Origin of the sequence: Microbispora triticiradicis, from assembly GCF_005864065.1 — a bacterium.
GTDB classification, from domain to species: Bacteria; Actinomycetota; Actinomycetes; order Streptosporangiales; family Streptosporangiaceae; genus Microbispora; species Microbispora triticiradicis.
This window is the reverse complement of the sequence record NZ_VANP01000001.1, coordinates 787,141-844,811: the sequence shown is the minus strand read 5'-3', so window position 1 is coordinate 844,811 and position 57,671 is coordinate 787,141. Positions and strand designations below refer to the sequence as shown.

General features: G+C 73.7%; 30 protein-coding genes (2 of these 30 only partly in view). 8 read left to right on the top strand and 22 right to left on the bottom strand.

Features of this window, described 5'->3' with window-relative positions; genetic code table 11:
* The 10 genes from FED44_RS03950 to FED44_RS03905 all read right to left on the bottom strand — a co-directional run.
* On the bottom strand, positions 1–655 hold the 5' portion of the coding sequence (locus FED44_RS03950) for a WD40 repeat domain-containing protein (protein ID WP_138459766.1). Its footprint begins 524 nt before the window's first position; only the first 655 of its 1,179 coding nucleotides appear in the window; its start codon is at positions 653–655; its stop codon lies off the left edge, out of view.
* Positions 652–3,105, bottom strand: a complete 2,454-nt coding sequence (locus tag FED44_RS03945) for a P-loop domain-containing protein (RefSeq protein WP_138459765.1) — start codon at positions 3,103–3,105, stop codon at positions 652–654. Before FED44_RS03945 ends, FED44_RS03950 begins: the two co-directional genes overlap by 4 nt.
* A gap of 35 nt (positions 3,106–3,140) precedes the next feature.
* Positions 3,141–3,698 (bottom strand): hypothetical protein, encoded by a 558-nt coding sequence (locus tag FED44_RS03940; protein WP_133305962.1) that lies wholly within the window; start codon positions 3,696–3,698, stop codon positions 3,141–3,143.
* A gap of 41 nt (positions 3,699–3,739) precedes the next feature.
* The gene (locus tag FED44_RS03935; protein ID WP_111700180.1) at positions 3,740–3,940 is read right to left on the bottom strand and encodes a DUF1918 domain-containing protein; all 201 of its coding nucleotides are present in this window, start codon (positions 3,938–3,940) and stop codon (positions 3,740–3,742) included.
* 108 nt (positions 3,941–4,048) lie between these two features.
* The gene (locus FED44_RS03930) at positions 4,049–6,052 is read right to left on the bottom strand and encodes a multicopper oxidase family protein (RefSeq protein WP_138459764.1); all 2,004 of its coding nucleotides are present in this window, start codon (positions 6,050–6,052) and stop codon (positions 4,049–4,051) included.
* Between the two features lie 53 nt (positions 6,053–6,105).
* The gene (locus tag FED44_RS03925) at positions 6,106–9,000 is read right to left on the bottom strand and encodes a glycosyl hydrolase family 95 catalytic domain-containing protein (RefSeq protein ID WP_138459763.1); all 2,895 of its coding nucleotides are present in this window, start codon (positions 8,998–9,000) and stop codon (positions 6,106–6,108) included.
* 261 nt (positions 9,001–9,261) lie between these two features.
* Positions 9,262–10,545 (bottom strand): poly(ethylene terephthalate) hydrolase family protein, encoded by a 1,284-nt coding sequence (locus FED44_RS03920; RefSeq protein ID WP_111700181.1) that lies wholly within the window; start codon positions 10,543–10,545, stop codon positions 9,262–9,264.
* Positions 10,546–11,270: 725 nt separating this feature from the next.
* Entirely contained in the window at positions 11,271–12,641 is a 1,371-nt protein-coding gene (locus FED44_RS03915) for a cytochrome P450 (RefSeq protein WP_138459762.1), read from the bottom strand.
* Positions 12,638–21,289, bottom strand: coding sequence for a type I polyketide synthase (locus FED44_RS03910; protein WP_138459761.1), 8,652 nt, complete (start codon positions 21,287–21,289; stop codon positions 12,638–12,640). The genes FED44_RS03915 and FED44_RS03910 overlap by 4 nt, the downstream gene beginning before the upstream one ends.
* A 28-nt stretch (positions 21,290–21,317) precedes the next feature.
* Positions 21,318–27,731: a type I polyketide synthase gene (locus tag FED44_RS03905; protein ID WP_138459760.1), complete on the bottom strand. Its 6,414-nt coding sequence runs from the start codon at positions 27,729–27,731 to the stop codon at positions 21,318–21,320.
* A 241-nt stretch (positions 27,732–27,972) separates the two neighbouring features.
* Here FED44_RS03905 and FED44_RS03900 point away from each other — a divergent pair, with 241 nt between their 5' ends.
* The 4 genes from FED44_RS03900 to FED44_RS35635 are packed head-to-tail and all read left to right on the top strand — an operon-like array spanning position 27,973 to position 37,270.
* Complete coding sequence (locus FED44_RS03900; protein WP_208758813.1) at positions 27,973–35,133, top strand: amino acid adenylation domain-containing protein; 7,161 nt, start codon at positions 27,973–27,975, stop codon at positions 35,131–35,133.
* Positions 35,134–35,135: 2 nt separating this feature from the next.
* On the top strand, positions 35,136–36,332 hold the full coding sequence (locus FED44_RS03895) for an FAD-dependent monooxygenase (RefSeq protein ID WP_138459759.1): 1,197 nt from the start codon (positions 35,136–35,138) through the stop codon (positions 36,330–36,332).
* Positions 36,333–36,352: 20 nt separating this feature from the next.
* On the top strand, positions 36,353–37,069 hold the full coding sequence (locus FED44_RS03890) for a 4'-phosphopantetheinyl transferase family protein (RefSeq protein ID WP_208758812.1): 717 nt from the start codon (positions 36,353–36,355) through the stop codon (positions 37,067–37,069).
* Between the two features lie 48 nt (positions 37,070–37,117).
* On the top strand, positions 37,118–37,270 hold the full coding sequence (locus tag FED44_RS35635) for a hypothetical protein (RefSeq protein ID WP_165900429.1): 153 nt from the start codon (positions 37,118–37,120) through the stop codon (positions 37,268–37,270).
* 88 nt (positions 37,271–37,358) lie between these two features.
* On the opposite strand, the gene FED44_RS03885 is transcribed toward FED44_RS35635, so the two are convergent.
* The 7 genes from FED44_RS03885 to FED44_RS03855 all read right to left on the bottom strand — a co-directional run bounded on the left by FED44_RS03885 (position 37,359) and on the right by FED44_RS03855 (position 48,808).
* A complete protein-coding gene (locus tag FED44_RS03885; RefSeq protein WP_111697433.1) occupies positions 37,359–38,027 on the bottom strand; it encodes a response regulator in 669 nt (222 codons plus the stop codon).
* Complete coding sequence (locus FED44_RS03880) at positions 38,024–40,582, bottom strand: sensor histidine kinase (RefSeq protein WP_138459757.1); 2,559 nt, start codon at positions 40,580–40,582, stop codon at positions 38,024–38,026. The genes FED44_RS03885 and FED44_RS03880 overlap by 4 nt, the downstream gene beginning before the upstream one ends.
* Positions 40,583–40,591: 9 nt before the next feature.
* On the bottom strand, positions 40,592–41,443 hold the full coding sequence (locus FED44_RS03875; RefSeq protein WP_138459756.1) for a potassium-transporting ATPase subunit C: 852 nt from the start codon (positions 41,441–41,443) through the stop codon (positions 40,592–40,594).
* Positions 41,444–43,573, bottom strand: coding sequence for a potassium-transporting ATPase subunit KdpB (kdpB, locus tag FED44_RS03870; protein ID WP_138459755.1), 2,130 nt, complete (start codon positions 43,571–43,573; stop codon positions 41,444–41,446). It abuts the gene before it with no gap.
* Positions 43,570–45,270 (bottom strand): potassium-transporting ATPase subunit KdpA, encoded by a 1,701-nt coding sequence (gene kdpA / locus FED44_RS03865; RefSeq protein WP_138459754.1) that lies wholly within the window; start codon positions 45,268–45,270, stop codon positions 43,570–43,572. The genes kdpB and kdpA overlap by 4 nt, the downstream gene beginning before the upstream one ends.
* Positions 45,270–45,359 carry a potassium-transporting ATPase subunit F gene (locus FED44_RS03860; RefSeq protein ID WP_111697438.1) on the bottom strand — a complete coding sequence of 30 codons (90 nt, stop codon included), beginning with the start codon at positions 45,357–45,359 and terminating at the stop codon, positions 45,270–45,272. The genes kdpA and FED44_RS03860 overlap by 1 nt, the downstream gene beginning before the upstream one ends.
* A 209-nt stretch (positions 45,360–45,568) precedes the next feature.
* On the bottom strand, positions 45,569–48,808 hold the full coding sequence (locus tag FED44_RS03855; protein WP_138459753.1) for a BTAD domain-containing putative transcriptional regulator: 3,240 nt from the start codon (positions 48,806–48,808) through the stop codon (positions 45,569–45,571).
* A gap of 112 nt (positions 48,809–48,920) precedes the next feature.
* On the opposite strand from FED44_RS03855, the gene FED44_RS03850 reads away from it, so the two are divergent.
* The 4 genes from FED44_RS03850 to FED44_RS03835 all read left to right on the top strand — a co-directional run bounded on the left by FED44_RS03850 (position 48,921) and on the right by FED44_RS03835 (position 53,140).
* Positions 48,921–49,508, top strand: a complete 588-nt coding sequence (locus FED44_RS03850; protein ID WP_138459752.1) for an NADPH-dependent FMN reductase — start codon at positions 48,921–48,923, stop codon at positions 49,506–49,508.
* Between the two features lie 32 nt (positions 49,509–49,540).
* Positions 49,541–50,104 carry a dihydrofolate reductase family protein gene (locus FED44_RS03845; protein ID WP_138459751.1) on the top strand — a complete coding sequence of 188 codons (564 nt, stop codon included), beginning with the start codon at positions 49,541–49,543 and terminating at the stop codon, positions 50,102–50,104.
* 175 nt (positions 50,105–50,279) lie between these two features.
* Positions 50,280–52,076, top strand: coding sequence for a glycoside hydrolase family 15 protein (locus FED44_RS03840; RefSeq protein ID WP_138459750.1), 1,797 nt, complete (start codon positions 50,280–50,282; stop codon positions 52,074–52,076).
* The gene (locus tag FED44_RS03835) at positions 52,076–53,140 is read left to right on the top strand and encodes a glucose 1-dehydrogenase (RefSeq protein ID WP_138459749.1); all 1,065 of its coding nucleotides are present in this window, start codon (positions 52,076–52,078) and stop codon (positions 53,138–53,140) included. Before FED44_RS03840 ends, FED44_RS03835 begins: the two co-directional genes overlap by 1 nt.
* A 799-nt stretch (positions 53,141–53,939) precedes the next feature.
* On the opposite strand, the gene FED44_RS03830 is transcribed toward FED44_RS03835, so the two are convergent.
* The 5 genes from FED44_RS03830 to FED44_RS03810 all read right to left on the bottom strand — a co-directional run.
* Positions 53,940–55,184, bottom strand: coding sequence for an RNA polymerase sigma factor (locus FED44_RS03830; protein WP_138459748.1), 1,245 nt, complete (start codon positions 55,182–55,184; stop codon positions 53,940–53,942).
* Positions 55,185–55,217: 33 nt separating this feature from the next.
* Positions 55,218–55,571 (bottom strand): YciI family protein, encoded by a 354-nt coding sequence (locus tag FED44_RS03825; protein ID WP_111697446.1) that lies wholly within the window; start codon positions 55,569–55,571, stop codon positions 55,218–55,220.
* 113 nt (positions 55,572–55,684) lie between these two features.
* Positions 55,685–56,545, bottom strand: coding sequence for a (2Fe-2S)-binding protein (locus tag FED44_RS03820; RefSeq protein WP_138459747.1), 861 nt, complete (start codon positions 56,543–56,545; stop codon positions 55,685–55,687).
* 17 nt (positions 56,546–56,562) lie between these two features.
* Entirely contained in the window at positions 56,563–57,132 is a 570-nt protein-coding gene (locus FED44_RS03815) for a GNAT family N-acetyltransferase (protein ID WP_138459746.1), read from the bottom strand.
* A protein-coding gene (locus FED44_RS03810; RefSeq protein WP_138459745.1) for a penicillin acylase family protein crosses the window boundary here: on the bottom strand, positions 57,122–57,671 show its 3' portion. Its footprint extends 1,952 nt past the window's final position; 550 of the gene's 2,502 nt are visible here — the last part of the coding sequence; the start codon falls outside the window, past its right edge — the gene reads right to left on this strand; its stop codon occupies positions 57,122–57,124. The genes FED44_RS03815 and FED44_RS03810 overlap by 11 nt, the downstream gene beginning before the upstream one ends.

The following is a 57,671-nucleotide window of genomic DNA, read 5'->3' as shown; positions in this document are numbered from 1 at the left end:
GGTTCTCCTCGGCGGTCAGCGTCCACAGAACGGGCTCCTCCCAGTCGCCCGCGGCGAGCAACCGGCCGCCGTCCCCCACCACGGTGACCTCGTGGACGACGCCGGGACGGCCGAGGCGCACATCGGTCACGACCGTCTCCCCGGAGGACCCGGGTGTCCACAGCCGCACGGCGGCCTCCGGCCCCCACTGCCCGTAGGCGGCCACGCAGACCCGGCGCTTCCACCGCCAGAGGCGGACACCCGCCGTGACCAGCTCTCCCGTCTCCAGGGGTCGCGTACGGCCCTCCTCGCGCAGCACGACGGAGCCGTCGGCGAGCACGGCCGCGACGACCGGCCGGCCGGACCCGTCGGTCAGCGCGTCGAGGCCGATCACCGGAGCGGCCAGCTCACCGACCGGAGGCGGGAGCAGGTCCGCTCCGGATCGCAACGGCCACTCCCGGATCGTGCCGCCCACCGCCGACTCCCCGGACACCAGCACGAGGCCTCCGTCCAGCTCCGAGAACATTACGGCGGAGACCGGCTCCCCCCATGGCAACAGGGACTCCACCACGGGCTCGTCCTCGCCGGGATCGTGCACCAGCGTGACCCCGCCGTCATGCCCGCCGGTGACCAGGTGGAGGCGGCCGTCCACCTCCAGGAGATCGACGGAGGTCACCCGCCGGACAGCAGGACGATCTCGCGTGACTCGGGCGGCCCGTCGTCGGGATTCATCCCGCGGAGGTGCAGTTCGCGTACCTCCCGCAGCACGTCCGCATAGCCGTTCCGGCCCCGGCGCATCCTCGACTGCAAGAGAAGGCCCTCGGAGAGAAAGGCGGTGTCGAGCTGCCAGGCGGCCGGCTCGTGGCCGCCGATGCCGGTACGTTTCTCCGAGTCGTCGTCACCGAAGACGATCACGTCCGTCACACCGTCGCTGTATCCCGCCGCGAGCGCGAAGCGTCCGGTGTCGCCGCTCAGGAACGTGGTCGTACCGCACCAGGTGGGCGGATCCGGCGGACGGATCACCGGCTGGCGGTCGATCTCCCCGTGCAGGCCCCAGAGGATCACCGCGCCGTCGGCTCCGCCGGACAGCACGCCGTCGTCGAGCCCTCCCGCCAGCGACAGCACCGGGCCTTCGTGGGCGGGCACCGGTTCCGTGACCGGTTCGCCGGTGAACGGGTCGACCGCCTGGACGATCCCGTCGGCGTACCCGAGCACCACGACCGCCCGGCCTTCCAGCACTGTGGGGGCCATCGCGGTCACCGGCGAGCCGGGACGTGCCGGCACGGAACCGGTCACCTCCATCCGCTCCGGGTCCGCCAGCCACACCTGGTCCAGCGCCGCCACCGCCAGCACCGCCTCGTCTCCGGTGCCGAGGAGTGCGAGCCGGGCGGCCGGCGTGCCCGACGGCAGCGTCAGGACGCCGAGCACCGTGTGGGTGCGCAGGTCCCAGAACCGCACCGTGCCGTCCGGGGCCGCGGTGACGACGGTCGTGCCGTCCGGACGCGGGAACCACAGCATGGCGAGCACACCGCCGGGGTGCGCGCCGACGACACGTCCCGGATGATGGCGGAGCATCGAGGCCCACAACGGGGTCCACCGGCGCTCCGGCAGGAGCCCGGCGAACGCCGTCGCCGCCTTCGCCTCGCCCAGTTCGTACGCCGCCATCTGCAGGTAGGACGCGCGTTCGCCCCGGTCGCGGTCCGCGAGCAGCCGGCCGGCACGCCGGTAGACCTCGGCGTACCGGCCCGTGACGCCGGGCCTGGACAGCGCGCGCAGTACGCCCCCGGGCTCGGCGGCGACCAGGAAGTCCGGCCGGTTCACCAGGATCGCGAGTTCGCCGATCGCCGCGGCGTGGGTGGCGAGGTGGTCGCACGCGTACTCTGCCGCGCCGAGCCAGTCGTCGCCGTGGCGGCGGACGAAGTAGCGCAGCACGGCGTGGTGCGCCTCCTCGACCTGCACCTCCTCCTCGGCGAGATAGTCACGGAAGGAGTCGTGGTAGAGGCGGACGGGCCCCGACCGGGGGGCGCCGAGCAGGAACTGCGCGCACTCCTCCAGCACACGGCGCACCCGGGAGCGCGGCAGGCCGGTGATGCCGCACAGCTGCTCGTGGGTGAGCCCCGCACCGCGCGCCACGGTGAGGGCGGCCAGCACCGGCTCGTACAGGTCCCACCAGAGGTCACGCGAACGCGCGATGTCCGCCCTGAACCAGGCCCGGTACAGGCCGGTCAGCCCTTCGGGCAGGTCGGCGGGCGGGTCCGGCGGGACCTCGCCTCCGGCCGGCAGGCGCTCGACCACGTGCCGGGCGTAGAGGAAGTTGCCGTCGGCCGCCGCCACGACGCGATCGGCCCACAGCCGCCACGCCGTCCCGGCGGCGGGCAATCGGCGGTGCACGTACCGCCGGATGTCGTCCTCGCCTGCGGGCCGGTCGGCCCGCAGGTCTAGAGCCGGCGGCGGCAGGTCGCGCAGCACCCAGGGATCCGGCCTTGCGGTCACGACGAAGCGCAGCACGTCGGGCAGTTCCGCCGGATTGCCGGCCACGACGCCGATCAGGTGGGCGATCGTGTCCTCGGAGTCGTAGCGGTACCCGGCGGACAGGTCGTCCACGACCACCAGAAGCCGCTCGTCCCACCCGTCCGCCACAGCGGCTTCCAGAGGGCGCCGGACCAGGTGCGCGAACGCCTGCCGGGTCGGCACGCTCCCGGACACGCGTATCTGGACGTTGGCGACCCGCGCACCCGCCTCCACCGTGCCGATGGTCTGCGTGCTGTTGATCGTGATGACCGCGGCCGCGCCCGCGGCCGACGCGGCCAGCGCGTCGGCGAACCGGGGTATGCGGCGGGCGAGCGCGCCCGACAACGCGCGGACGAAGTCCAGCGCGTCGAGTGTGCGCTCGTCACTCGCGTCACAGAAGTGGGCCAGCACCACGTCCGGCCGTTCCGGGCGGGCGTCCCCTCCGCCCGGCGTGTCGTGCTCGTCCTCCGGCGCCGCGAGCCGAGCGGCGAACACCGTCTTCCCCGTGCCCGGCGGACCGGTGACCAGGAAGATCCGCGTGTCCTCCGTGCGCAGCCACCGGTCCAGCCGGGCCGTGATCCAGGGCCGGGGCACGAGCCCGGCGACGTCGGGCATAGGGGAACGCCCGGGCGCCGCGGCAGGCCCGGTGCTCAACCGCTCCGGCCGTCCAGGTCGACCCCGACCGCCTCGCCGCCCGCGGACACCCGGCCGATCCGCATCTCGGCACGGACCTCCGTGCCGGGGTGGAGCCCGCCCCGCGCCCGCAGACCCGCCAGATATCCCTCGACCACATCCGCCTCGACGGCCACGTCGATCCCCGAGCCCGTCGGCTCCCGCTGCTCGCCCCTGAACGTGATCCGCTGGCCGTACGCGACCTCCAGCACCCGCCGAAGGGCGTCGACCGTGTCGAGCAGGCCGCGGTCGCCCGGGTCGGGCACGCGCCCCTCCTCGGCGTACTCGATCAGCGCGCGGCGGAGCGACGTCAGGGACTCGGCGTTCCGAGCGACGACGCTGTCCGCTACCTCGGCCGCGGACAGCGGGGCGTCCAGCACCCCGGCGGCGGAGCCGGGCACCTCGACCACCTCGCGGTCCCGTCTCTCCCGCCACCGTTTCAGCAGTTCTCGTGCCTCGTCGTAGAGGAACGTGATCCCCTCGCTGAGCGCCACCGCCCCCAGCGCCGCGAGACTCAACGAGTCCGACAATCCCATCGCCTCCCGTCGCCTGTCTGTCGGCTGGGGGCGACGTGTCGTTACGCCGTATGCTCCCGGCGGGGCTCCACGTGGGCGTCCGGGCCGGGGAAGATCAAGGTCTCGTGCTCCTCGTCCAGCCACCGGACCACATAGGGCGGGGACCCGTCGCTGTGGTGGAGGGCCGTGATGACGCCCGTACGGCGAGGTCCGTCCAGGTGAAGGCTCTCGATGATCAACCGGTCGCCCACTGCCGCTTTCATGTACGCCCCCTTCTCCCCCGTCGCTGCCATTCCAGCGTGGCCCGGGCCGCGCCTTCCGCTTAGGGCAGGAGGTCCCGTAACCGAGGGACCTCCGTCGCCGAGGGTGGGTCAGTCTCCGGGGTTTCGTCCGGCCTCACGGGCGGGCTCGCGCGGCCGGCCTCCGATGCGGTAGGGCCGCATCATCTCGTTGTCCTCGTGCTCCAGCATGTGGCAGTGCCACACGAAGAGCCCGGCCCGGTCGAAGTGGGCCTTGACCCGGGTCACCTCCCGGGGCAGGGCGATGACCGTGTCCTTGCGTCCCCGCTCCCAGGGCCGCGCCGGCCGCGCCGGACCGTGGAACGGCGTGCGGTCCACCACCTCGAAAAGGATCTCGTGGATGTGGATGGGATGCGCGTCCGGCGTGAGGTTGTGGAACTCCCACATCTCGACGTCGCCGACGCCCGGGTTCTCCGTGACCGGGTCGTGCCACTTTCTCGCGGCCCATCCCCGCCCGGCGGCTTCGCCCAGCAGCGTCGTGACGGGACCCGCCCCCCGGACGGCGGAGCTCTGCTCCAGCAGGGCGAGCCTCCTCGTCCGTACGGCCGGGCCGAGCCGGGCGGCCTGGGGGAGCTCCAGCTGGTCGGGCGGCACGCTGAGGTCACGGCCGGAGGCCGGCCGTACCAGGAACTTCAGCACCTGCCCGGTGGTGGCGGGATCGGCGGGCGGGGCCGCGGTCTCCCCCCGGTACGGCCCGTCGGGCCCCTCGTTCACCAGGTAGAGCGGGGTGCCCGGCGGAACGCACGTGAAGTCGACCACCACGTCGGCGCGTTCGGCAGGGGCCAGCAGCAGCCGGTCGAGCGCGACCGGCGCGGGCAGGAACGCGCCGTCGGCGCCGATCTGCCAGAACGGCAGCGCCGATCGGACGGGCCGGGCCACCGGCGAGCCGGCGATGCCGAGGGCGAGGACCCTGGCGTTGCAGCCGTTGAGGAAGCGGAACCGGTAACGGCGCCGCTCGACCTCCAGCAGCGGCCAGGTCCGGCCGTTCGCCGTCATGGCGGCGCCGAAGAACTCCGGCACCCAGATGGGCGGGACGTCGGTGCGCGGGACGTACGGGCCGCCGTACCCGCCGGCCGCCCGGCTGCCGGGGTAGTGGAGCGAGCCGTCCGCGGTGAACGTCCTGTCCTGGATCACGATCGGGATCTCGTGGCAGCGGGTCCCCGCCGGATCGCCCGCCCCCGCCCCCGGCGCCGGCCCGGGAAGGACGCCGGACGGCAGGTCGGCCGGGCCGCCCCGGAGCAGGTAGAACCCGGCCATACCGGCGTAGACGTTGAGCCGGGTCACCCCGAGCGTGTGGTCGTGGTACCAGAGGGTGCCCGGGTGCTGGTCGTTGCCGTACCGGTTGACGGCCGACCCGGTGTACCAGGCGACGCCCGTCCGGCCCTCGAAGGCGGCGGCGAAGCCCGCGTACCGGGATCCCTCCCGCGCGTAGCCGGCCGGGGTGTCCCCGGCGGCCAGGAACCACGCCTCGGGGTATCCGTCGCTGTCGTCCGGGCTGTGCCCGCCGTGCAGGTGGGTCACCACCGGGACCGGCCCCCGGTAGGGCCCTGGGGTGGCGGCGAACGCGGGCCTGCCGTCGCGGCCCGGCGGGCCGCCGGGCGGGTTCGCCCAGTGCAGCGTCGGATCGACGGGCAGCAGGTGCGGGACATGATCACCCCACCGGTCCACCAGTTCGTTCACCCAGGTCACCTGGACGGGACGGTCCACCCGGGCCTCGATCGTGCGTCCCGGGACGGCGAACGTGCCCCGGTGCGGGGCCGAGCCGTAGCCGAAGACGGTCGTGGGCGGTGCGCCGGGCGGCAGGATCTGCTGCCGGAACCGGCGCACGCCGATGACGTAGCGGTCGAGCGAGCCGTCACCCGTGGGCGCGGCCGGCATCACGGCGGGAACGGGAAGCGCGGCCACGTACTTGGGCACGGACGCGGCGTCGAGCAGCGGCGGCCCGGCGGGCGCCGGCCGGCGGGTGGGTCCCGCCGGGCCGCGCGCCCCCACGAGCGTGACCGCCGCGCATCCTTTGAGGAAGTCCCGCCTGGTCAGTCGTCGTGTGACCCGCCGTATGCCCCGTCGTGTGTTCATGGCGATCCCCCGCCGCCCCGACACTCCTTTCCATCATGCCCGGATCGGCCGGGTCACACGCCGGTGATCGTCCAGTGGTTGTTGGTGCTGTTGTTCGGCGTCCACATGCCGACGTTGGAGCCGGCGCTGGTGTAGCCCATGCCGTCGAGGGAGGTCCCGGTGCCGCGGTTGATGATCTGGGAGCGGCCGTTGCCGACGTCGTTGAGGCGCCACTGCTGGTTGTTGCCGCCGTTCCAGGCCGACTGCCTGGCGACGGCGCCGTTGGCGGTGTTGCCCCAGCTGTCGATGACCATGCCGTTGGTGCGGTTGACGATCCGGTACCAACCGCCGCCCAGGTCGACCAGCTGCCACTGCAGGTTGTTGCTGCCGTCCCAGTTCCACTGCTTGACGTTCGACCCCGACGCCACGTTGCCGCCGCTGTCCAGCACCAGGCCGGTGGTGGCGTTGACGATCCGCACGTAGGTCGACGGCGGCGTCGGTGACGCCGAGGCCGACGGTGACGCCGACGGCGAGGAGGTGCTGCCGGACCCGGTCAGGCGGTAGGTGCGGCCGGCCTGGCCGGTCAGCGCGACGACGTCGGCCTCGGGCTTGGTGACGGTGACGGCCTCACCGGTCTCGCTGTCGACGACCTGGTAGGTCCCGGTGAAGATCCGGTTGCGCACCTTGACGGTGCCGGCGCGGTCGAACTTGACGAGGATCTCGGTGGCCACACCGGAGCTCCAGGTCGTGCCGACGGTGTAGCCGCCGCGCCCCCGCAGGCCCTGCACCTTCCCGCTCGGCCACGCCGAGGGCAGCGCGGGCAGCACGTGCAGCTCGCCGTTGTGGCTCTGCAGCAGCATCTCGGCGATGCCGGAGGTGGCGCCGAAGTTGCCGTCGATCTGGAACGGCGGGTGCAGGTCGAACATGTTCGGCGCGAGCCGGTCCGTCCTGACCAGGAGGCGGATCAGGTTGTGCGCGCGGGCGCCCTCCTCCATTCGCGCCCAGTAGTTGATCTTCCAGGCGAGCGACCAGCCGGTCCCGTCGTCTCCGCGCAGCTCCAGGGTTCGGCGCGCCGCGTTGTACAGCGTCGGGGTGCCCCGCTTGGTGATCTGGTTGCTGGGGTGCAGGCCGTACAGGTGGGAGATGTGCCGGTGGTTCTGCTCGGTCTCCACCCAGTCGTAGAGCCACTCCTGGATGTTGCCGCGCGAGCCGACCTTCATCGGCGCGAGCCGGTCGCGGGCCGCGAGGACCCGGGTGCGGAAGTCGGAGTCGGTGCCGAGCGCCAGGCTCGCCTGCGCGCACGCGTTGAACAGGTCGCGCAGGATCTGGTTGTCCATCGTCGGGCCGGCGCACACGCTGACGCCCGAGTGGTGGGGCAGTTCCGGGGAGTTCGACGGGTTCGTGACGAGATAGCCGAGGCTCGGTTCGGTCACCAGGGTGTCGAGGAAGAACTGCGCGGCGCCCTTCATGGCGGGGTAGTACTGCTGCAGGAAGTTCAGGTCGCCGGTGAACTGGTAGTGCTCCCAGATCAGGGTGGACAGCCACGCGCCGCCGGTCTGCCACATGCCCCAGAGCGCGCCGTCGACGACCGACGTGGCCCGCCACGCGTCGGTGTTGTGGTGGGTGACCCAGCCACCGGCGTTGTACTGCACCCGGGCGGTGCGGGCGCCGGTCACCGAGAGGTCGTTGATCATCTTGAACACCGGGTCGAAGCACTCCGACAGGTTCGTCGTGTCGGCCGGCCAGTAGTTCATCGGCAGGTTCGCGTTGATGGTGTACTTCGAGTCCCACTGCGGGGCCAGCGAGTCGTTCCAGATGCCCTGCAGGTTGGCGGGTTGCGTCCCGGGACGTGAGGAGGAGATCAGCAGGTAGCGGCCGAACTGGAACAGCAGCACCGAGAACTGCGGGTCGTTGGTGTTCGCGTGCTGCGCGATCCGCACGTCGGTCGGCTGGTCGGCCGCGGACGTCCGGCCCAGGTCGAGCGTCGTGCGCCCGAACAGGTTCTGGTAGTCGGCCACGTGCCGGGACCGCAGGTCGTCGAAGGTGCGGGCGACGGCGGAGTTGAGGTTGTTGCGGGCGATGCCCTGGTAGTCGCCGCCGACGTTCTGGTAGTTGACGTAGCTGGAGCCGATGGAGATCAGCAGTGTCACGCTGTTGGCGCCCCGCACCTGGAGCGTGCCGCCGGAACTGCTGACCGTGCCGCCGTCGGCGACGGCCTTGGCCAGTGCCAGGAACTTGACCGAGCCGGTCTTGCCCTCGAAGTTGCCCGAGATGCCGTCGATACCCACCGACGTGCCGTCAGGGCTGGTGCGGGTGACGCGCTGCGGGCTGTCGAACGTCCCGGAGAAGGTGATCGATCCGGCCCGGTCGGCGGTCAGGCGGACGACGATGACCTGGTCGGGCGCGCTGGCGAACGTCTCACGCCGGTAGTTGACGCCGTTCTGCGAGTACGTCGTCACCGTGGTGGCCGTGGTCAGGTCCAGCAGCCGGTTGTACCCCGAGACTCCGCTGGAGCCGGCGCTGAAGGTGAGCCGCAGGTTGCCCACGGTCTGGTAGGCGAGCTGGCCCGCGGGGCTGCCCAGCATGTTCTGGTCGATCAGGGTCTGGGCCTGGCTCCACTGGTTCTGGAATACCAGCTGCCTGATCTGCGCCAGCGCCCCCGCGCCGCGCGTGTTGCTCTGGTCGTACGGCCCGCCGCCCCAGACGGTGTCCTCGTTGAGCTGGAGCCGCTCGACGTCGACGTTGCCGAACACCATCGCGCCCAGGCGTCCGTTGCCGATCGGCAGCGCGCGCAGCCAGTCCGTCCCGGCGCTCTCGTCGTACCACAGCGCCAGATCGTTCGCGGCGAGCACCTGCGCCGGCGCCACCGACCCGGCTCGCGCGGCCGCCGTCCACTGCAGGGGCAACAGCGCGGCTCCGGCTCCGGCCGCGCCGAATCGCAGCGCTTGCCTTCGGGTGAAATCAGACAATTCACTTCTCCAAGTCCACGGCGGGTACGGACACGTCGGAATCGTTTCGACCAGGAGTTCGGCTCCGGGCGAGACTCGGCGGGTGTCCGGGGGGATGACCTACGGCCCGAAGGCTCTGAGGGAGGCGGCGGTAGGGGTGAAGTTCTCTCCGGCAGGGCCTCCCACCGCCATAAGAGGCCCTGCCGGAGCCCGGAGAGGGTCGTGTGTGCGGCCCTCTCCGGAGTCAACGGGACATCGATCAGCACACAGTGCCGCGGCCGGTCACGGGCTGGTGCAGGTGAGGGTGGGGGTCGACGGCGTGCCGGTGGCGAGGAACCCGAAGGCGGCCGAGCCGCCCGCCGGGAGCGAGCCGTTGTAGGAGGCGTTCCTCACCGTCACGGAGGAACCGCTCGTGCTCAGCGTGCCGTTCCACGCCTGGGTGATCGTCTGGCCGCTGCCGAGCGTCCACCTGACGGTCCAGCCGTTGATCGCCGAGCTGCCCGCCTTCACCGTGACCAACGCCTGGTAGCCGCCGGGCCACGAGTTCTGCGGCTGGTACTCGGCCACGCAGGCGCCCGGAGGCGGGGGCGACGGACTGGTGTGCGGCGACTGTGAGGGCGACTGGGAGGGTGACTGCGACGGGGACTGTGACGGCGACTGCGAGGGCGACTGCGACGGGCTGGCCGAGGGGGAGGCGCTCGGCGACGACTGGCCCGGCGGCACGTACGGGCACTTGTTGCGGTACATCGAGATGTTGCTGGAGTCCGCCAGCGGGCACAGGAACTGGGTGTACCGGGTGTCGTTGTCCACCCAGATCTTCAGCCAGGGAATCAGCACCCGCATCTCGGTCGTGTTGGCCCGCGTCGCGAACAGGTGGTCCACCCCGGTGATCTCCACCCACGCGCTCGGCGTCGAGGCCGGGATGGTGGTGTACAGCCCGTTGAGGTACGACTGCGTGACCGTCGTGTCCCGCTGGCCGGAGATGAACATCGTCGGCACCCGGTCGTTGGACAGGCCGTAGTCGCCGACGGGCGAGCCGGGCGCGAGCCCGACCCCGGCCTTGAGGGTGGGCCGCCGGAGGATCGCGCTGAGGACCCCCGCGCCGCCCGCCGAGTGGCCGACGACCGACAGCCGGTTGGGGTCGACCCGGTCGCGTACCGAGCTGCGCTGGGTGAGGTAGTCCAGCGCGGCGAGCAGCTGGGTCCCCCGGGCGTCCGCGCTGTCGGTGCGGCTGTTGGTCTCGATGCCGATCACCACGAAGCCGAAGGAGGCGAGCCAGGGGCCCATCCAGGCCTCTTCGTTGGCGAACAGGGCGGAGTAGCCCGGCACGATCGCGACCCCGCCGAACGTCCCCTGGCTGGTGTCGGTCGGATAGTAGATCACTCCGCCGCCGAAGCCGTTGCCGGCCGGCACGCTGGTCTGCGCGGTCGCGAAGGTCCCCCTGGTGGCCGCGACGCTCGCCACGGTCGGGTTCGGCCCGCGCTGGTAGGGATTGTCCGCGGCCGATGCCGGCCGGGTCGCGATGGCCGCCGAGAACAGCCCGATGACGGCAACCGCCGCCGCCATCGCCCGGCCCATCGCGCGGCGGAGCGAACGGCTCCGCGAGCCGGGCCCGGACGCGGGCGTGGATGATCGCCGGGTTCCCGGCGGCGGAACGGCGTGTGCGCCCATGCCTGAGCCTCCATGACTGCAACCAGAGAAAGGGGGAACGCGGGGCATTCAGCGCTGGACGCCGTGCTCCCGGGCAGGGGAGCGCACACCAGGAGGGCGTCGCGAAGGGCGGCCCTCCGCCCCGCGCACCACCACCGGACAGCGGGAGACCGCCTCGGGGCTCAGTGTGGAAACCTCACCGAAATGTGTCAAGGGTAGGGTGAGGCAGCGAAACCCCCGATCTATGCAAACCGCCTCGTGATCCCGGCATCGTCACAGCCGGCCGGTGGTCCGGGAGCGAAGTCATCGGATGAACGTTTCACCCCGACGTCTTCTCGGGTGAGCCCCGCGGAGCCTCTGATGCGGCAGTTCGGCCGCTTCCGTGCCCTTCCGCGTTCGCGGCCGGACGCACAGCGCCTCTTGACACCGTGCCCCCGCCTCGGCTTTGCTCCGCCCCACCACCACCGGTTGGTCTGTCGATGTGGAGGAGGGCGAAGACGAGGGCAGATTGTTAGCGTTAACAATCATCCGAGGGGCATGCGTGCGTCCGGCTCGTCCCCGGGACCCCGGCGGACACCACGTCGAGGCCCCGTGACCGCCGGTGGCGGAGGCCTTTCGGAGACGGGCGGGTCACGCCGCCGTCAGTCCGTCGTCACCGGGCGCAGCGACGCGTGCATGGTGCCCTCGGGCTGGAGAGTGAGGCCGATCTTCGGTGCGAACTCACCCGGCTCGACCTCCAGATGGAAGCGCTGGGCGATGGTGGCCAGGACGAGGACCGAGGCGACCATGGCGAAACGCACGCCGATGCACACGCGAGTGCCGCCGCCGAAGGGGAACCAGGCGTTCTCGGTGACCGTTCCGGCCGTCGAGGCGTCCCGCGCCCACCGTTCCGGAGAGAACTCCTGCGGGTTCCCGAACCAGCGCGGGTCGAAGTGGGTGGCCCACGGGCTCATCCACACCTGGGTGCCCTTCCGTACGGGCCGGCCCGCCAGCGTCGCTCCCTCGTCCGCCAGCGCGTAGATCATCCAGACCGGCGGCCGCATCCGCAGCGCCTCCTTGACGATCTGCTCGCAGTACGGCAGGCGCGCGTAGTCCTCGTAGCCGGGGACACGGCCGTTCAGGACCCGCCGCAGTTCATCGGTGAGCCTCTCCCGGACCCGGGGGTGGCGGGAGAGCAGATACCAGACCCACGTCAGGGCGGTGCCGGTGGTCTCGTGCGCCCCGACGTACATGGTGACGCACTCGTCGCGGATCTCCTTGTCGGTGAGGTGCGCGCCCGCGGCGTCCCGCGCGGCCAGGAGCCTGGTGAGCAGGTCGTCCCGTTCGGTCGGCGACTCACGCCGGAGGGCGACCAGCCGGCGCACCTCCGTGTCGAGGACGTCGACCGCGCGCTTGAGGCGGCGCCGTCCGGGCGTGCGCATCCAGTCGGGCATCATCGGCCCGAGACCGCGGAACTCGACGCCGATCTGGTGCTGGGCGATGAGCATGGAGTCGGCGATGACCTCCTCCCGAACCCCCGAGTCGGTGCCGAAGATCGTGCGGACCGTGATGCGCTGGCTCAGCGCGAGCATCTCCGCCGTGACGTCGACGCGCCGGCCGGGAGCCCACTGCGAGGCGAGCTCCTGCGCCGCCGCGCTCATGATCTCCGCGTACGCGCGGACCTGCCGGGGGCGTACGGCGGGCTGCACCATGCCGCGCTTGCGCCGCCATTCGGGGCCCCGGGACGTGATGAACCCGTCGCCCAGCAGGTGCCTGAAGGCGTAGCCGAGGTCGGGCTTGCGGAAGGTGAACTCGCGCGCGGCGAGCACCTCGTGGATCATCTCGGGGTTGTTCAGGAAGACGACGGGGGCCGGGCCCAGCCGCCACCGCACCTGGTCGGCCGGGTAGGAGGCAAGGCGGCTCAGGAACGCGAGGGGGTCCCTGGCGAACTCCGGGAGGCTGCCGAGGAGCGGCAGCCCGCGCGGGCCGTCGAGGACCGGGGCGATGGCGGTGCGGTCCGCTGCCGTGGTCATGAGGGGACTCCTTCGAGGGCGAAGAGGCCGGAGAGGTGGGCGGACAGCAGCGCCACCGAGGGGTGGTCCAGGGCGACGGTGGAGGGCAGGTCGGCGCCCAGCGCCTCGGAGAGAACGGTGCGCAGGTCGATGACCATGATCGAGTCGAGTCCCATGACGGCGAACTCGAGCTCGTCGTCGATCTCCGCGCCTTCGCCGAGCACGCCGGCGGCCGCGGCGCGGACGGTCTCCCTGAGCAGCGCGTCCCGGGACGCGGGGTCGAGCGTGGCGAGTTCGTCCCGGAGCCAGCCACGCGGACGGCGCCGGGAGACCACCGGACCGGCGGGCGGGGGGACGGGACGAGGCGACGCGCCGGGGAGGAGCGCCGCGGCCGGATGCCCGTCCAGGTGGGAGGCGTGGCGCTCCTCGTCCAGGCGTACGGCGACCAGCCGGGCGGGACGGTCGGCCAGGGCCTCCAGGAGCAGGTCCTCAGCCTCACGGTCGCTGAGCGGGCTCACCCCGCTCCTCGCGGAGGCCCGCTCCGTCGCCGCCGAGGCGGCGAGCCCACCGGCGTCCTCCGGGATCCAGGGCCCCCAGCCGATGCTCGTGGCGGGGACGCCGCGGGCGCGCAGCGACTCGGCGAGGCCGTCGAGGTAACCGTTGGCCGCCGCGTAGTTGGCCTGACCGGCGGAGCCGAGCACGGCCGAGGCGGAGGAGAACAGCACGAACGACCTGAGGGTACGCGGGTCCAGGACCGCCGCCAGAGTGTCGGCGCCCCGGGCCTTGGCCGCGAAGACCTCGCGGAAGGAGGAGCCGGTCATCCGGTCGAAGGCCCGGTCGTCCGTCGTGCCCGCGAGGTGGAGCACGATCCCCAGCGGAGCGTCCCGTCCCGCCTCGGCGACGGCCCGGCGGCAGGCCGCGGGATCGGTGACGTCGCCCTGGACGACGCGGACCCGGACGCCTTCGGCGGTCAGGCGGGCGATGACCGCGCGGGCGGCGGCGCCGGGGGCCGAGCGCGCCATGAGCGTGACGGCGGGGACGCCGTGGCGGGCCAGGATCGCGGCGGCGCTCAGGCCCAGCGCGCCGAGTCCTCCGGTGATCAGGGCCGCGACGCCGGCCGGCGGAGAGTCCGTCCGCTCCCGCCGCCGGGGCGTCAGCCGTGCCGCCCGGACGCCCGCCGGTCCGACGGCGAGCCTCGTCTCCGGGACGCCCTCGTCCAGCAGTCGCGTGAGGGCGGCGGCGACGTGGGCGGGCTCCCAGCCGGCGTCGAGCGTCACCCTGATCAGCCGCCGTTCCCGCTGCTCGGCCTCCAGGGACGAGAGCATGCCCCACAGCGCCTCGCGGACCGGTGCCACGCGGTGGTCCGCCGCCGCCACGACCACGTAGGGAACCTGAGGCGGGGCGGCCTTGAGGGAGTCCGCGAGGGCCTGGACGGCGGTCAGCGCGTCGTCCGACGTGGCGGGCGCCGGGGGCGGGGTGAGGAACCGGGTGTCCAGGATCAGGTCTGGTGGCAGGTCGGAGGAAAGATCGGGAAGCACGGTGTCGCGGCCGAGCGCCCGCGTCCGGTGCCCGAGCCGCTCGCACGCCTCGCCGATCCCGCCGCCGGCGCCCAGGACGGCGATGTGTCGGACCCGGCCGCCGGGGGCGGCCGTCGCCGCCCAGCCGGTCCAGGTCAGCTCGTAGGCGTTGGCCGCGCCGGCCCGCAGCGACCGGCGCAGCAGCGCGCGCGGCGCCATGCGGAAGCGGAAGCCGTCCACGGTGAGGATGGTCGCGCCGTGCTCGTCGAACATGTGGAGGTCGGCGGAGGCGATCCGCCGGAAGTCGCCGTCCGGGCCGGTCTCGCCGTCGAGGGTGGCCCTGACGTGTCCCCACAGGTCCCCGCCCGGTGCGGGACGGCCGGGGAAGGACAGGGCGGCGGCCGCGAACGGGATCGCGAGGTCCTGCCTCTCGGTCGCGGTGTCCCCGCGGGCGGCGGCGACCGCGAAGACGACGGCGGACTGCAGGCACGAGTCGAGCAGCCCGGGGTGGATCTCGTAGTCCCCGGGGTCCTCGCTCATCGCGGGCGGCCGGGTGAAGCGGATGAGCGCCTCGGCGCCGCGGACCCACACCTGGTCGATCCACCGGAAGGACGGGCCGAGGTGGTAGCCGAGCCCGCGCAGGTGCCGGTAGAAGTCCTCGCCGGTGAGGTGCGTCCCGGCCCCGGCCATGAACGCGTCCGGGTCGGGCGCGCCGCGCGCGGGAGCGGGGGCGCCGGGGACGAGCCTGGCCGTCAGGTGCTCCTGCCAGCGGTCGGCCTCCACCAGGCTCTGCACGCTGACGGTCCGCCTGCCGTCGCCGGCCTCGGTCTCGACGGTCTGCAGTTCGTAGCGTTCGCCCTCGCGGATCACCAGCGCCCGGGGGAAGTGCAGGTCCTCCAGGGCGACGGGGGCTCCTTGGGGCGCCAGCGCCGACAGGGCCGTCGCGATCTGGGAGGCGCCCGGCACCGAGACCGTGCCGTACAGGCGGTGGTCGTCGAGGTGCGGCGGGTAGTCCGTGGTGCGCTCGGTGCGGAAGACCCGGCCGCGGAAGGCGGGTGAGCGCAGCGGAGTGCCCCAGGGAGGCGCCGCCGTCCTGGCCCGCGCCCAGTGCCGGGTGGGCGCGAACGGATAGAGCGGCGCGCCGGAGCGGGGGACGCCGCCCGGTCCCCGGGCCGCCCGCCAGCGGACGTCCTGGCCCAGCAGGTAGAGCGAGGCGAGGGCGGCGCGCAGGGAGGCGTGGTCACGCGCTCCCCTGCGCAGGGAGGAGACCGCCCCGCCGGCCGGGGCGAGACCCCCGGCACGGACCAGGTTCACCAGGGTCCGGTCGGGGCCGATCTCCAGGCAGACGTCGACGTCGAGGGCGCCCAGCCACCGCAGGCCGTCGTGGAACCGGACGGGCTCTCGGGCGTGCCGGCACCAGTACTCCGCGTCGTACGTTCCGGGACCGGCGGGCGACCCGGTGAGGTTCGAGATGATCGGCACCTCGGGGTCGTGGAACTCCATCCCGGCGAGCAGCCCGGCGAACTCCTCGACGGCGGGGTCGAGCAGGCGGGAGTGGAACGCGTGCGAGACGTTCAACCGGCGATGGCGTACGCCCTCGGCGCGCAGGGCGGCTTCGAGCGCGTCCACGCACTCCGGAGCGCCGGACAGCACGCTCGCCCGCGGGCCGTTGCGGGCGGCGAGGTCGAGACCGAAGTCGTCGGCCCAGGCGGCGGCCCGGTCGGCGGGGGCCTCGACGGACAGCATCGCACCACGCGGGGTCGCCTGCATCAGCCGGGCGCGGTCGGCGACGAGCAGCAGGCCCGCCGAGCGCTCCAGCACGCCCGCGTGGACGGCGGCCGCGATCTCCCCGACGCTGTGTCCCATGACCACGGCGGGGGTGACGCCGAAGGACTCCCACAGGGCCGCGAGGGCGAGTTCCAGGGTGACGAGGGCGGGCTGGGTGATCCTGGTCTCGTCGAGCAGCCTCCGGTCGTCACCGTGGAACATCGCCTCGGCCAGGGAGACGCCGAGGACCGGCCGCAGGGTGCGGTCGCAGGAGTCGAAGACGCGCCGGAAGACCGGCTCGGTCTCGTAGAGGTCGCGGCCCATGCCGAAGTACTGGCTGCCCTGCCCCGAGAAGAGGAACGCGACGCGGGGCGGCCGGCTGGCCGGCGCGGCGGGCGGGTCCTCCCGGAGCGCCGCGAGGAGCTCCTCCCGGCCGCCGCCCAGCAGGACGCGGCGGTGGGGGAAGTGGGCGCGCCCGGCGCCCGCCGCCACGGCGAGCGCGGGCAGTTCGCCGTCGGCCGCGGCCGACAGGCGGCGCTCCCACAGCGACGACAGCCTCGCGAGGCCCGCCGCGTCCGGCGCGGACAGCGGGATCAGATGGGGGCCGGACGACGGGAGCGGGACGGGCTCGCCGTCCGGCGGGGCGTCGGAGACGATCACGTGCGCGTTGGTCCCGGTGAAGCCGAACCCCGAGATCCCCGCCACCCTCGGGCGCTCTCCGCGGGGCCACGGGGTCGGAGCCGCGACGACCCGCAGGTCCGTCTCCAACCAGGCGATCTGCGGGTTGGGCGCGCTGAAGTGCAGGTTCGCGGGGATGGTGCCGTGCCGCAGGGCGAGGACGGTCTTGATGACGGCGATCACACCGGCGGCCGACTCGCTGTGGCCGATGTTGCTCTTCACCGAGCCCACGTGGAGCGGACCGGACCGCCGCCGTCCGAGGACCCGCCAGGCCGCGCCCAGCTCGATCGGGTCGCCCAGCGGCGTCCCGGTGCCGTGCGCCTCCAGATAGGACACGTCGGCGCCGTCGGTCCCGGCGTCGGCGAGGGCCGCGGTCAGCAGCGCCTCCTGCGCCGTTCCGTTCGGCGCGGTCAGCCCGGATGACGCTCCGTCCTGGTTCACCGCCGTGCCCCGGATCACGGCGTACACCGGGTCGCCGTCGCGCCGCGCGTCGCTCAGCCGTTTGAGGACGAGGACGCCGCATCCCTCGGCCCGGACGAACCCCTTCCCGTCGGCGGAGAACGACCGGCAGCGGCCGTCCGGCGCGAGCATGTGGGCCTGGCTGACCGCGACCGAGGACATGGGATCGAGCAGCACGTTGACGCCGCCCGCGAGGGCCGTGTCGGACTCTCCGGAACGCAGGGACCTGACCGCGAGGTGCACGGCCACCAGGGACGAGGAACACGCCGTGTCGACGGCGAGGGCGGGCCCGGTCAGCCCCAGCGTGTAGGCGACGCGTCCGGCCGCCGCGTTCAGCGCCGTGCCGGTGCCGTAGTAGGCGTCCACCGCCTCGGCGCCGCCCGCCGCCAGGACGCGCGCGTAGTCGCCGTAGCTGATGCCGACGAACACGCCGGTGCGGGTGTTCCGCAGGGTCCGCGGGTCGATGCCGCCGTCTTCCAGGGCATGCCAGGCCGACTCGAGCAGCAGCCGTTGCTGCGGGTCCAGGTTGTCGGCCTCCCGGGCCGGGATGCCGAAGAACGCCGCGTCGAAGCGGGTGATGTCACGCAGGAAGCCGCCCTGGTCGGTGGTCATCCGGCCGCGGGCGGCCGCGTTCCAGCGGTCCTCGGGCGCGGTGGTGACGCCGTCGCGCCCCTCGCGCAGCAGCTCCCACAGCTCGTCCACCGAATCGGCCTGGGGGAAGCGTCCCGCCATGCCGACGATGGCGATGGGTTCGGTGACCGGATCCGTCTCGGTGGAGACGGCGGGACGGACGGCGGCGGGATGGATGACGGGGTGGGGTCGTCCGTTCGGGGGTGCGGGCGCCGGGTCCGCGGTGGACCGGCCGTCGCCGTCACCGTCGCCGAGGATGAAGCCGGACAGTTCGGCGATGGTGGGGTGGTCGAACAGGTCCGCCGGGCGCACCGGCGTCCCGAACACCCGCGACAGCGTGACCGCCAGGTCGGCCGCCATGATCGAGTCGAGGCCGAGGGAGAGGAACCCGGCGTCCTCCCGGAGCGCCGCGGGGTCGTCGTGCCCGAGCTGTACGGCGAGCAGCCGCGCGACGTGGGCCCGGACCACGCGCTCCCGTTCACGCTCCGGCAGGCCGCGCAGGTCCGGCAGGCTCCCCGCCCTCCTCGCCTCCTCCGGCTCCGCTGTCTCCGGTGCCTCCGAAGTCTCCGGCGCCGATCCGGAGGCCTGCTCCCGCCGGGCGGCGCCCCCGGCCAGCTCCGCGAACAGGCCGCGCGGGCGCAGGCCCGACATGGTCCGCCCGAAGCGGTCCACGTCGAGCGGGCAGGCCACCAGGTGCCCGGCCGGCCCGGAGACCCGGTCGGTCAGCGCCGCGCAGCCCGCCCCCGGGTCCAGCTCGCCGACTCCCACCCGGGCCGAGCGCTCACGCGTGACGTCGTCCGCCAGCCCGGCGCCGTCAAGGGCCCACGGGCCGTACGCGATGCTCACGGCGGGCAGCCCGATGGACAGCCGGTGGGCCGCCAGGGCGTCCAGGCCGCCGTTGGCGGCGGCGTACGCGGCGCAGCCCTTGGTGCCCCACACGGCGGAGACCGACGAGACCAGGACGAAGAAGTCCAGCGGCCAGACGCGGGCGGCCTGGTGCAGCCACCAGGCTCCGCCGTACTTGTGCCGCAGCGCCGCCTCGAAGTCCGCGGCCCGCAGGTCCGCCGCCGGGGCGCGGCCGAGCGTGCCGGCCGCGTGGACCACCCCCCGCACGGCGGGCATGTCGCCCAGCGGCGCGCAGGCCGCGGCCAGGGCCTCGGGGGTGTCGCAGCCTCCGCCCCGGTAGACGACGCGCACCCCGTCGCGCCGCAGCCGGGCCAGCAGGGCCGAGCCCTCCCCGGTCAGCTCGCCGGGCGCGCGGCGGCCGACGACGAGGAGATGGCGGGCGCCGCGCCGGACGAGGTCGCCGACCAGTTCCCGGCCCACGGCGCCGAGCCCGCCGGTGACGACGTAGGTGGCGTCGTCCCGGACGGTCAGGTGTGGCGGCTGCCGGTCCGCCGGCCGCAGCCGGGCCACCAGGACGCGTCCGTCGCGGACGGCCGCGAGGTCCTCGTCGCCGCCGGCGGCGGCGAACTCGACCAGGGCCCGCGCGTCCTCGGGGGTGGGCTCGCCGGGCAGGTCCACGACGCCGCCCCAGGCGTCGCCGAACTCCAGCCCCAGCACGGGCGCCAGGCCGTGCAGGAGACCGTGGTCCGTGGCCGGAACGTGGTCGCGCTCGCTCGTGCGCAGGGCGGCGCGGGTCACCACGTACACCCGGCGGCCCGGCCGTCGCGCCGCCAGCTCGCGCACTTCGGCGGTGACGGCGGCGCAGAGATCGGCCCCCGCCGGCATCGGCGACGCCCGCATCGCCAGGAGCACGGGTCCGCCGGCGTCGGCGCGGACGGCGTCGGGACACGCCGACTCGATCAGGCCGAGGAGTTCGCGGTCGTCTCCCGTCAGCGTCACGGCGGCGGTGTCGACCGACGCCGCGACCTCCTGGACGGTCCAGCCGATCTCGTACGTCGAGGGGCGGCCGGGGGCGTACCGCTGCCGCTGCCAGGGGTAGGCCGGCAGGTCGGTCACCTGCCGCGGCAGGCCGGTGGCGTTCCTGGCCGGTTCGGCGACCTCCCCGGGCGAGTCGGTCGCCGGGCCCTCGTCGGCCAGGCGGCGCAGGGCCGCGGCCGCCGCCTCCGGATCGGCGGCGTCGATCCAGGCCTGGACGGGGTGCCGGGTCGTCCCGTGCGTGGCCGTGTAGGCGAAGGCCGCGTAGCGCTCGGGACCCAGCGCGACGACTCGTTCCGCGTAGCGGGCGGCGAGGGACCGCAGCGCCCGGGGCGTCCTGGCCGACACGGTGAAGCCCCGGACGCCGCCGACGGGGACGCCCTCCGCGGGAGGCGTCACGGGGTCGGGCGGGCCCACGATCACGTGGGCGTTCGTGCCGCTCATCCCGAACGAGCTCACCCCGGCGTACGGCCCGCTGCCCTCGGCCCAGCCGGTGAGCGTGTCCGGCACGACGATGCCGGTTCCGGACAGGTCGATCCTGGGGTTGAGCGTCCGGAAGTGGACCACCGGGGGCACCTGGCGGTGCCGTACGCACAGAAGGGCCTTGATCAGCCCCGCGATGCCCGCGGCGGCCTCCAGGTGCCCGAAGTTGCTCTTGACGGACCCGACGTGCAGCGGCAGGCCGCCGTTGTCCCGGCCGATGACCGCCGCCAGGGCCTCCATCTCGATCGGGTCGCCGAGGGCGGTGCCCGTGCCGTGCGCCTCGACGTGCCCGATGTCGGAGGGCTGGAGGCCGGCGTCCTCCAGGGCCGCCCGCAGGAGGGAGGTCTGGGAGAGCGGATTGGGCGCGGTGAAGCCGCCGGACCGGCCGTCCTGGTTGACGGCCGTGCCCCGGATCACCCCGTGGACCCGGTCGCCGTCGCGCAGCGCGTGGTCGAGCCGCTTGAGGACGACCGCCCCGCACCCCTCTCCCCGGGAGAAGCCGTTCGCCCTGGCGTCGAACGGCCGGCACAAACCGTCCGGCGACAGGGATCGGGTCTCCCGCACCAGCCGCGCCGAGGTGGGCGACAGGATGAGGTTCGTGCCGGCGGCGAAGGCGATCTCGCACTCTCCGCGGCGCAGGGCCTGCACGGCCAGGTGTACGCCGACGAGCGAGGAGGAGCAGGCGGTGTCGACCGCGAGCGTGGGCCCGGTCAGCCCCAGCGCGTACGCGACGCGGCCCGCGGCGAAGTTGTGGCCGTTGCCGGTGGTGGCGTAGGCGTCGGGTTCGTCCCGCAGCCAGTCGCGGTAGTCCTGCCACATGACGCCGAGGTAGAAGCCGGCGCGGGTGCCCGCGACCCGCTCCGCCGGCAGGCCCGCGTTCTCCATCGCCTCCCACACCACCTCCAGCAGCAGCCGGTGCTGGGGATCGAGATGACGGGCCTCGCGAGGGCTGATGCCGAAGAACTCCGCGTCGAAACCGAGCACGTCGTCGAGGAAACCGCCGCGCTGGGGCAGGCCTTCCCACGCGTCGCCGAAGGGGCCCCTGCGCTCGCGCGGCATCGGGCGCACCAGGTCGCGGCCCGCGGCGAGGGCCGCCCAGTAGCCGTCGAGGTCGGTGATGCCTCCGGGCAACCTGAGCCCGGCGCCCACGATCGCGATCGGCTGGTTCCCCCGCTGTTCGTCGAGCTGCCGCCGCAGTGTGCGGATGGTGGCGAGGGCACGGGTGAGCGGGGTCGGCTTGGTGGCCTCTTCCATGGCGGATCCCTCGGGGTGGGTGGACGGGTCAGGCGCTGTTCGCGGCCGGGGACAGCTGGTGGCAGAGGGCCCGCGACAGCGCCTTGGAATTGGTGTGCGCCCACAGCAGCGTGGGCGAGAGCCTGAGACCGAACGCCGATTCCAGGCGGTTGCGCAGCTCCAGGCTCATCAGCGAGTCGAGCCCCAGTCCCTTGAAGGGGACCTCGCTCTCGATGTGCTCGGGCGCCAGGCGCAGGACGCGTCCGGCGAGCTCCCGGATCTTGGTCTCCACCAGGGCCAGCCGGGCCTGCTCGGGCAGCTCCGAGAGACGGGCGCGGAACTCGCCGCCCTGCCCGGCGCCCGGGTCCCGGGCCGCCTCCCGCAGGTGGCGCCAGCTTCCCAGCGCCGCCGTCGCCGGGTACGCGTCGAACCACCGGCGCGGTTCGAGCTCCACGTAGCCCTGCACGGCCGCGCCGCCGTCCAGCATGCGGACCAGCGCCGGCCAGGCCTCGGACGTGGGGAAGCCTCCCATGCCCAGGTCGGCGAGCCTGGCGCCGCGCCTGGCGTCCCCGGCGGCCAGGCCCACCTCGGTGAAGGGACCCCACTGCACGCTGAGCCCCGGCAGGCCGCGCCGCCTCCGGGACTCGGCGAGCGCGTCCAGGAAGGAGTTCGCCGCCGCGTAGGCCGCCTGTCCCGCGGTGCCGACGAGCGCCGCCGCGGACGAGAAGAGGACGAAGAGGTCCAGCGGGTCGTGCGCGGTGGCCGCGTCGAGGTTGCGGGCGCCGTCCACCTTGGGGCGCGTCGTGTCGGCGAGGTGCCGGGGCGTCATGCGGGTGACCGTGGTGTCGGCCAGCACTCCGGCCGCGTGGAACACCCCGCGCAGCGGCGGCAGGTCCCGCCGTACGTCGTCCAGCGCCGCGCACAGCGCCGCCCGGTCCGCGACGTCGCATACGACCGTGCGCACCCGCGTCCCGCCGTCCCGGAGCGCGGCGAGCCGCCGGGCCGGGCCGGGGCCGGGCTCCGAGCGCCCCAGCAGGACCAGGCAGCCCGCGCCGTTCTCGGCGAGGAACTCCGCGAGCGAGAGGCCGAGCGCCCCCATGCCGCCGGTGACGAGGTAGCTGCCGTCCGCGCGGAAACGCCCGCCGGGCAGCGGCACACAGGCCACCCGGCCGACCGTCTCCGGGGCGGTGAGCACGGCCTCGTCGCCGTCCTCCGGCGGGTTGGCGAAGGGGCGGGTGCCGATCGGCAGGGGGCCGAGTTCGTCCGCCGCGACCAGGTCCCAGACCCGGGCGAGCGTCTCCGGCGCGCGCCCGGCGAGCTCGGCGGGGTCGACGACGGCGTAGATCACGCCCTCGCGGAACAGGCCCAGGTCCACCCGCTGGTACGGCCCGCCCCCGGCGCCTCTGACGTCGACGAACCGGCCGCCCCGGGCGAGCGCGCCGAGGCCGGCGGGCAGCGTCGATCCGCCGAGACAGTCCACGACGACGTCGGCTCCCCTGCCGCCGGTGACCCGCCGTACCGCGTCGGGCCAGGACGGGTCACGCAGGTCGATCCACTGTGGGTCGGCCGGATGTGGGTCGGTCGAAAGTGGGTCGATCCGAGGTGCTTCGGTCGGGAGCGGGCTGATCCGCAGTGCGTCGCCCGGATGCGAGTCGATCTGAGGTGCTTCGGTCGGATGTGGGTCGGTCGGGAGTGGGTCGATCGGAAGTGCTTCGGCCGGATGCGAGTCGATCCGATGCGGGTCGATTTCGTCCTGTTCGTGCGGTGCCGGGCCGGGCGCCGCGGTGACGACCCGCGCGCCCAGGCGCCGCGCCAGCCGTACGGCGGCCTGTCCGAGAGCACCGTCCCCGGACAGGACCAGCACGGTCTGGCCCGGCTGGACGCGGCCGATTTCGGTGAGGGCGTGCCAGGCGACGGCCGCCGGGAGCGCCATCCCGGCCGCCTCGGCGTCGGTGAGCGCGTCCGGGATCGTCCGGGCGTGCTCCGCCCGGGCGACGACGTGGCTGGCCGGGGGACCCGCGGCGAGGGCCACCACCCGGTCCCCCCGGTTCACCGGGGCCCTCCGGTTTACCCGGTCCGCTCCGTCCGGCCGGTCCTCTCCGTCCACCCGGGCCCCTCGGGCCGGCCCGGTCGCGACGACCCTGCCCGCGACGGCGTTCCCGGTGGACGGCGCCGCAGTGACCTCGATCTCGATCTCGCCGTCCTCCGGCGGGCGCCGCTCCAGGGGGACGTGGTCCCGCCCCTCGGCCCGGAAGGGCTGCGGTCCGGTGCGAGGGGCGGGAAGCGTGGGGTCCGGCTCGGGTTCGCCTCGGGTGATCCTGGCCGCCAGCCGGGTGGAGCCGCGCAGCACGATCTGGTCCTCGGCGTCCGGGCCGAGCAGTTCGGCCGCGCACCGGGCGGCCCAGCCGGAGCCGGTCCAGTCGGAGCCTGCGGAGCCGGCCGGGTCGATGTCGGCGGGGTCGACGTCCACCAACCGTGGTTCGAGCTCCGGGTGTTCGCGCCGCAGCACCCTGGTGTAGCCCCAGTAGAGCGCGGCCCCGGGGTCGGGGGGTGCGGTGGTGCCGATGCCCTGGGCCAGGGTGGTGACGACGGTCAGGCGCGGCGACGCGCCCGCCGTGACGCACTCCCTCACGATGCCGGTGAGCCGGTTCAGGCCCTCGATCTGCGCCTCGTGCCCGGCGTCCGCCCCCGGTGCGACGAACAGCACGGCGTCGGCCGCGGCCGCCTGGTCCGTCACCCGCGCGCCGGCCGCCGTGAGGGCCGCAGAGAGGGCCGCGACGAGCCGGTCGGTGGCCGGCGTCGCGTCGCCGTACACGGCCCAGCGGCCCGGCTCGGCGGGCGTCCCGGCGGGGGGAGGCACCTCGGTCCAGCCGACGTGGTGCAGCCGGGCCGCGTCGGCGGTCACGGTCGCGGCGCCCGGCAGCGGCCGCATTTCGAGGCCCTCCACGGTCAGCAGCGGCTCGTGCCGCTCGCCGAACACGAACACGTCCACCCGGCCGTCGCCGTCGCGTACGGCGTGCGACCAGCAGGCGGCGACGGGCTGGTCCGGATCGGCCAGGACCCGGACCCGCCGGACCGCGGTGGGCACCAGCGCGTCGGCTCCGCCGTACAGGGTGAGGGCGACCTGCAGGCAGCCGTCCCAGAGGGCGGGGTGCAGGGGGGAGCCGGCGCGGCTGCTCCCGCTCAGGCGCTCGGCGAGGACCACCCGCCCGAGGGCGCGCCCGCCCGCAGGGTCCAGGTACAGCGTCCGCACCCCCTGGAAGGCCGGGCCGTAGTCGAGGCCCCGGTCCCCGCACTCCTGGTAGAAGGAGCTCACGCCGGTGGGCTCCACACCCGTGTGCCACTCGGGAAACCCGGGCACGGGGAGCGGCTCCGGGTCAGCGTCGACCTCGGCGACGGCGTTGACGGTCCACTCGTCCGCCCCCTCGGGCAGCGACAGCAGACGGAAGGCGCCGCCCCGCGGGTGGTCTCGCCACTCGGCGGTCAGGCGCGCGGGCCGTTCGTCGTCGAGGGCCACCTCCTTGTGGAAGACGACGTTCTCCAGGGTCAGGGAGCTCTCCGGGGCCACCGCGCTCCGGGCGGCCAGCGGCGTTCGGCCGGCGCGGGCCCGCGCGGTGGCGACGGCGGCGCCGAGTATCGCGGCGCCCGGCAGCACGGCCGTGCCGTACACCTTGTGGTCGCCCAGCCAGGGGACGGCCCGCGCGGACAGCTCCAGGGCGCCGTGCCAGGCGCCGCGCTCACCGGGGGCGGGGCCGAGGCGGACGTCGAGGCCGCGGGCGGCCGGCCCGGACGCGGCCCCGCCCGCGACCCAGTGGCGGTCCGCGCGCAGGGGGTGGCCGGGCAGCGGGCGGAAGCCGTTCCTCGGCAGCTCGGCGAATGGTTCGAGCCCCGCCACGTACGCCCTGGCCAGGGCTGCCGCGAAGTCCTCGGCGCCGCCCGCGTCCCGGCGCAGCGTGGTCAGGACGGCGATCGGCCGGTCGCCTGCTTCGGTCCCGGTGGCGGTCTCAGGGGCGATCACAGGGTTGATCACGGGGGCGAGCACGGGGTGCGGGCTGATCTCGACGACGTGGGTGACGCCGTCCTCCAGGAGCGCGTTCATCGCGTCGGCGAACAGGACCGGGTCGCGCAGGTTGTCCGTCCAGTAGGCGGCGTCCAGTTCGGCGCCCTCGACCCGCCGGCCCCGGACCGTCGACAGCATCGCGACGCGGCCCTCGCGCGGCCGCACCGGGGCGAGCGCGGTGAGCAGGTCCTCCCGCAGGGGGTCCATCTGGGGGCTGTGTGAGGCGTAGTCGACGTTGACCAGCCTGCAGTAGGTGCCCTCGGCCTCCAGGATCTCCTTCAGCGTGAGCACGGCCTCCTGCTCGCCGGAGAGCACACAGGAGCGCGGCCCGTTGTGGACGGCCAGGGAGACGCTGTCCTCGAAGCCCGCGAGCGCCTCCACCGCCTCCTCCCGGGACAGATCGACGGCGAGCATCCTGCCCCGGCCCGAGGCCCGGCGGGCGATGGCGCTGCGCCGCGCCATGACCAGGGCGGCGTCCTCGTAGGAGAGGATGCCCGCGACGGTCGCCGCGGTGATCTCGCCCTGGCTGTGGCCGAGGACGACGTCGGGTTCGACCCCGCAGGCACGCCAGAGCTCGGCCAGCCCCAGCGACATGGCCCACAGCGTGGGTTGCAGCATGTCGATGCGGGTCGTCCACTCCTCGCCGCCGGAGCCGGAGAAGACGCCGCGCGGGTCCCAGGACACGTGGGGACGGAGGGCCTCGGCGCACCGGTCGACGACCGCGGCGAACAGCGGGCTCTCGCGGTACAGCGACCGGCCCATGCCGCTCCACTGCGATCCCTGTCCCGGGAAGACGAAGGCGACGCGCCCCTTTTCGACGGCCCTTCCCGTCACCCCGCTCTCCGGGTCGGCGGCGAGCGTCTCCAGGACGGCGCGGAGCCGCCCGGCGTCGGGGGCGACACACGCGGCGCGGACCGGGAAGTGGTCGCGGCGATGGGCGAGCCGGCCGGCGAGTTCGGCGATCCCGGTGACCTCCTCGATCCCGGTGACTCCCTCGGGGACGAAGGACGTCATCCGGCCGGCCAGTTCGGCGAGGGCCCCGCTGTCCTTGGCGGAGAGGGGAACGACGGCGGGCAGACCGGTCGGAACGGCGCCCGCGGGGGTGGCTTCGGGGTGCGTGCCCGGGGGAGGCGGGGAGGACACGACGACATGGGCGTTCGTACCGCCCCAGCCGAACGAGCTGACCCCCAGGTGGACCGGGCCGTCCGGCGCGAGTGCGAGCGGCTCACGCGCGACGCGCACCCCCAGCCCCTCGAAGTCGATGCCGGGGTTGAGCGTCCCGGCGTGCAGGCTCGGCGGGACGACCCGGTGCCGCAGCGCGAGCAGCAGCTTGAACAGGCCCGCCAGGCCCGCGCACGCCTCAAGGTGGCCGATGTTGGTCTTCACCGAGCCGATGTGGACCGGGTCGCCGGTGCGGCCGGCGCCGAGGACCCGCCCGATGGCGGTCGCCTCGATCGGGTCGCCGCGCCCGGTCCCGGTGCCGTGCGCCTCGATGTAGGCGGGGACGACGCCCTGCCGGTAGGCCTGCCGCAGCAGGTCCTCCTGCCCTTCGGGACTGGGGGTGACCAGGCTGTCGCCGCCGCCGTCGTTGTTGACCACGGTGCGGACGACCACGCCGTGGATGCGGTCGCCGTCCGCCAGCGCCCGGTCGAGCGTCTTCACGTAGAGCGCGGCGACGCCTTCCCCGCGGACGAAGCCGTCCGCGCCGGCCGCGAAGGCCGCGCAGCGCCCCTGTGGGGAGAGCGCCCCGAAATGGGTGAGCCCGACGGTGACATGCGGGTCGAGCATGAGGTTCACCCCGCCGACGATCGCGGCGTCGATCTCGCCCTGACGCAGGGCCTGCGCGGCGAGATGGAGCGCCACCAGCGAGGAGGAACACCCGGTTTCCACGGTCATGCTGGGGCCGCGGAGCCTGAGGAAGTACGACAGGCGCGCGGCGATGACGTCCAGGGCGTTGCCCACCAGGCTGTGCGGGGTCGCATGGGCGCCCCGCCGGCCGCGGAGGAGTTCGTAGTCGTGCCAGGAGGCTCCGACGTAGACCCCGGTCCTGCTGCCCGCGAGGTCGCTCGCGCGGACGCCCGCGTCCTCCAGGGTCCGCCAGCCCGTCTCCAGCAGGAGCCGCTGCTGGGGATCGATGTCGGCGGCCTCGCGCGGCGACACGCCGAAGAACGCCGCGTCGAAGCGATCCACCCCGTCGATGAAGCCGCCCACCGCCTGGATCCGCCTGTCGGGATCGAGCGGCTGCGAGGCGTCCCAGCGGTCGGCGGGGACGGGTCCGATCGCGCTGTCCCCGTTCATCAGCAGCCGCCACAGGCTCTCGGCGTCGGGGGCACCCGGGAAGCGGCCGGCCATTCCCACGATGGCGATCGGGCAGGTGAGGTCGTGGACCGTGTCGGCGTCCATGCGCTGCCTTTTCTGTTCCGAAGCTTCCGCTGACCTTTCCGGGCCGAAGCTGTTTCGGTGGCGCCTGCTCGCGGCGGTTCTTCCGCAGCCTAGGATCGTGAATTCGGGCGTCACAACCCTTGTTGAATTCGGGCCCACCCCCTACCCGGCCCCTAAGGGGGTTGTCCGTCGCGCCGGGCCGTTCCTAGGCTCCGTTTCCGGGAGTAACGGTCAACACCGCCACACCGTTTCTGGAGGTGCTGTGATCCCCTCCGCGCGATTACCCCTGACGCCATATCAGCGGGACGTCTGGGCGGCCGCCGCGGCCGCCGCGGACTCTCCGCAGTTCAACTGCCTCGTCCAGGAACGACTGACCGGCCCGGTCGACCTCGCGCTCCTGAGGTCCTGCCTGGCGCGCGCCGTGGCCGCCCACGCCGCTTTCCGGCTGCGGGTCGGCGAGCGGGACGGAACGGCCCACCAGTGGACCGAGGAGGGCATCCCCCCGATCGGCGTGGTCGACCTCTCCGCCGAGCCCGACCCCCGCGCCGCCTGCGACGCCTGGGCGGAGCGCTCGCTCGGCGTGGCCCTCCCGCTGACCGGCGGACCCCTCGCCGAGATCACCGTGCTCAGGGAGGCCGCCGACGCGGTGCACGTCGTGGTCAAGGCGCATCACATCGTCGCCGACGGCTTCGGGCTGAACCTCTTCGTCACCGGCGCCCTCGACGACTACGCCACCGGCGCCTCCGCCGGAATAAGCACGCCCTCCTATCTCGATTTCGCCGGCACGGCCGCCGGATACACCGGTTCGGCGGAGCACCGGAACGACCTCGAATTCTTCCGCCAGGCCCTCCGGGACGTTTCTCCCGCGCTTTTCACCAGGAAATCGACCGGCGGCAGGGCGCGTTTCGTTTTCGCCGTGGAAAAGGACGTCGTCGAGCGGCTCCGGCGGCGCGGTCAGCCCATGTTCCCGTTCCTGGCGGGCGTCTTCGCCGCCTACCTCGGCCGGGTTCACCGCGCCGGCGAGGTCGTTCTGGGCATTCCGCTGCTCAACCGCCGTACCGGCGACGAGATGCGGACCGTCGGGCACTTCGCCAACACCCTGCCGCTACGCGTGCCGGTCCACGCCGGGCAGACGATGCGCGCACTCTGCGCCGACGTCCAGGCCGCCGCCCGAGACCTGCAGCGGCACGAGCGGGCGGCGCTCGGCGACGTGCTGCGCGACCTGCGGAAAACCGGCCAGGAGCACCGGCGGCTCTTCGACGTCACCCTGTCCTATCTGACGCTGCCGAGGCGGACGAGCGTCGCCGGGCTGTCCCGTGAGACCACCGGTCTCGTGCCCGTACACGACGAGGACGCGCTCGCCGTCAGCGTCGTCCACTTCCGGGGCTCCGACGACGTCCAGGTCGCCCTCGACTACGCCACGGACGTGTTCGACGAGGACCTGCCGATCACGGCGGTGGCGGCCCACCTCCAGGCGCTGCTGCGCCAGGCGGCCGACCGGCCCGACGACCCTCTGGCGGAGTTGTCCCTGCTCGGACCCGGCGAGCGGGACTCCTGGCTGCGCGCGGCGAGCGGCCCCGACGTCCCCTACGCGAGTGATCGACCGCTGCACGCGCTCGTCGAGGAGCGGGCCGCCCGCACTCCGGACCGGATCGCCGTCCTCACCGCCGACGGCGGGCCCCCGCTGACCTATCGCGACCTGGACGACCGGGCCGGCCGGGTGGCCCGGCGCCTGCGCGCCGCCGGGGTAGACCCCGGCGACCGGGTGGCCGTCCTGCTCGAACGCGGCCCGGCGATGCTCGTGGCGATCCTCGGCGTGCTCAAGGCGGGCGGCGCCTACGTTCCCGTCGATCCCGGCCATCCGCGCGAGCGCATCGAGTTCCTGCTGGCCGACTGCGGCGCCGTCGTCGTCCTGGCCGCGCCCGGGACGACCGGCCTGCCCGCCCCCGTGCTGCACGTGGACGACGCGGAGGACGCGCCGGAGGACGTGCTGGAGGATCCTGCCGGTCCGCCGGTCGCCGGGCACGACCTCGCGTACGTCATCTACACCTCGGGGTCCACCGGCAGGCCCAAGGGGGTCATGGTCGAGCATCACTCGGTGGCGAACCGGCTGGCCTGGATGCAGCGCGCCTACCCCATCGGCGCGGGCGACGTCATCCTGCAGAAGACGCCGATCTCGTTCGACGTGTCGGTGTGGGAGCTGTTCTGGTGGGCGATCGAGGGCGCGACGGTGGCGCTGCTCCCGCCGGGCGGCGAGAAGGACCCGCGGGTCATCCTGCACGCCATCGCGCGGCAGAAGGTCACGGTGCTGCACTTCGTCCCCTCGATGCTCGGGCCCTTCCTCGACCTCCTGGAGTCGCCGGGGGCCGTGGAGGAGACCGCGTCGCTGCGGTACGTCTTCTGCAGCGGCGAGGCCCTGCCGCCCTCGCGGGTGACGCAGTTCAACCGGGTCTTCGCCGCACGGCCCGGCGGGGCGCCCAGGCTCGTCAACCTCTACGGCCCCACCGAGGCCACCGTCGACGTCTCCTTCCACGACTGCCCGGCGGACCCGGGACGACCCGTGGACCGGGTCCCCATCGGCCGTCCGATCGACAACACCCGGCTGTACGTCCTGGGAGAGCGGGACGAGCCGCAGCCGGACGGGGTGGCGGGCGAGCTGTGCGTCGGCGGGGTGGGCGTGGCGCGCGGCTACCTCGACCGCCCGGAGCTGACCGCGGAGAGGTTCGCCGACGACCCCTTCGGACCGGGACGGATGTACCGCACCGGCGACCTCGCGCGCAGGCTCGCCGACGGGTCGCTCGAATACCTCGGCCGGATCGACGACCAGGTGAAGATCCGTGGGAACCGCGTGGAGCTGGGCGAGGTGCGCGACCGGCTGTCGACGGCGCCGGGGGTCCGCGACGCGGTCGTCGTCGACCACACCTCGGAGGCGCGCGGGACGTTCCTCGTCGGCTACTACGCCGCCGACGCCGAGATCGATCACACCGTGCTCCGCGACCATCTGGCGCGGGCCCTGCCGGACTACATGATCCCCGCCCACCTGGTCCGCATCGACCGCGTGCCGCTCACGCCCAACGGGAAGACGGACCGCCGAGCCCTGCCCGCTCCGCCCTCTCCCGGACAGGCGGCGCGCACCGCCCCGCGCACCCCGGTCGAGGCCGCCCTCGCCTCGATCTGGGCGCGGTTCCTCGGCGTGGACGACGTGGGGGTGGACGACGACTACTTCGCGCTGGGCGGCGACTCCCTGATCAGCCTGCGGATCCGCGCCGCGGCCGAACGACTCGGCATCCGTTTCTCGGTCACGGACCTGCTCAGGAACCCGACCGTCGCCGCGCTCGCCGCCCTCACGACCACGAGCGAGCCCGCCGACCCCGAGCCGGAGCCGTTCGCCCTCCTCGCGGAGCCGTACCGGAGGGGAGACGTCGTCGACGCCTATCCCCTCACCCGGTTGCAGCTCGGCCTGATCTACCACAGCACCACCGAGGAGCGCTCGGCCGTCTACCACGACGTGTTCCGCTACACCTTCCGCCTGGACTGGGACGAGGCCGCGTTCCGGCGGGCGTTCGACCGGCTCGTCGCCCGCCACCCGGTGCTCCGCTCGGCGTTCGACCTGGCGGGTGGTGACCGGCCCCTCCAGATCGTGCACCCCGTCGTCACCGGGGGCCTGGAGGTCGCCGACCTGCGGGGGCTCCCGGACAAGGTCGCCGAGGCCGAGGTGAGCGCGCACGTCGAGGAACGGCGCTACCACCCGTACGACCTCACCCGGGCGCCGCTGTACCTCTTCCGGGTCCACGTCCGCGAGTCCACCGCCGTACGCGAGACCACCGTCGAGCTGGTTCTCAGCTTCCACCACGCCCTCCTGGACGGCGGCAGCATGGCGGGGCTGCTCGGCGAGCTCCTCCAGGACTATCTCGACGCGCGGGGAGTCGGCTGGGGGCCGGTGGCCGACGGCCCCCTTCCCTCGCCCGCCACCCACGTCCGCGACGAGCTGCGCGCGCTCGCCTCGGCCGAGGACCGGGCGTACTGGCGGCGCACTTTGGACGGCGCGGAGCCCGTCGACCTGGACACGCTCCGCGGCCGCGGCCCGGCGGAGCCCTTCGTCCACCGCGTGGACCTGCCGGACGACATCGGACGGCGGCTCGCGGACTTCGCCAGGGCGCACGCCGTGCCGGTGAAGTCCATCCTGTTCGCCGCGCACTGCCTGACGCTGCGGCTGTTCTCCGGTGCCGGCGACGTCACCACCGGCCTGATCGCGAACGGACGCCCTGAGCTGCCGGGCGGGGACCGCACGGCGGGCCTCTTCGTCAACACGTTGCCCCTCCGCGTCGACTGCGGCCCCGAATCCGAATCCGGTCCGCGCACCTGGCTCGACACGGTCCGCGAGGCGTTCCGGGCGGAGCGGGACGGCCACCGGCACCGCCACTATCCCCTCAGTGCGATCCAGGAGGACAACGGGGGCGGAGCCGTCGTGGAGACCGCCTTCAACTACATCCACTTCCACGTCCTGGCGCCGGTGCTCGGGCATCCCGCCGTCGACCTGCTCGCGGTGCGGACCTGGGAGGAGACCAACTTCAAACTCCTCGTCAACGCGGTGACGGAGCCGCTGGACGGGCGCGTCTGGCTCCGGCTGGACTGCGCCGGCGAGAGCGTGGGCCCCGAATGGGCCCCGATCTTCGGCCGGGCCTACGCCGGCATCCTCGGGCGCATCCTCGACCACCCTGGCGAGGAGGCGGACCTCGCCTTCCTCGCCCCGCCGTGCCCTCCCGTCCGTACGGCAGGCCGTGAGGAGGGCTCCACGGTGGTGGCGCGCTTCGCCGCGCAGGCCGCCCGGACCCCCGACGCCCCGGCCGTGGTCCACAGCGATCGGGGGGACGGCGAGCGGTGCTGGTCCTACCGGGACCTCGACCGGACGGCGGACGTCGCGGCCCGGCGGCTGCTGGGCCTGGGGCTCCCGCCGGGCGCCCGGATCGGCATCGCGATGGACAGGTCCGCGGAGATGATCGCGGTGATCATCGGGACCATCCGGTCGGGCGCCGCGTGCGTTCCGCTCGACCCGGGCTACCCGGCGGAGCGGCTGGCGGCGATGGTGCGGCAGGCGAGTCCCTTCCTGGTCGTCGCCCACGAGGCCCACGCGCACCTGGTGCCCGACGGCACGCGGGTGATCACCGTGGACGACCTGCTCACGGACGACGGCGGCCACGGCGTCCCGCCTGCCGTCGGCCCCGCGGACACCGCCTACGTCCTGTTCACCTCCGGCTCCACCGGCCGGCCCAAGGGCGTCGCCATGCCCCACCGCGCTCTGGACAACCTGGTGGACTGGCAGAACCGCCGGGCCAGCGGCGCCTGCGGGGGCAGGACGTTGCAGTACGCGCCGACGAGCTTCGACGTCTCCTTCCAGGAAATCTTCTCCACGCTCTGCTCGGGCGGCGCCCTCCACCTCGTCTCGGAGGCCCGGCGCCACGACATGCCCGGCCTGCTCCGGCTGCTCGACCGGGAGGGCATCGAACGGATCTTCATGCCGTACGTCGCCCTGCAGCAGCTGGCCCACGCCTCCGACGCCCTGGGGCTCGTCCCGAGGTCCCTGAAGGTCGTGGTCTCCTCCGGCGAGCAGCTGCGGGTAACGCCGGAGATCCGCAGGTTCTGCGCGCGGCTGCCCGGCGTCGTCCTGGAGAACCAGTACGGGCCGACCGAGTCGCACGTCGTCACCAGCTTCACCATGTCGGGCGACCCGGAGTCCTTCCCAACGCTGCCCCCGATCGGCACCGCGATCGACGGGGCGACGGCGCGGGTCCTCGACGCCCGGCTGCGCCCCGTCCCGGTGGGCGTGAAGGGGGAGATCTACCTCGGCGGGGTGGTCCTCGCGGACGGCTACATCGGCTCCCCCGAGCTCACCGCGGAAAGGTTCGTCCGGGACGCTTCGGGCACCCGCCTGTACCGGACCGGCGACCTCGGCTACCTCCTCCCGTCCGGCGACATCGCCGGCACGGGCCGCGCCGACGACCAGGTGAAGGTGCGGGGCTTCCGGGTCGAACCCGCCGAGGTCGAGCACGCCCTCGCCGGGCTGGCGCTGCCGGGCGTGCGCGAGGTGGCGGTCGTCGCCAGGAGGAGGGACGCCGACGCCTTCCTCGCCGCCTTCCTGGTGGGCGACGGCGAGCGGAGCGATCCCCGTGAGGTCAGGCGACGGCTGCGCGCGGTGCTGCCCGGCTACATGGTGCCCACCCACGTCACCTGGCTGGACGCGCTGCCGCTGACCGCCAGCGGCAAGCGGGACGACGCGGCGCTGCGCCGGATGCCGCTCGACGGCCCCGCGCCCGCGGACACCGCCACGCCGCCGCGCGACGCCCTGGAACGCGATCTCGCCGGCCTGGTCGCCGAGACGCTGGCCACGCCGGACCTGGGCGTCCACGACGACATCTTCGACGCCGGGGCCACGTCGCTCACCGCGATGCGGCTGATGGTGCTCATCGAGCAGCGGTACGGCACGGCCGTGCCGATGTCCGATCTCATCGCGGCCCCCACGGTCGCCGGGCTCGCCGAACGGCTGCGCGCCGGGGAGCGCGGCGGCTTCGATCCGCTGGTGCCGCTCCGCATCGGCGGGCGCCGCCCGCCGATCTACTTCGTGCACCCCATCGGCGGCAACGTCCTCTGTTACCGGCCGCTCGCCGGGCATCTGCCGGACGACCAGCCCTTCCACGCCCTGCAGGCGCCGGGCACCGCCCCCGGCACCGAGCCCTTGACCACGATCCCCGACCTGGCCCGCACCTACGTCGAGGCGATCAGGCGGCGGCAGCCCCGCGGGCCGTACGTCATCGGCGGCTGGTCGTTCGGCGGGTTCGTCGCCGTGGAGATGGCCCGGCAGCTGCGCGCGGCGGGCGAGCGCGTCGAGCGTCTGGTGCTCCTCGACACGATCGCGCTGCGTCCCGACGCTCCGCGTGACGTCGGCGACGGCACCCTGCTGACGTTCTTCTTCTGGGAGCTGCTCTGGCTCGACAGCGGAAGCGACACCCCGGTTGAGGCCATCGCGGAGCGGTGCGGCACGCAGGAGGAGATCTTCGCGCGCGTCGGGGAACTCGCCGAGCGCAACGGCATCCTGCCGCCCGGGAGCTCCGCGGCCGCCGTCCGCCGCCTCTACCAGGTCTTCCAGGCGAACTACCAGGCGATGCTCGACTATCGCCCGGGGCTCCTGGACGTGGACCTGACCCTGCTCCACGCCGCCGAACCCCTGCCCGACGTGCTCAAGCCGCTGCACGCGGCCGTGGACAGCATGTACGACGACCCGACGAACGGGTGGCGGGCGCTGACCACGGGACGGGTCGAGGTGGTCGCCGTCCCCGGTGATCACCTCCAGGTGGTCGAGGAACCGTACGTCAAGCACGTCGCGGCCGCGCTCGCGGCGCTGACCCGACCTGACCAGGAGCGATGATCATGAGTGGTTCTCCGCGGCCGAAGGCCGTCGTCGTCGGGGCGGGAATCGGTGGTCTGGCCGCCGCCGTCACGTTGCGCAGGATCGGGATGGAGGTCGAGGTCTACGAACGGGCGGGCGAGCTGCGCGCCGCCGGGTCCGGGCTCTCCATCATGTCCAACGCGATCAGGGCCCTGGGCACGCTCGGCATCGACCTCGGCCTGGAGGAGCGCGGCCAGGTGATCGAGCACGTCGAGATGATGACCACGGCCGGGCGCACCCTCCGGGTCCTGCCGTACAAGGAGAACTGCGCGAAGCTGGGAGCGCCCAGTGTCTGCATCTCCCGGAGCGAGTTGCAGGCGGCGTTGCTCGAAGCGGCCGGGGACTGTCCGATCAGTCTCGGCGCCGTCGCGACCGGCTTCAGCGCAGGCCCGGACGGCGTACGCGTCCGCTTCGCGGACGGCCGGGAGGCGCACGGAGACCTGCTGATCGGGGCCGACGGGATCCACTCGGCGATCAGGCGGCAGCTGACGGGCCCCGAACCGGTCCGGGAGGCCGGTTACGTCTGCTGGCTGGCCGTCACCCGGTTCGCCCATCCACGGCTGACCAGGGGGTTCAACGGGCACTACTGGGGCAAAGGCCAGCGCTTCGGCCTCCACGACATCGGCCACGGCAACGCCTACTGGTGGGGCACCAGGAACATGACGCCCGAGGCGGCCCGGGAGTGGAACGGCACCAAGGCCGACATCCTGCGGGCCTACCAGGGGTGGGCGGAGGAGGTCACGGCGGCCATCGAGGCCACCGAGCCCGAGGCCGTCATCCCCGTCCCCGCCCAGGACCGCCCGTTCCTGGAGCGCTGGGGCGAGGGCCCGGTCACCCTGCTCGGCGACGCGGCGCACCCGATGATGACCAGCCTGGTGCAGGGCGGGAGCTCCGCCGTGGAGGACGCGGTGGTCCTCGCCCAGGTGTGTGCCGGCTCCGGCGACCCGGTCCGGGCCCTGCGCGCCTACGAGGACCGGCGCCGCGCCCACATCAGGTGGCTGGTCGAGAGGTCGTACGCGATGAGCGCGATCGAGCAGGAGGAGCGGCCCGTGCCACGCCTCATCCGCGACGCCTTCATGCGGTTCGCCCCGAAGTCCGTGCTCTTCAAGCCCTTCGAGACGTCGATGTCCGCCGATCTCCCGACGCGGGCGTCCGTGCCCGCCGGGGCCGGCCGATGACCCAGGTGTCCCACAGCACGGTGTCATACAGCACGGTGTCCCACAGCCTGGTGCCGCGTGAGCTCGCTCCCGAGGGGCCCGGGCCGCTTCCCGCGCCGGACGACGAGCCCCGTCTCTGGCTCGTGCGCGCCGCCGCGCATCGTCGCGCGGCCCTGGACGCGGCTCCCCTCGTGCTGGACGCGGAGGAGCGGAGGCGGACGGCCGAGTTCCGCCACGAAGGGAACCGCGAGTGCTACGTCGTCGCGCACGTGGCGCTGCGCCGCCTCCTCGGCGCCTGTCTCGGCAGGCCGCCGGGGGAGATCGAGCTGACGCGGGCGCCCTGCCCGTTGTGCGGCGGCCCGCACGGCCGGCCCGTCGTGGCGGACGCGGCGATCCACTTCTCCCTCTCCCACAGCGACGGGCTGGTGCTGCTCGCCGTCGCCCGGGTGCCGGTCGGCGTGGACGTCGAGCGCCTCCCCGAGCTCCGCGTGGCCGACGGGATCGTGCCCAGGCTGCACCCCGCCGAGGCCGCCGAGCTCTCGGTCCTTCCGCCCGGTGAGCGGCGCGCCGCGTTCGGCCGCCTCTGGACCCGCAAGGAGGCCTACCTCAAAGGACTCGGCACGGGCCTCGCCAGGGACCTGTCCGCCGACTACGTCGGGGCCGGACTGCATCCCCGGCGAGAGCCGCCCGGGTGGCGCATCGGCGACGTGGAGGTCCCCGACGGCTACACGGCGGCGGTCGCTCTCGCCCAGGGCTGATCGCCGCCGAGCCTTGACCGTTCCTCCTGCGAAACCGAAGATCAGGGTGTGGCCGTCTTCCGGCGATCTCCCCACGCGTTCCTCAAACTGATCGTTCTCGTCCTCGTGCTGGGTGTCGCGATCGGCGCGGGCGTCTTCTGGCTGCTGGCGGCGCTGTGGCATTCGTTCTGGGGCGAGGGGCCGCAGTTCTTCCCCGGCTGATGCGTGAGGTCTCAGGAACGAGGCGGCTCTCGGAGATCGACCTGTTGCCGCTCGTTCGCCGGGATCCGGATCCTGCGCCGGGCGGCGGTCAGGGGGTGAAGCGGTAGCCCATGCCGGGCTCGGTGATGAGGTGGACCGGGCGGGCGGGGTCGCGTTCGAGCTTCTTGCGCAACTGCGCCAGGTACTGCCGCAGATAGTGGGTCTCCCTGACGTGGGTGCTCCCCCACACCTCCGTCAGCAGCTGGCGCTGGCTGATCAGCTTTCCGGGGTTGCGCAGCATGATCTGCAGGATGCGCCACTCCGTCGGGGTGAGGCGCACGTCTCCCGAGACCGTCTTGGCCGCCAGGTCGACGACGTGGTCGCCGACGCTGACCCGCGCCGTCTCGGCCTCGGGTACGGAGGTCCGGCGGGTGACGGCGCGGATGCGGGCCAGCAGTTCCTCGATGTGGAAGGGCTTGGTGACGTAGTCGTCGGCGCCGGCGTCCAGCGCGTCGACCTTGTCCTGGTTTCCGGCCCTGCCGGACAGCACCACGATCGGCACGGCACTCCAGCCGCGCAGGCCGTGGATGACCTCCACGCCGTCGAGGTCGGGCAGGCCGAGATCGAGCAGCACCAGATCGGGATTGAACTCGGCGGCCTGGCGCAGGGCGGTGCCGCCGTCGGCGGCCGTCGCCACCTCGTAGTGGCGGGCGACCAGGTTGATCCGCAGCGCCCGGAGGATCTGCGGCTCGTCGTCGACGACCAGGACGCGGGTCAAGCGAGCTCCTCGGGACGTGCGGCCGGCGCCGGCGCGGAGACGGGCAGGGTGAGGATCATGGTGAGACCTCCCCCGGGTGTCTCCTCCGGGACCAGAGTGCCACCCATGGCCTCGGCCAGCCCGCGCGACAGGGCCAGTCCCAGCCCGACGCCGGTGTGGCTGTCCCGGTCGCCCAGCCGCTGGAACGGCAGGAAGACCCGGTCGTGGGCCTCACGGGGGATGCCGGGACCGCAGTCGATGACCCGGACCTCCACGTGGTCGCCGTACGCGCTGGCGGTGACGAGGATCCGCTCCTCGGGCGGGCTGTGCCGGACCGCGTTGGACAGCAGGTTGACCAGGACCCGTTCGAGCAGGGCGGCGTCGGCGACGACCTCGGGGAGTTCGACGGAGACGTCCGCGTCGACGCGGACGCCGGGCGGCCCGAGGTCGTCGATCGCCCGGGGCACCACCTCCTCCAGGGCGACCGGCTGACGCGCCAGCCCCAGCACGCCGGCCTGCAGGCGGCTCATGTCGAGCAGGTTGTCCACCAGCCGGTTCAGTTTGATCAGCGATTCGTCGGCGGTGGCGAGAAGCTCCTCCCGGTCCTGCGGTGACCAGTCGACGCCGGTGGTGCGCAGGCTCTCGACCGCGGCCCTGGCCGACGCCAGCGGCGTGCGCAGGTCATGGCCGACGGCGGCGAGCAGCGCCGTGCGCATCCGGTCGGCCTCGGCCAGCGGCCTGGCCTGGTCGGCCTCCTCCCGCAGCCGCCGCTGGCGCAGCGCGACGGCGGCCTCCGCGGCGAACGCCTCCAGCACCCGGCGGTCGGCGGCCTCCAGCAGGCGTCCGCGCACCGCGAGCGTCAGTTCCTCGTCCACGACGACGTCGGTGTCGGCCGCGGCCGGGCTGGTGCAGGGCGTGCCGCCCGCGGTGGCCGCGATCCGCCACGCCCGCGGGTCGCTGCGGTCGTCCGGGACCGGTGTGCCGACGCGTTCGAGCAACGTGACCGAGGTGAGGCCGAAGGTCTCCCGCAGCCGGGCGAGCAGGGACGGCAGCGCGGCGTCGCCTCGGAGCACGTGCCCGGCCAGGGTGGACAGCAGCGCGGCGTCCGCGCCCGCCCGCGCGGCCTCACGGGTACGGCGGGCGGCCAGATCCACCACGGCGCTGACCGTGGCGGCGACGAGCACGAAGACGACCAGCGAGAAGACGTTCTCCGGGTCGGAGATCGTCCAGGTGTGCACGGGCGCGGTGAAGAACCAGTTGAGCAGCAGGAACCCGCCGACGGCGGCGGTGAGGGCCGGCCGCAGGCCCCCGGCCAGGGCGACCGCGATGATCATGAGAAGATACAGCAGCATCTCGCTGGGCAGCCGCAGCCCGTCGCGGAACGGGAGCAGCACGGCGGTCAGCGCGCCCATCCCCAGGACGGCGAGCGCCCAGCCGGCCAGCCGCCGGATGGGCGTGAGGGCGGCCTCCCGGCGCGGCGCCCGGCGCCGTCCCCTGCTCATCTCCTCGTGCGTGACCATGTGCACGTCGATCGAGCCGGAGTCGGCGGTGGCGATCACCGAGACGCCGGGGGAGAACAGCCGGGCCGTCCGGCCCCGCCGGGACGCGCCGAGCACCAGCTGGGTGGCGTTGACCCCGCGGGCGAAGTCGAGCAGCGCGTGCGCGATGTCGGCGCCGGCGACCTGGTGGTAGGTGCCGCCCATGCTCTCCACCAGCGCCCGCTGACGTGCCAGGTGCGCCGGGTGCGCGCCGGTGAGCCCCTCGCCGGTGGTCACGTGTACGGCCAGCAGGTCGGCGCCCTTGGTCCGGTCGGCGATGCGGGCCGCCCGCCTGAGCAGCGTGTCTCCCTCCGATCCGCCGCTGAGGGCCACCACCACCCGCTCGCGCGCCTCCCAGGTGCCCGCGATGCCGTGCTCGGCGCGGTAGCGGTCGAGCTGCTCGTCGACCTTGTCGGCGACCCACAGCAGCGCCAGCTCCCGCAGGGCGGTGAGGTTGCCCACCCGGAAGTAGTTGGAGAGGGCGGCGTCGATCTTCTCCGGCCGGTAGACGTTCCCGTGCGCCATGCGGCGGCGCAGCGCCTCGGGCGACATGTCGACCAGCTCGACCTGGTCGGCCCGCCGCACCACCTCGTCCGGCACGGTCTCGCGCTGCGGGATGCCGGTGATCTGGAAGACGACGTCGTTGACCGACTCCAGATGCTGGATGTTCACCGTGGAGATCACGTCGATCCCGGCGTCGAGGATCTCCTCGATGTCCTGCCATCGCTTGGCGTGCCCGGAGCCGGGGGTGTTGGTGTGCGCCAGCTCGTCGATCAGCGCGATCTTCGGATGGCGGGCGACGACGGCCTTGACGTCCAGCTCGCCGAAGACGGCCCCCCGGTAGGCCACCTGCCTGCGGGGGATCACCTCCATGCCGGCGAGCAGCGCGGCGGTCCGGGGGCGGTCGTGCGTCTCGACGAGCCCGACGACGACGTCCCGGCCGCGTTCCAGGCCCCGGCGGCCCTCGTCGAGCATGGCGTACGTCTTGCCGACGCCCGGCGCGGCGCCCAGGTAGATCCGCAGCCGTCCGCGTGCCACCGCGGCCTCCTACTCCTCGTCCAGGGCGAGGTTGAGTTCGAGCACGTTCACGACCGGGCGGCCGACGTAGCCGAGCCACGGGTTCACGGTGTGCCGCCGGACGAGATCCATCACCCTCTCCACTGTGCGGCCTCTTGCCCTCGCCACGCGCGGCGCCTGCAGCATGGCGTACGCCACGGAGATGTGCGGGTCGAGGCCCGACGCCCCGGCGGTGACCGCGTCGGGGGGAACGGCGACCCGGGCGACGGCGCCCCGGACGGGCACGGTGCGGCCCGTGGAGTAGTCCTCGCCCGGCCGGGCGCACTCGACCCGTACGCCCTGGTAGCGGGGGACGAACGGGGTGGCCGGGCAGGCCTGGTTGACCGAGACGACCCTGGTCGCGGTGCCGGTCGCGGGGAAGACCTTGAGCACGGCGCCGACCCCGCCGGGGGCGCAGAACGGGCGGGCGCCGCTGACGCCCTCCAGCCGGCCGACCGCCAGGGAGCGTGCGCAGACCTGGGTGAGCAGGGATGTCCGGCCGTTCCGGCCCGGAGCGGGAAGGGTGTCGACGACGTCCTCCGGCCCGAGGTTGCCCGCACCGCTGGAGGTGGTGTCGTAGACGTGACCCGGCGCGGCCGGCCGGCTCTGGAAGTAGCGGGGGATCGGATCGCCGGCGGCGTCGGTGAACGACTGGCCGATGAGCGAGCTGCCGACGATCCGGCCGTTCCGCTCGATCAGGCTGCCGTTCGCCTGGTGCCGGAACAGGACCTGGGCCACCCCGGTGACGGCCAGTGGATAGACGATCCCCGTCACCACGGTGAGCACCAGCACCGCGCGGACGGCGGCCAGGTGCCGGCGGATCGGACTGGGCAGGTGTTTCATTCAGGACATCCCCGGAAGGAGGCGGACGACGAGGTCGATCAGCTTGATGCCGGCGAAGGGGACCACGATCCCGCCCAGGCCGTACACGCACAGGTTGCGCCGCAGCAGGGTGGAGGCGCTGCTCGGCCGGTAGCGGACGCCTTTGAGGGCCAGCGGGATCAGCGCGACGATCACCAGCGCGTTGAAGACGACGGCCGACAGGATCGCCGACTGCGGGCTGGCCAGGCGCATGACGTTGAGCGCGCCCAGGCCCGGGTAGACGGCCGCGAACATCGCCGGGATGATCGCGAAGTACTTCGCGACGTCGTTGGCGATCGAGAACGTGGTCAGCGCGCCGCGGGTGATCAGCAGCTGCTTGCCGATCTCGACGATCTCGATGAGCTTGGTCGGGTTGGAGTCGAGGTCGACCATGTTGCCGGCCTCCTTGGCGGCGCTGGTGCCGGTGTTCATGGCGACGCCGACGTCCGACTGGGCGAGCGCGGGCGCGTCGTTGGTGCCGTCCCCGGTCATCGCGACCAGCCGGCCGCCCTCCTGCTCCCGCCTGATCAGGGCGAGCTTGTCCTCGGGGGTGGCCTCGGCGAGGAAGTCGTCGACCCCGGCCTCCTCCGCGATGGCCCTGGCGGTCAGCGCGTTGTCCCCAGTGATCATGACGGTCCTGATGCCCATCCGGCGCATCGCGTCGAACCGCTCGCGCATCCCCTCCTTGACCACGTCCTTGAGGTGGATGACCCCGAGCACCCGGGCCGCGCCGCCGGTCACCTCGCCCACCACGAGCGGGGTGCCGCCGGAGGCGGAGATGCCGTCGACCAGGTGACCCGCGTCTGCGGTCGGATGGCCGCCGTTGTCGCGCACCCACTTCATGACCGCGGTGGCGGCGCCCTTGCGGATCCGCCGGCCGTCCATGTCCACGCCGGACATGCGGGTCTGGGCCGTGAAGGGGACCCACCCGGCGTGGGCGAGCTCACCCGGCTCCCGTTCGCGCAGCCCGTACGCGTTCTTCGCGTAGACCACGATGGAACGGCCCTCGGGGGTGGCGTCGGTGAGACTCGACAGCTGCGCCGCCCTGGCCATCTCGAGCGCGGGCACACCCGGCACGGGCAGGAACGCCGCCGCCTGCCGGTTGCCCAGGGTGATCGTGCCGGTCTTGTCGAGCAGGAGCGTGGACACGTCGCCCGCGGCCTCGACCGCCCGGCCCGACATGGCGAGCACGTTGCGCTGGACCAGGCGGTCCATCCCGGCGATGCCGATGGCCGACAGCAGCGCGCCGATCGTGGTGGGGATGAGGCAGACGACCAGCGCCGCCAGCACGATGCCGGTGACCCCGTCGGAGGTGAGGGCGACCGAGTCGGCCACGCCGGGGTTGACCGAGCGGGAGAAGACGGCCAGCGGCTGCATGGTCGCGGTGGCGACCAGGAAGATGATCGTCAGGGCGGCCAGCAGGATGTTGAGGGCGATCTCGTTGGGCGTCTTCCTGCGGTCCGCCCCCTCGACCAGGGAGATCATCCGGTCGAGGAAGCTCTCGCCCGGCCGCTGGGTGATCCGCACGACGATCCGGTCCGACAGGACCCGGGTGCCGCCGGTGACGGCGGAGCGGTCGCCGCCGGACTCGCGGATGACCGGCGCCGACTCCCCCGTGATGGCCGACTCGTCCACCGAGGCGATGCCCTCGACCACGTCGCCGTCGCCGGGGATGGTCTCACCCGCCTCCACGATCACGTGGTCACCCTGGCGCAGGTCCGGCGCGCCGACCTCCTCCCACTTGGCGAGGTCGCCCGGGTCGACGAGGCGGCGGGCGACCGTGTCGCGTCTCGCGGCGCGGAGCGCCGCCGCCTGCGCCCTGCCGCGGCCCTCCGCCACCGCCTCGGCCAGGTTGGCGAACAGCACGGTCAGCCACAGCCATCCGGTGATCGCCCAGGCGAAGAAGGACGGGGTCACGGCCGCGAGGACGGTCGTGAAGAGCGCGCCGATCTCGACGATGAACATGACCGGGTTGCGCCACATGGTGGCGGGGTTCAGCTTCCGCACCGCCCCGGGCAGCGCGCGGGCCGCCTGCCGGAGGCCGGTCGTGCCCCCGCCGGCGTGCCCGGGCGAGCCGCCGCGTGTCGTCCGGAGGCTCGTCTGGGGGCTCATCGGGACAGTCCTTCCGCGAGGGGCCCGAGCGCGAGCGCGGGGAGGAAGGTGAGGGCGACGAGGACGACCGTCACCCCGGCGAGCAGGCCGGCGAACTGCGGGCGGTGGGTCGGCAGCGTGCCCGCCGAGACGGGGACCGGCGCCTGCCGGGCCAGGGACCCCGCCAGCGCCAGGACCAGCACCATCGGCAGGAACCGGCCGAGCAGCATGCACAGACCGAGGGCCGTGTTGTAGAAGGGCGTGTTCGCCGACAGCCCGGCGAAGGCCGAGCCGTTGTTGTTGCCCGTGGAGGCGAAGGCGTAGAGGACCTCCGACAGGCCGTGGGCGCCCCCGTTCCCGATGCCCGCGCGGCCCGCTCCCGTGCCCATCGCGACCGCCGTGCCCAGCAGCACCACGACCGGGGTCGCCAGGAAGTACAGCGAGGCCAGCTTGATCTCCCGGGAGCCGATCTTCTTGCCGAGGTACTCGGGGGTGCGGCCCACCATCAGACCGGCGACGAAGACGGTGATCACCGCGAGGACGAGGATGCCGTACAGCCCGGAGCCGGCGCCGCCGGGCGCGACCTCTCCGAGCAGCATGTTGACGATCAGCATGCCGCCGCCGAACGCCGTGTAGGAGTCGTGGGCGGAGTCGACCGAGCCGGTGGAGGTCAGGGTCGCCGCACTGGCGAACAGCGCGGAGTCCGGCACGCCGAAGCGGGCCTCGCGGCCCTCCGCCGCCTGACCGGCCCACTGCGGCGCCGTACCCGCCGTCGCCTCCGGCACGGTCCCTGCCGCGTGCAGTTCGGCCGTCTGGGTCACCCCGATACTGATCAGCGCGAGCACGGCCATCACCGAGACGATGACGTAGCCCTGCCGGTTGTCGCCGACCATCCGCCCGAAGGTCCGGGGCAGGGACGTCGCGATCACCAGGAGCAGGAAGATCTCCAGCAGGTTCGTCCAGGCGGTGGGGTTCTCCCAGGGATGGGCGGAGTTGGCGTTGAAGACGCCGCCGCCGTTGGTGCCCAGGTCCTTGATCGCCTCCTGGCCGGCCGCGCCGGCCGGGGTGAGGGTCTGCCCGCCGCCCGCGAGGGTGGTCCAGCCGTGGTGGCCGCCGAAGCTCTGCAGCGCTCCCCCGGCCGCCAGCAGGATCGCGGCGGCGAACGCGATCGGCAGCAGGATCCGGATCGTGCCGCGCACCAGGTCGACCCAGAAGTTGCCCAGCGTGTCGCTCCTCGCGCGGGCGAACCCGCGCACCAGCGCGACCGCCACGGCGAGGCCGGCCGCCGCGGACACGAAGTTCTGCACGGCCAGGCCCGCGGTCTGCACGACGTGGCCCATGGCCGACTCGCCCGAGTACGCCTGCCAGTCCGTGTTGGTGACGAACGCGACCGCGGTGTTCCACGCCAGGTCCGGCGGTACGGCGGGCATCCCGAGGCTGAGGAACAGGTGGTCCTGCAGCCGTTGCAGGGCGTAGAGGGCGAGCACGGAGACGACCGAGAACGCGAGCAGGGCGCGGGCGTACGCCGGCCATCCCTGCTCGGCGTCGGCGTCCACGCCGATCAGGCGGTAGACCATCCGCTCGACCCGCCAGTGCCGGGTGCCGGTGTAGACGCGGAACATGTGGTCGCCGAGTGGCCGGTAGCAGAGCGCCAGGGCGACGAGGACGGTCCCGGTGACCAGGACGGCGCTGACGGCGGGGTTCGTCGGAAGGGTCATCAGAACCGTTCCGGGAACAGCAGGGCCACGACCATGAAGACCAACAGAATGGCGACCACGGCCAGACCGGCGGCGTTGACAGCGCTCACAACCGCTCCACCGCGCTCACGACCAGGCCCAGGATCACGAAACTCGCGATCGTCAGGGCGGCGAAGACGACGTCGGTCATCCTCACTCCTCGGTTCGCATCATGCCGCCCTCGGACGGGCGATTCCCAGTCAGCGAATCACGAAAAATGCGGGGTTCTGCGCCCGTTGACGCTTTATATACGCCTATGGCGGGATTATTGACGTCGCCACTACGAAGATCGCTGCATCGCGCGATCCGGGTGCTCCCGGCCGTGCCGGGCGCGCGCCGCCTCGGGGCCGAGGAGGGAGCCGCGGGCGCGGGCGGCGGTGAACGAGTCCTCGCCGAGGGCGTCGCGGCAGGCGGCGGTGACGCGGTCGAGGTCGGCCCGTTCGGCCGGAGCGGGGGGCAGCCGGTTCGCGTCGCGGGCCGCTTCGGCGGCGCCGAGCACCTCGGCCGCCCCGGCGTGGTCGCCTGTCAGGGCGAGCGCCCCGGCCAGTCCCTCCAGCGCGCCCACCTGGTCGCGCGGCGCGTCCAGCCGCGCCGCGAGGTCGAACGCCTCCAGGTGCAGGCGCAGCGCGGCGCCGGCGTCGCCGCGCAGTTCCGCGGCGAAACCCAGCTCCACCAGGAGCATCGGGACGTGTACGGACGGCGGGTCGTCCTCGTGCGCCGGGGGATACGGCGCGGCCTCCAGCAGCCGCCGCAGGTGTGTCTCGGCCGTGTCGAGGTCGCCGCCGCGCCGGGAGGCGTAGGCGAGCACGGTCCCGGCGAAGACCTCACCGGGCCGGTATCCCTGCTCACCGGCCAGGCGCAGCGCCCTCGCGCCGTCGTCGAGGGCCGCCGCGTGGTCGCCCTGCTGGGTGTGGATCCAGCCGAGCCAGCACAGTCTGGTCGCGACCTCCGGCCACAGCCCGAGCTCCTCGGCCATGCCGAGGGCCTCCCGGTGCAGGCGAATGGCGCGCGCGTGGTCGCCGGTGGCCTCGGCCAGGGCGGCCAGCCAGGCCGTGGCGCCCATCCGGGCCCAGCGGTCGCCGATCTCGGCGAACATCCGCGCGCTCCGCGCCGCGTCGCGTTCCAACGCCGCCAGGTCACCGCGTACGTGGGCGAGCTGGGCACGGGTCATGAGGGCGGCGGCCTCCGCCCACCGGTCGCCACCGGCCACGGCGGCGTCGAGGGCGCGGGCCAGCAACTTCTCGCTGTCGGCGAGGTCCAGGTAGCCGAGCGAGGCGTGGGCGAGGAACCACACGGCCCTGCCCCGGCCGGCGTCCAGCCGGTCCGCGACCGCCGCGCCGCCGGTGGCGTCGCCCTGCAGGGCCGCGAAACCGGCCAGCCATATCCGGACCTCGTCGGCGAGACGCGCGAGGTCCTCCCCGACGTGCCCCGTGCTGACCGCCGTGCCGTCCTCGGCGAGGGAGAGGGCGGCCTGGAGGGAGCGCCGGGCCTCGGTCAGCCGCCCGCGCAGGAACCAGTGCCAGGCGAGGGCGCCGGTCAGCCGCAGCGCGGCGGCGGCGTCCCGGTCCGCCAGGCAGTGGTCCAGCGCGGCGCGCAGGTTGGCGGCCTCGGCGTCGAGGAGCCGCAGCGTCCGGCGCTGCTCGGGGCCGCGGAGCAGGGGCGCCGCCCGCTCCGCGAGGGCGAGGTAGTGGTCCCGGTGCCGCCGCCGGATCCGCTCCCGTTCCCCGGCCTCCGCCAGGCGGTCCGCGCAGTAGGCGGCCACCGACTCCAGCAACCGGTAACGCGGTCCCTCCGGGGTCGGCAGCATCACGACCAGCGAGCGGTCGACCAGCCGTACGAGCAGGGTGAGCACGTCGAGGTCGTCACCGCCGCACACGGACTCGGCGGCCTCCACCGTGCATCCGTCGGCGTGGACGGCCAGCCTGCGCAGCACCGTCCGCTCAGGGACGGTCAGCAGCTCCCAGCTCCAGTCGATCATCGCCATGAGCGTCCGCTGCCGGGGCGGGGCGCCGCGGTGGCCGGTGGCCAGCAGGCGGAACCGGTCGTCCAGCCGGTCCACCACCCCCTGCACGCCCAGCGCGCGGACCCGTGTCGCGGCCAGTTCCAGGGCGAGCGGGATGCCGTCCAGGCGGCGGCACAGCAGGCCGACGGCCGCGGCGTTGCCGTCGTCGAGCGTGAAGCCCCGGACTGCGGCGGCCGTACGCGCGACGAACAGCCGCACGGCGCTGGACTCCGCCAGCGCGCCCGGCCCCGCGTCGCGGCCCGGGACGTCGAGCGGTGGCACGTCCCACACGACCTCCCCCGCCAGGGCGAGCGGTTCCCGGCTGGTGGCGAGGATCCGCAGGCCGGGGGAGGTCCGCAGCAGGCGCTCCGCCAGGGCCGCCACCTCGTCGATCACGTGTTCACAGTTGTCCAGGACGAGCAGGAGGTCTCTGGACCGCAGCGCCGCGGACAGGTCGGCGTGGTCGCCCTCCCTGATGTCGAGAGCCGCGGTGACCGCGTCGGCCACCGCACCCGCCCGAAGACCGTTCCGCACCCCGTTCCTCACCCCGGCCAGCTCGACGAGCCACACACCGTCGGGCAGGTCCCGCCGGCCGCCGGCGACCTCGGTCGCGAGCCGGGTCTTCCCCACGCCGCCCGGGCCGGTCAGCGTCACCAGCCGCTCGTCCCGCAGCAGCGCGCCGATCTCGGCGACCGCGCTCTCCCGTCCGACCAGCTCGGTGTGCGGGGCGGGCAGGTTCGAGCGGGGCCGCCGGTCCGGTGCGGGCGGCGCCTGCAGGTCCTGGGTGAGGATCGCCCGCTGCAGCGCGGCGAGCTCGGGGCCGGGGTCCAGCCCCAGCTCGTCGCCGAGCAGGCGGCGCAGTTCCTCGTAGCTCTCCAGCGCCTCGCTCTGGCGTCCGGCGCCGTACAGGGCCCGCATGTACGCGGCCCGCAGCCGTTCGCGCAGGGGATGGGCGGCGACCAGGTCGCCGAGCTCGGCGGCGAGCACCGCGTGCTCGCCGAGCGCCAGCCGGGCCTCGGCCGCGTCCTCCAGCGTGGTCAGCCGCTGCTCGGCCAGTCTCGCGATCACGGCCTGGGCGAACGGCTCGTCGGCGAAGTCGGCGAACGCCGGGCCGCGCCACAGGGCCAGCGCCTCGGCGAACAGGGCCGCCCCGGCCCTCGGGTCGCCGGCCTGCCGGGCCCGCGTGGTGAGCGCGTGGAAGCGCCGGACGTCCACCGCCTCGTCGTCCAGGAGCAGCCGGTAGGCCGGCGGGCGGGAGACGACGAGCTCACGCGCCCCCGGTTGCGCGTCCTCCAGCGCCCTGCGTAGCTGGGAGACCTTGGCCGACAGCGCGCCGAGGGGATTGCGCCGCGGCGGATCGTCCCCCCACAGGTCGTCGATCAGCCGGTCGGCGGAGACCGGCCGCCCGTCGTTGAGCAGCAGCACGGCGAGCAGGGCGCGCACCTTCGCGCCGGGCACCGCCACCGGCTCGCCCCCCGCCGTCCACACCGCGAGCGGACCCAGGACCCCGAAACGCATGCTGCGCACCCTAACGCCCGGGGCGAGAGGACACCGTAAACGAACCGTAAACGCCCCCTGCGAGAGTCGGGGACATCAGCCGGACGGCGAAGCGGGAAAAGGGAGGCCGAGGATGCCGGACACCACGAGACCAGTGCTGGCGGTCATCATCGGCAGCACCCGCAGCGGCAGGTTCGGCCCCACGGTGGCGCAGTGGTTCACCACGCGGGCGCGCCGGCGCGGCGACTTCGAGATCGACCTGATCGACCTCGCGGAGACCCGCGTCCCGGCGACCCTCGGCGACCACGACGACCTCGTCCCGCCGCAGGTGGCGGAGCTGGGCGCGCGCCTGGCCGCCGCCGACGCCTTCGCCGTCGTCACCCCGGAGTACAACCAGAGCTTCCCCGCGTCGCTCAAGACCGCGATCGACTGGTACTACGAGGAGTGGCACGCCAAGCCGGTCGCCTTCATCTCCTACGGCCGGGAGTCCGGCGGCCTGCACGCCGTCGCGCAGTTGCGGCAGGTCTTCGCCGAACTGCACGCGGTGACGCTCCAGGGCACCATCAGCCTCCCGTGCTACTGGGACCTGTTCGCCGCGGACGGAAGCTGGCCGAAGGACGGCGCCGCCTGCAACACCAGCGTCACGACGATGCTCGACCAGCTCGCCTGGTGGGCCGCCGCGCTCAGCGAGGCCCGCGCCAGGAATCCGTACGTCGCCTGACCTCTCACTCAGCGAAGAAGAAGGAACACATCATGCGCAAGCTCAAGCTTCAGGTCCAGACCACCCTCGACGGCTACATGGGTGGCCCGCACGGCGAGATGGACTGGATGACCTTCCCGTGGACCGACGACCTCGGCGCCTACATCACCGGGCTCATGGAGAACGTCGACCACATCGTCCTGGGCCGCCGGCTCGCCGAGGGGTTCATCCCGGCCTGGGCGTCCGGTCCCGAGGGGGAGACCCAGGAGGCCATCGACTTCATGAACAACACGCCCAAGACCGTCATCTCCAACGACCTCGCGGAGTCGCCCTGGGACAACGCCGTCGTGGCCGGTGGCGACCTCGCGGAGACCATCGGCAAGCTCAAGGCCCAGCCGGGCGGCGACCTGATCACGTACGGCGGCAGCACGCTGGTCACGAGCCTGATCGCCGCGGACCTGATCGACGAGCTCAACCTGTTCGTCAACCCGGCCGCGATCGGGGCGGGCCTGCCGGTGTTCCCCGGCGGCGGCGACAAGAAGCGGTTCCGCGTCGTCTCCGTGACGCCGTTCGACTGCGGAGTCACCGCCGTGCGCCTGGAGCCCAGGCGCGGCTGACGGCTCGGCGGGTCATCGGGCAGGACGGGCAGGAGCGCGTTCCGGGAGCTCCTGCCCGTCCGGCACCGCCTCCGCCCCGCCCTTCCGCCGCACAGTTTCGTTGCACAGTACATACGTTCCCTTTGCCGGGGTAGCGCGCCGGTTCAGGAGTGGTGGACGGCTGTGGGGGCGCGCGGTGGCGTTGCGGATCGAGGACTACGGACTGCTCGGTGATCTGCAGACGGCGGCGCTGGTCGGCCGGGACGGGTCGGTCGACTGGCTGTGCCTGCCCCGGTTCGACGCCCCGGCGTGCTTCGCCGCCCTGCTCGGTGACGAACGGGCCGGCTTCTGGCGGGTGGCCCCCGCCGCGGGCGGGCTGTGCACGCGCCGCCGCTACCGGGGCGACTCCCTCGTGCTCGAAACGGAGTGGGACACCCCCGAGGGCTCCGTACGGGTGATCGACGCGATGCCGCCGCGCGGCGAGGCGGCCGACGTCGTACGCGTGGTCGAGGGCCTGAGCGGACGGGTGCCGATGCGGATGGCGCTCCGGCTGCGGTTCGACTACGGCCACATCGTGCCCTGGGTGCGGAGCCGGGACGGCGAACTGGTCGCGGTCGCCGGGCCGGACGCCGCCTGGCTGAGCACCCCGGTGCCGCTGCGCGGCGAGGACATGACCACCTACGCCGACTTCACCGTCGCCGCCGGGCAGCGGGTGCCGTTCGTGCTGACCTACCGGCGCTCGCACGAACGCACGCCCAAGCCGGTGGACGCCGAGCGGGCCATCGCCGACACCGAGGCGTTCTGGACGTCGTGGCTGCGCGGCTTCCGCTACGAGGGCCGGTGGGAGGACGCGGTCCGCCGCTCGCTGGTCGTCCTCAAGGCGCTGACCTACAAGCCGACCGGCGGCATCGTCGCCGCGGTCACCACCTCGCTGCCGGAACAGCTCGGCGGCCCGCGCAACTGGGACTACCGGTTCTGCTGGCTGCGCGACGCGACGTTCACGCTGCAGGCGCTGCTCGGCACCGGTTTCGTCGCGGAGGCCAAGGCGTGGCGGGAGTGGCTGCTGCGGGCCGCGGCCGGCGATCCGGCCGACCTGCAGATCATGTACGGCATCGACGGCACCCGCCGGCTGCCCGAATACACGATCGACTGGCTGGCCGGCTACGAGGGGTCGGCTCCGGTGCGGGTGGGCAACGCGGCGTCCGGCCAGTTCCAGCTCGACGTGTGGGGCGAGGTCCTGGACGGGCTGCACCTGACCCGCATGGCGGGCATCGAGTCCGAGGAACAGGCCTGGGACCTGCAACGCGCGCTGCTGGACTTCCTGGAGGGCCACTGGGACGACCCGGACAACGGGCTGTGGGAGGTGCGCGGCGACCGCCGCCACTTCGTGCACTCCAAGGTCATGGCCTGGGCGGGCATGGACCGGGCCGTGCGGGCCGTCGAACGGTTCGGCCTGGAGGGGCCGGTGGACCGGTGGCGGGCCACCCGGGACAAGATCCACGCCGAGGTGTGCGACCGCGGCTACGACCCGGGGCGGAACACGTTCACCCAGTTCTACGGGTCGAAGGGCCTCGACGCCGCCCTGCTGCTGATCCCCCGGGCGGGGTTCCTGCCCTGGGACGACCCACGCGTGCGGGGTACCGTGGAAGCGGTTCAGCGTGAGCTGTGCTCCGACGGCTTCCTGCTGCGTTACCGGCCCGGCGCCGACGGCGACGTCGACGGCCTGCCCGGCGCGGAGGGCGCGTTCGTCACCTGCACGTTCTGGCTCGCCGACGCCCTGTACGGCATCGGGCGGCACCGTGAGGCGTACGAGCTCTTCGAACGGCTGCTGGATCTGCGCAACGACCTCGGGCTGCTCAGCGAGGAGTACGACCCCGTCGCCCGGCGGCAGCTCGGCAACACGCCGCAGGCGTTCAGCCACGTCGGACTGGTCAACGCGGCCCGTCACCTGTCCGGAGCGGACCCGGCCGAGCACCTTGGAGGTGGGCGTTGATGCGCGCTCTCACCGTCGTCCCGCTGCGAAAGGACTCCCTCGCGGTCGTCGACGTCCCCGACCCGGAGCCGGGAGACGGCGACCTGCTCGTCGACGGCCTCGCCGTCGGAGTGTGCGGCACGGACAAGGAGATCGCCGCGGGTGACTACGGCTCGGCCCCGCCCGGCCGCGAGCGACTGGTCATCGGCCACGAGTCGCTGGGCAGGGTGCGGCGGGCGCCCGAGGGCAGCGGCTTCGCCCCCGGCGACCTGGTGGTCGGCGTGGTCCGGCGGCCCGACCCGGTGCCGTGCGGCGCGTGCGCGCACGGGCAGTTCGACATGTGCCGCAACGGCCGATACACCGAGCGCGGCATCAAGGACCTCGACGGGTACGCGAGCCAGGCCTGGGTGGTCGAGCCCGGCTACGCGGTGAAGCTGGATCCCGCGCTGGCGGACGTCGGGGTGCTGCTCGAACCCACCAGCGTCGTCGCCAAGGCCTGGGACGAGGTCGAGAAGGTCGGCGCCCGGGCCTGGTTCCACCCGAAGACGGCGCTGGTCACCGGCGCCGGGCCGATCGGCCTGCTGGCCGCGCTGCTCGGCGTGCGGCGCGGCCTGGAGGTGCACGTCCTCGACCGGGTCACCGACGGCCCCAAACCGGAACTCGTGCGCGACCTCGGCGCCGACTACCACACGGGCGACGCGGGCGAGGTCTCGGCGAAGATCCGGCCCGACGTCGTCATCGAGGCCACCGGCGCCGGACCGGTGATCTTCGGGGTGGCCTTCAACACCGCGCCGTACGGCATCGTCTGCCTCACCGGGGTCTCCTCCGCCGGGCGCCGGCTCACGATCGACGCCGGGAGCCTCAACCGCGACATCGTGCTGGAGAACGACGTCCTCATCGGGTCGGTGAACGCCAATCTCCGTCACTACGCCGCCGCGGCCGACGCCCTCGCGCAGGCCGACCACGTCTGGCTGAACCGGCTGATCACCCGCCGGGTGCCGCTGGAGTCGTTCGCCGACGCGTTCACCGCGGAACCCGAGGACGTCAAGGTCGTCATCACCCTGGACGACGGCACGCGGTCCTAACCCGCCCGCCCGCCGGAGCGGGGGCGTTCCGCATGAGCGCCCGGACCCGCCCGGCCGGCCGGGGGAACAGCGGGGATCACTCCGGCCCGATGAGGAAGAGCTGGTCCCTCGCGAAGGAGCAGGGCCGTTCGACGGCCTCGGCCCCCAGCTCGGCGACCATCACCTGCACTACTCCACCATGAAGGAATCGCATCATGGAACGTGCGTGTGGCGCCGCGCAAACGCGCGCGCCCACGGCTGCGACCAGCGCATGCGGCTGCTCACAAGTGACTTCCAAGTGCGGGGAGCCAGCCTGCGCCCATGCACTACACAACGATCACACGGTCCGGGCTTCTGCTCTCCCTGACCGCGCTTCTCGCCGTCTTCGCCGGCGACCTGGTGAATGCGGACGCCGCCCACGCCATACCGGCAAGTCCCAGCCCAAGCCCCGTCCTCACCATCAATCCCCGGCCGGCGCCGTTCCCCACCTTGAGCCCCATCGACGACCCGAGCCCCACACCTTCCAGCACCCCGACCTACAACCCGAGCCCCACACCCAGCGGCAATCCGACTCCCACAGCCAGTAGCACACCGACCTACAACCCCAGCCCGACACCCAGCGGCAATCCGACCCCCACAGCCAGCAGCACCCCGACCTACAACCCCAGCCCCACACCCAGCAGAAACCCCACCCCCACAGCCAGCACCCCGACCTACAACCCCAGCCCCACACCCAGCAGAAACCCCACCCCCACAGCCAGCAGCACCCCGACCTACAACCCCAGCCCCACACCCAGCCGCGGCTGATCAGGGCTCGGGCTCATTCCGGGGACAGTTTCCGGCGCAGGTGAGCGCGTTCGGGTTCGGTGCCGGCGAGGTCGAGGGCCCGCCGGTACGCTACGGCGGCCTCACCCTTCCGGCCCAGCCGGGACAGCAGGTCGGCGCATGCCACGTGATAGGGGTGATGATCCCGCAGCAGGGGCTCTTCCGCGAGCTGCTCCAGGAGCGCCAGCCCGGCCTGCGGCCCGTCGCGCATGGCGACCGCGACCGCGCGGTTCAGCGCCACGATCGGCGACGGAGTAAGCGCGAACAGGACGTCGTACAGAGCTACGATCTGCGGCCAGTCGGTCGTGGTGATGTCCGCCGCCTCGTCGTGCAAGGCGGCGATCGCGGCCTGCACGCCGTACGGCCCCACCGGGCCGCCGGTCAGCGCAACGGGCACCAGGGCCAGCCCTTCCTCGATCATCGTACGGTCCCAGCGGCCGCGGTCCTGGTCGGCGAGGAGCACCAGCCCGCCGCCGGGCCCGGTCCGGGCGTCACGGCGGGCGTGGACCAGCAGCATCAGCGCCAGCAGGCCGCAGACCTCCTGTTCGGCCGGCAGCAGCCGGCGCAGGATGCGCGCCAGGCGGATGGCCTCCTCGGCGAGGTCGGAGCGCTGCAGATCACACCCCGAACTGGCGACGTACCCCTCCGTGAAGATGGAGTAGACGACCTGGAGCACCCCTGCCAGCCGCTCCGGCCGTTCGTCCGGACTGGGCACACGGAACGGGATCCGGGCCTCGCGGATCTTCTTCTTCGCCCGGACGATCCGCTTCGCCATCGTGGCGACCGGGACGAGGAAGGCCCGGGCGACCTCGGGGGTGGTCAGCCCGGCGAGGCACCGCAGGCTCAGCGCGACGCGGTCCTCGGCGGGCAGGGCCGGGTGGCCGCAGGTGAAGAACAGCAGGAGCCGTTCGTCGGGCAGGTCGTCGCCGGCGCCGATCTCCGGAGCGGGCGGCGCGGCCCGCTCCGCCTCCACCTGCAGGATGGCCAGCCGGGCGGCGTACGCCGTGTCCCGCCGCAGGCGGTCGACCGCCTTGCGCCGCGCGGTGGTCGCGAGCCACGCCCCCGGGTTCGGCGGCACGCCGTCCACCGGCCAGTGCACCAGGGCCGCCTCCATCGCCTCGGCGGTGACCTCCTCGGCGAGATCGAGGTCGCCGAAGCGGCGCACCAGCGCGGCCAGCAGCCGGCCGCGCTCCTCCCGGAACACGGCCTCCACCGCCGTAGCCGCCCGGCCGTCCGTCATCGTCGGATCGTCACTCGTCGGATGCCGAACGCGTCAGATGTCGAACTCGGCCACCGGCCGCACCACGACCGACCCGCCGCCGCGCGACCCGGGGCAGCGGGCGGCCCAGTCCAGGGCGGCGTCGAGGTCGGGCACGTCGAGCACGTAGTAGCCGCCGAGCACCTCACGGGTCTCGGCGAACGGTCCGTCGGTGGTGATGGTCCGCTGCCCGTCGGGGGCGACCCGGACGGTCGTCGCGGTGGTCAGGTCGGCGAGGGAGTGCCCCGACACGTGGATGCCGGCGTCCCGCACCATCTTGTCGTAGGCGAGCCAGTCGTCGAACGACGCGCCCTCGACCTCCTCGGCCGGGCCTTCGGAGCTGCTGTTGATCAAAAGCATGTATTTCATGCCGAGCTTTCCTTCCCTGTGGGTGTCACGTGCGGGCGTCGCCGCACACCACCTCTACGGATGAGACCCTGCGGGATGGACACGATCGCCGGAAATTCTTTCCCGGCCGGAATCTAGGGTGTCCGCGCGGCCGGCACGCAGCAGGTGGAGCAGGGGTCGGCGTCCGGCAGCGTGATCCACAGGCAGCAGGTGCGGCGGCGGTACCCGTCGCCGTCGGGCGCGAGCAGCCCGGCGACCGGCGGTCCGATCTCCTCCAGCAGCCGGGCCGCCTCGGCGTACGGCCCGAGCGCGAGCAGCGGGTGGGCGACCGCCTCCGCGGTCGATCCCCACAGGGTGCGCTCCCCCACCCGCGCCACCGCGCTCAGCGCCTGCACGAACGGACGCTGGCCGTCGAGCATCGCCGCCCTGATGACCGCCGCCAGGTCCTCGACGACGACCGTGCCGGACGGCCCCGAGACCGGTGCCGCCAGGGTCGCGGCCACGGTTCCGGCGGTGGTTCCGCCGACGGCCGTGGCGGTGGTTGTCGCGGTGGTTGCGCCGACGGCCGTGGCGGTGGCCGTGGTTCCGGTGGGGATTCCGGTGACGGTTCCGGCCGCGGGGTCGTCGGGGAGCACGGCCACGGTCACTCGGGACGCCGCCAGCGTGATCCCCGCCGCCGACGGCCTGACCAGCGTGTCCTCCAGGCGCATCACGGGCACCCGCCGGTGGAGGGCCCAGCCGAGGACCATCGGCATCGTGTGCCAGTAGCCGTAGGTCTTCCACAGCAGCGCCGCCGCCACGTGACGCGGCGCGTTCCAGCGTGCCGCGGTCTCGTCCACGAACGCGAGCAGGACCTCGTACGGCTCCCGCACGAGGTCGGCCGCGGGGATCCAGCCGGGGGAGTCGTCGGCGACCAGCCCGGGCAGCACCCCCAGCACGCCGCCGCGCTCGGCCGCGAGGCCTTCCAGATGCCGGGAAAGGGCGTCGAGCAGCACTGCGTACTCCTTGGTTCTCAGCGGTCGTCTCGGGTCAGGAAGAGCAGCCGGGCGCGCTTGTCCGGCAGGTCGATCTCGGGCCCGAGCGTGAAACCGGTCCGCAGCATGCGGCCGATCACCTTCTCGTTGCGGGCATCCGGCTCGGCGACGATCCGGGTGTGGGCGGGATCGGAGAACGCGTACGCCAGGAGGGCGGACAGCAGCGCGCCGGTGAAGCCGCGCTCGCCCTCCCCGGCGGCCGGGCCGACCAGCAGGTGGACACCGAAGTCGCCCGGCCGGACGTCGTAGCACTCACCGACCGGGTCCGCCTCCGGCTCGTAGGTCTGGAGGAGCGCCACCGGCCGGTCGTCGCGGTGAACGAGGTAGGCGTGGTGGGTGGTCAGCCCGTCCAGGTAGTCGTAGATCTCCAGGACCCGCTCGGGGCTCGCGTCGAGCATGCCCCAGAACCTCGCCCGCTCCTGGGTGACCCACGAGTGGATCAGAGCGGCGTCGGCCGCCGGATCCACCGGGACGATGCGGACGGTGCCGAACCCGGCCACCACCTGCTCGTACACGGCCGCCCGCCGGGCGGAAGCCTCAGAGATCATGTCGTTCCTCCGTCAGCAGGGTCCAGTCGGTGACCAGGGGCACGAGCTCGCCGCGCACCCACAGCGGCTGCTGGTCACGGTGGTGGGGGTCGCCCGGCACGCCGCTCGCGCCGAACGGGACGACCCAGAGACTCGCGTCGCGCCGCGCGAGGTCCCAGACGTAGCGGGCGGCCGGGCCGCGGGCGCAGTGATGGGTGACACCCGGCACGCTGGACGTGCACAGCACACAACCGTGGTCACCCGAGATCCCCGGCTCCGCCTGCGCGGCGCCGGAGGGGTCCGACGGAGTGGCCGCTGAAACGGGCAGCGCCCGCCAGGGGACGAGCCGGTGCAGGTCACCCCACCGGACGCCGGTCTCGCCGCGAGCCGCCACGTCCTCCAGCGCGGCCCGCGCTATCTCGGCCAGATCGTCAGGGCCGAGCCCGGGGAGCCGGTCGGTCGTCAGCAGGGTCTCCAGGGCGTGCGCGATCCGGGGAGCCGCCACCAGCCACGGCCGGAACACCTCCGGACACGCGACACCTTCACCCGGCGCCTCCCGG

What these genes read in the sequence shown, in the direction of transcription:
- FED44_RS03945 (WP_138459765.1), bottom strand. Translation starts at nt 3,105, where the DNA reads ATGCCCGACGTCGCCGGGCTCGTGCCCCGGCCCTGGATCACGGCCCGG.
- FED44_RS03940 (WP_133305962.1), bottom strand. Translation starts at nt 3,698, where the DNA reads ATGGGATTGTCGGACTCGTTGAGTCTCGCGGCGCTGGGGGCGGTGGCG.
- FED44_RS03935 (WP_111700180.1), bottom strand. Translation starts at nt 3,940, where the DNA reads ATGAAAGCGGCAGTGGGCGACCGGTTGATCATCGAGAGCCTTCACCTG.
- FED44_RS03930 (WP_138459764.1), bottom strand. Translation starts at nt 6,052, where the DNA reads ATGAACACACGACGGGGCATACGGCGGGTCACACGACGACTGACCAGG.
- FED44_RS03920 (WP_111700181.1), bottom strand. Translation starts at nt 10,545, where the DNA reads ATGGCGGCGGCGGTTGCCGTCATCGGGCTGTTCTCGGCGGCCATCGCG.
- FED44_RS03915 (WP_138459762.1), bottom strand. Translation starts at nt 12,641, where the DNA reads ATGACCACGGCAGCGGACCGCACCGCCATCGCCCCGGTCCTCGACGGC.
- FED44_RS03910 (WP_138459761.1), bottom strand. Translation starts at nt 21,289, where the DNA reads ATGGAAGAGGCCACCAAGCCGACCCCGCTCACCCGTGCCCTCGCCACC.
- FED44_RS03905 (WP_138459760.1), bottom strand. Translation starts at nt 27,731, where the DNA reads ATGGACGCCGACACGGTCCACGACCTCACCTGCCCGATCGCCATCGTG.
- FED44_RS03895 (WP_138459759.1), top strand. Translation starts at nt 35,136, where the DNA reads ATGAGTGGTTCTCCGCGGCCGAAGGCCGTCGTCGTCGGGGCGGGAATC.
- FED44_RS03875 (WP_138459756.1), bottom strand. Translation starts at nt 41,443, where the DNA reads ATGAAACACCTGCCCAGTCCGATCCGCCGGCACCTGGCCGCCGTCCGC.
- kdpB (WP_138459755.1), bottom strand. Translation starts at nt 43,573, where the DNA reads ATGAGCCCCCAGACGAGCCTCCGGACGACACGCGGCGGCTCGCCCGGG.
- kdpA (WP_138459754.1), bottom strand. Translation starts at nt 45,270, where the DNA reads ATGACCCTTCCGACGAACCCCGCCGTCAGCGCCGTCCTGGTCACCGGG.
- FED44_RS03855 (WP_138459753.1), bottom strand. Translation starts at nt 48,808, where the DNA reads ATGCGTTTCGGGGTCCTGGGTCCGCTCGCGGTGTGGACGGCGGGGGGC.
- FED44_RS03850 (WP_138459752.1), top strand. Translation starts at nt 48,921, where the DNA reads ATGCCGGACACCACGAGACCAGTGCTGGCGGTCATCATCGGCAGCACC.
- FED44_RS03845 (WP_138459751.1), top strand. Translation starts at nt 49,541, where the DNA reads ATGCGCAAGCTCAAGCTTCAGGTCCAGACCACCCTCGACGGCTACATG.
- FED44_RS03835 (WP_138459749.1), top strand. Translation starts at nt 52,076, where the DNA reads ATGCGCGCTCTCACCGTCGTCCCGCTGCGAAAGGACTCCCTCGCGGTC.
- FED44_RS03830 (WP_138459748.1), bottom strand. Translation starts at nt 55,184, where the DNA reads ATGACGGACGGCCGGGCGGCTACGGCGGTGGAGGCCGTGTTCCGGGAG.
- FED44_RS03825 (WP_111697446.1), bottom strand. Translation starts at nt 55,571, where the DNA reads ATGAAATACATGCTTTTGATCAACAGCAGCTCCGAAGGCCCGGCCGAG.
- FED44_RS03815 (WP_138459746.1), bottom strand. Translation starts at nt 57,132, where the DNA reads ATGATCTCTGAGGCTTCCGCCCGGCGGGCGGCCGTGTACGAGCAGGTG.